Origin of the sequence: Rhizobium sp. BK661 (assembly GCF_024808825.1) — a bacterium.
GTDB lineage: Bacteria > Pseudomonadota > Alphaproteobacteria > Rhizobiales > Rhizobiaceae > Rhizobium.
The window spans coordinates 1-57,671 of record NZ_JANTYT010000015.1; the positions used below are offsets into that span (position 1 = coordinate 1).

The 57,671-nt window shown below is 60.2% G+C and carries 49 protein-coding genes and 4 pseudogenes (1 of these 53 running past the window's edge); 34 read left to right on the plus strand and 19 right to left on the minus strand.

All coding sequences use genetic code 11. The features are described from left to right. The first annotated feature begins 758 nt into the window (after window positions 1–758). The 3 genes and pseudogenes from FHX16_RS23460 (at window position 759) to FHX16_RS23470 (ending at window position 2,045) form a co-directional block, all read left to right on the plus strand. Window positions 759–1,136, plus strand: a complete 378-nt coding sequence (locus FHX16_RS23460; RefSeq protein WP_183864532.1) for a hypothetical protein — start codon at window positions 759–761, stop codon at window positions 1,134–1,136. A 125-nt stretch (window positions 1,137–1,261) separates the two neighbouring features. Then, window positions 1,262–1,592, plus strand: a pseudogene (locus FHX16_RS31485) (substrate-binding domain-containing protein); the annotation flags it as partial. 240 nt (window positions 1,593–1,832) lie between these two features. Continuing rightward, window positions 1,833–2,045: a hypothetical protein gene (locus tag FHX16_RS23470; protein ID WP_183756403.1), complete on the plus strand. Its 213-nt coding sequence runs from the start codon at window positions 1,833–1,835 to the stop codon at window positions 2,043–2,045. A gap of 82 nt (window positions 2,046–2,127) precedes the next feature. Here FHX16_RS23470 and FHX16_RS23475 read toward each other — a convergent pair whose 3' ends face one another. The 3 genes from FHX16_RS23475 to FHX16_RS23485 are packed head-to-tail and all read right to left on the minus strand — an operon-like array spanning window position 2,128 to window position 6,615. Further along, the gene (locus FHX16_RS23475) at window positions 2,128–3,555 is read right to left on the minus strand and encodes a family 16 glycosylhydrolase (RefSeq protein WP_183756404.1); all 1,428 of its coding nucleotides are present in this window, start codon (window positions 3,553–3,555) and stop codon (window positions 2,128–2,130) included. Window positions 3,556–3,613: 58 nt separating this feature from the next. Next, the gene (locus FHX16_RS23480) at window positions 3,614–4,921 is read right to left on the minus strand and encodes an HlyD family type I secretion periplasmic adaptor subunit (RefSeq protein WP_259130656.1); all 1,308 of its coding nucleotides are present in this window, start codon (window positions 4,919–4,921) and stop codon (window positions 3,614–3,616) included. Continuing rightward, window positions 4,918–6,615: a type I secretion system permease/ATPase gene (locus FHX16_RS23485; RefSeq protein ID WP_183756562.1), complete on the minus strand. Its 1,698-nt coding sequence runs from the start codon at window positions 6,613–6,615 to the stop codon at window positions 4,918–4,920. Before FHX16_RS23485 ends, FHX16_RS23480 begins: the two co-directional genes overlap by 4 nt. Before the next feature lie 615 nt (window positions 6,616–7,230). Between FHX16_RS23485 and FHX16_RS23490 the strand changes: the two genes are divergently transcribed. Next, complete coding sequence (locus tag FHX16_RS23490; protein WP_183756406.1) at window positions 7,231–7,812, plus strand: L,D-transpeptidase; 582 nt, start codon at window positions 7,231–7,233, stop codon at window positions 7,810–7,812. A gap of 362 nt (window positions 7,813–8,174) precedes the next feature. Here FHX16_RS23490 and FHX16_RS23495 read toward each other — a convergent pair whose 3' ends face one another. Both FHX16_RS23495 and FHX16_RS23500 read right to left on the minus strand, forming a co-directional pair. After that, complete coding sequence (locus tag FHX16_RS23495) at window positions 8,175–8,654, minus strand: MEKHLA domain-containing protein (RefSeq protein ID WP_183864531.1); 480 nt, start codon at window positions 8,652–8,654, stop codon at window positions 8,175–8,177. 88 nt (window positions 8,655–8,742) lie between these two features. Further along, window positions 8,743–8,940: a hypothetical protein gene (locus tag FHX16_RS23500; RefSeq protein WP_183756408.1), complete on the minus strand. Its 198-nt coding sequence runs from the start codon at window positions 8,938–8,940 to the stop codon at window positions 8,743–8,745. Between the two features lie 266 nt (window positions 8,941–9,206). On the opposite strand from FHX16_RS23500, the gene FHX16_RS23505 reads away from it, so the two are divergent. Beyond that, the gene (locus FHX16_RS23505; RefSeq protein ID WP_183756409.1) at window positions 9,207–10,334 is read left to right on the plus strand and encodes an OpgC family protein; all 1,128 of its coding nucleotides are present in this window, start codon (window positions 9,207–9,209) and stop codon (window positions 10,332–10,334) included. Between the two features lie 169 nt (window positions 10,335–10,503). On the opposite strand, the gene FHX16_RS23510 is transcribed toward FHX16_RS23505, so the two are convergent. Beyond that, the gene (locus tag FHX16_RS23510; protein ID WP_183756410.1) at window positions 10,504–10,716 is read right to left on the minus strand and encodes a hypothetical protein; all 213 of its coding nucleotides are present in this window, start codon (window positions 10,714–10,716) and stop codon (window positions 10,504–10,506) included. Window positions 10,717–10,968: 252 nt separating this feature from the next. On the opposite strand from FHX16_RS23510, the gene FHX16_RS23515 reads away from it, so the two are divergent. The 5 genes from FHX16_RS23515 (at window position 10,969) to FHX16_RS23535 (ending at window position 16,136) form a co-directional block, all read left to right on the plus strand. Further along, window positions 10,969–12,495, plus strand: a complete 1,527-nt coding sequence (locus FHX16_RS23515; protein WP_259130660.1) for an ABC transporter substrate-binding protein — start codon at window positions 10,969–10,971, stop codon at window positions 12,493–12,495. Window positions 12,496–12,575: 80 nt separating this feature from the next. Further along, window positions 12,576–13,517 (plus strand): ABC transporter permease, encoded by a 942-nt coding sequence (locus FHX16_RS23520; protein WP_183756412.1) that lies wholly within the window; start codon window positions 12,576–12,578, stop codon window positions 13,515–13,517. After that, window positions 13,517–14,395 carry an ABC transporter permease gene (locus FHX16_RS23525; RefSeq protein WP_183864528.1) on the plus strand — a complete coding sequence of 293 codons (879 nt, stop codon included), beginning with the start codon at window positions 13,517–13,519 and terminating at the stop codon, window positions 14,393–14,395. The genes FHX16_RS23520 and FHX16_RS23525 overlap by 1 nt, the downstream gene beginning before the upstream one ends. 1 nt (window position 14,396) lies before the next feature. Then, on the plus strand, window positions 14,397–15,605 hold the full coding sequence (locus FHX16_RS23530; RefSeq protein WP_183756414.1) for an amidohydrolase/deacetylase family metallohydrolase: 1,209 nt from the start codon (window positions 14,397–14,399) through the stop codon (window positions 15,603–15,605). 33 nt (window positions 15,606–15,638) lie between these two features. Continuing rightward, window positions 15,639–16,136, plus strand: a complete 498-nt coding sequence (locus tag FHX16_RS23535; protein WP_183864527.1) for a RidA family protein — start codon at window positions 15,639–15,641, stop codon at window positions 16,134–16,136. 11 nt (window positions 16,137–16,147) lie between these two features. Here the strand turns inward: FHX16_RS23535 and FHX16_RS23540 are convergent, their stop codons facing one another. Then, window positions 16,148–16,987: an IclR family transcriptional regulator gene (locus FHX16_RS23540; RefSeq protein WP_405049316.1), complete on the minus strand. Its 840-nt coding sequence runs from the start codon at window positions 16,985–16,987 to the stop codon at window positions 16,148–16,150. An 88-nt stretch (window positions 16,988–17,075) separates the two neighbouring features. Between FHX16_RS23540 and FHX16_RS23545 the strand changes: the two genes are divergently transcribed. Both FHX16_RS23545 and FHX16_RS23550 read left to right on the plus strand, forming a co-directional pair. Continuing rightward, the gene (locus tag FHX16_RS23545; protein WP_183756417.1) at window positions 17,076–18,272 is read left to right on the plus strand and encodes an aminotransferase class V-fold PLP-dependent enzyme; all 1,197 of its coding nucleotides are present in this window, start codon (window positions 17,076–17,078) and stop codon (window positions 18,270–18,272) included. Window positions 18,273–18,312: 40 nt separating this feature from the next. After that, complete coding sequence (locus FHX16_RS23550; protein WP_183756418.1) at window positions 18,313–20,145, plus strand: ABC transporter ATP-binding protein; 1,833 nt, start codon at window positions 18,313–18,315, stop codon at window positions 20,143–20,145. Window positions 20,146–20,526: 381 nt separating this feature from the next. Here the strand turns inward: FHX16_RS23550 and FHX16_RS23555 are convergent, their stop codons facing one another. Genes FHX16_RS23555 through FHX16_RS23565 form a run of 3 tightly spaced genes read right to left on the minus strand, consistent with a single transcriptional unit; the run spans window position 20,527 to window position 24,283 of the window. Then, window positions 20,527–22,827, minus strand: a complete 2,301-nt coding sequence (locus FHX16_RS23555; RefSeq protein ID WP_259130664.1) for a xanthine dehydrogenase family protein molybdopterin-binding subunit — start codon at window positions 22,825–22,827, stop codon at window positions 20,527–20,529. Then, a complete protein-coding gene (locus FHX16_RS23560) occupies window positions 22,824–23,810 on the minus strand; it encodes a xanthine dehydrogenase family protein subunit M (protein ID WP_259130666.1) in 987 nt (328 codons plus the stop codon). The genes FHX16_RS23555 and FHX16_RS23560 overlap by 4 nt, the downstream gene beginning before the upstream one ends. After that, the gene (locus FHX16_RS23565) at window positions 23,807–24,283 is read right to left on the minus strand and encodes a (2Fe-2S)-binding protein (protein ID WP_183756421.1); all 477 of its coding nucleotides are present in this window, start codon (window positions 24,281–24,283) and stop codon (window positions 23,807–23,809) included. The genes FHX16_RS23560 and FHX16_RS23565 overlap by 4 nt, the downstream gene beginning before the upstream one ends. A 218-nt stretch (window positions 24,284–24,501) precedes the next feature. On the opposite strand from FHX16_RS23565, the gene FHX16_RS23570 reads away from it, so the two are divergent. After that, window positions 24,502–25,104: a TetR/AcrR family transcriptional regulator gene (locus FHX16_RS23570; RefSeq protein ID WP_183756422.1), complete on the plus strand. Its 603-nt coding sequence runs from the start codon at window positions 24,502–24,504 to the stop codon at window positions 25,102–25,104. Window positions 25,105–25,215: 111 nt separating this feature from the next. On the opposite strand, the gene minE is transcribed toward FHX16_RS23570, so the two are convergent. The 5 genes and pseudogenes from minE to FHX16_RS31645 form a co-directional block, all read right to left on the minus strand. Then, complete coding sequence (gene minE, locus FHX16_RS23575) at window positions 25,216–25,476, minus strand: cell division topological specificity factor MinE (protein WP_183756423.1); 261 nt, start codon at window positions 25,474–25,476, stop codon at window positions 25,216–25,218. Next, window positions 25,473–26,291 (minus strand): septum site-determining protein MinD, encoded by an 819-nt coding sequence (gene minD / locus FHX16_RS23580; protein WP_183756424.1) that lies wholly within the window; start codon window positions 26,289–26,291, stop codon window positions 25,473–25,475. The genes minE and minD overlap by 4 nt, the downstream gene beginning before the upstream one ends. Before the next feature lie 32 nt (window positions 26,292–26,323). After that, entirely contained in the window at window positions 26,324–27,046 is a 723-nt protein-coding gene (gene minC, locus FHX16_RS23585; RefSeq protein WP_183756425.1) for a septum site-determining protein MinC, read from the minus strand. Between the two features lie 328 nt (window positions 27,047–27,374). Continuing rightward, window positions 27,375–27,512: a DUF1127 domain-containing protein gene (locus FHX16_RS23590; RefSeq protein WP_007797120.1), complete on the minus strand. Its 138-nt coding sequence runs from the start codon at window positions 27,510–27,512 to the stop codon at window positions 27,375–27,377. A 237-nt stretch (window positions 27,513–27,749) separates the two neighbouring features. After that, window positions 27,750–28,365 (minus strand): annotated as a pseudogene (locus FHX16_RS31645) (GSU2403 family nucleotidyltransferase fold protein); the annotation flags it as partial. 315 nt (window positions 28,366–28,680) lie between these two features. Between FHX16_RS31645 and FHX16_RS23600 the strand changes: the two are divergent. From FHX16_RS23600 to FHX16_RS23610, 3 genes are all read left to right on the plus strand, one after another. Continuing rightward, on the plus strand, window positions 28,681–30,762 hold the full coding sequence (locus FHX16_RS23600) for a transketolase C-terminal domain-containing protein (RefSeq protein ID WP_183756426.1): 2,082 nt from the start codon (window positions 28,681–28,683) through the stop codon (window positions 30,760–30,762). Between the two features lie 3 nt (window positions 30,763–30,765). Beyond that, window positions 30,766–32,016 (plus strand): dihydrolipoamide acetyltransferase family protein, encoded by a 1,251-nt coding sequence (locus tag FHX16_RS23605; protein ID WP_259130673.1) that lies wholly within the window; start codon window positions 30,766–30,768, stop codon window positions 32,014–32,016. Window positions 32,017–32,118: 102 nt separating this feature from the next. Further along, on the plus strand, window positions 32,119–32,889 hold the full coding sequence (locus FHX16_RS23610; RefSeq protein ID WP_183756428.1) for an SOS response-associated peptidase: 771 nt from the start codon (window positions 32,119–32,121) through the stop codon (window positions 32,887–32,889). Between the two features lie 179 nt (window positions 32,890–33,068). On the opposite strand, the gene FHX16_RS23615 is transcribed toward FHX16_RS23610, so the two are convergent. Then, window positions 33,069–33,251 (minus strand): hypothetical protein, encoded by a 183-nt coding sequence (locus FHX16_RS23615; RefSeq protein ID WP_246712761.1) that lies wholly within the window; start codon window positions 33,249–33,251, stop codon window positions 33,069–33,071. 310 nt (window positions 33,252–33,561) lie between these two features. On the opposite strand from FHX16_RS23615, the pseudogene FHX16_RS23620 reads away from it, so the two are divergent. The 14 genes and pseudogenes from FHX16_RS23620 (at window position 33,562) to FHX16_RS23685 (ending at window position 48,746) form a co-directional block, all read left to right on the plus strand. After that, window positions 33,562–34,657: pseudogene (locus FHX16_RS23620) on the plus strand (M24 family metallopeptidase). 338 nt (window positions 34,658–34,995) lie between these two features. Beyond that, complete coding sequence (locus tag FHX16_RS23625) at window positions 34,996–36,729, plus strand: bifunctional diguanylate cyclase/phosphodiesterase (RefSeq protein ID WP_183756429.1); 1,734 nt, start codon at window positions 34,996–34,998, stop codon at window positions 36,727–36,729. Window positions 36,730–36,742: 13 nt separating this feature from the next. Next, window positions 36,743–37,240 carry a ubiquinone biosynthesis methyltransferase UbiE gene (locus tag FHX16_RS23630; RefSeq protein ID WP_183756430.1) on the plus strand — a complete coding sequence of 166 codons (498 nt, stop codon included), beginning with the start codon at window positions 36,743–36,745 and terminating at the stop codon, window positions 37,238–37,240. Next, window positions 37,237–38,415, plus strand: coding sequence for a class I SAM-dependent methyltransferase (locus FHX16_RS23635; RefSeq protein WP_183756431.1), 1,179 nt, complete (start codon window positions 37,237–37,239; stop codon window positions 38,413–38,415). The genes FHX16_RS23630 and FHX16_RS23635 overlap by 4 nt, the downstream gene beginning before the upstream one ends. Further along, window positions 38,412–40,769, plus strand: coding sequence for a SpoIIE family protein phosphatase (locus FHX16_RS23640; RefSeq protein ID WP_183864518.1), 2,358 nt, complete (start codon window positions 38,412–38,414; stop codon window positions 40,767–40,769). The genes FHX16_RS23635 and FHX16_RS23640 overlap by 4 nt, the downstream gene beginning before the upstream one ends. A 4-nt stretch (window positions 40,770–40,773) precedes the next feature. Continuing rightward, complete coding sequence (locus FHX16_RS23645) at window positions 40,774–41,331, plus strand: slr1658 superfamily regulator (RefSeq protein WP_183864517.1); 558 nt, start codon at window positions 40,774–40,776, stop codon at window positions 41,329–41,331. A 17-nt stretch (window positions 41,332–41,348) separates the two neighbouring features. Continuing rightward, a complete protein-coding gene (locus tag FHX16_RS23650; protein WP_183756434.1) occupies window positions 41,349–41,687 on the plus strand; it encodes a slr1659 superfamily regulator in 339 nt (112 codons plus the stop codon). Window positions 41,688–41,751: 64 nt separating this feature from the next. After that, complete coding sequence (locus tag FHX16_RS23655; protein WP_183756435.1) at window positions 41,752–42,927, plus strand: helix-turn-helix domain-containing protein; 1,176 nt, start codon at window positions 41,752–41,754, stop codon at window positions 42,925–42,927. Between the two features lie 344 nt (window positions 42,928–43,271). After that, window positions 43,272–43,493 (plus strand): hypothetical protein, encoded by a 222-nt coding sequence (locus FHX16_RS23660; protein WP_183756436.1) that lies wholly within the window; start codon window positions 43,272–43,274, stop codon window positions 43,491–43,493. A 456-nt stretch (window positions 43,494–43,949) separates the two neighbouring features. Beyond that, window positions 43,950–44,990: a fatty acid desaturase gene (locus FHX16_RS23665; protein ID WP_183756437.1), complete on the plus strand. Its 1,041-nt coding sequence runs from the start codon at window positions 43,950–43,952 to the stop codon at window positions 44,988–44,990. Between the two features lie 69 nt (window positions 44,991–45,059). Next, window positions 45,060–45,350 (plus strand): hypothetical protein, encoded by a 291-nt coding sequence (locus tag FHX16_RS23670; protein ID WP_183756438.1) that lies wholly within the window; start codon window positions 45,060–45,062, stop codon window positions 45,348–45,350. Between the two features lie 235 nt (window positions 45,351–45,585). Beyond that, the gene (locus FHX16_RS23675) at window positions 45,586–45,963 is read left to right on the plus strand and encodes a VOC family protein (RefSeq protein WP_183756439.1); all 378 of its coding nucleotides are present in this window, start codon (window positions 45,586–45,588) and stop codon (window positions 45,961–45,963) included. A gap of 45 nt (window positions 45,964–46,008) precedes the next feature. Then, complete coding sequence (locus FHX16_RS23680; protein ID WP_183864516.1) at window positions 46,009–47,553, plus strand: DHA2 family efflux MFS transporter permease subunit; 1,545 nt, start codon at window positions 46,009–46,011, stop codon at window positions 47,551–47,553. A gap of 170 nt (window positions 47,554–47,723) precedes the next feature. Beyond that, window positions 47,724–48,746, plus strand: coding sequence for an LLM class flavin-dependent oxidoreductase (locus FHX16_RS23685; protein WP_183864515.1), 1,023 nt, complete (start codon window positions 47,724–47,726; stop codon window positions 48,744–48,746). 74 nt (window positions 48,747–48,820) lie between these two features. Here the strand turns inward: FHX16_RS23685 and FHX16_RS23690 are convergent, their stop codons facing one another. Next, the gene (locus FHX16_RS23690; RefSeq protein WP_183864537.1) at window positions 48,821–49,408 is read right to left on the minus strand and encodes a YigZ family protein; all 588 of its coding nucleotides are present in this window, start codon (window positions 49,406–49,408) and stop codon (window positions 48,821–48,823) included. Between the two features lie 338 nt (window positions 49,409–49,746). Beyond that, window positions 49,747–50,008: pseudogene (locus FHX16_RS23700) on the minus strand (DUF4142 domain-containing protein); the annotation flags it as partial. A gap of 284 nt (window positions 50,009–50,292) precedes the next feature. On the opposite strand from FHX16_RS23700, the gene gabD reads away from it, so the two are divergent. The 4 genes from gabD to FHX16_RS23720 all read left to right on the plus strand — a co-directional run bounded on the left by gabD (window position 50,293) and on the right by FHX16_RS23720 (window position 56,979). Then, a complete protein-coding gene (gene gabD, locus FHX16_RS23705; protein WP_183756564.1) occupies window positions 50,293–51,747 on the plus strand; it encodes an NADP-dependent succinate-semialdehyde dehydrogenase in 1,455 nt (484 codons plus the stop codon). A 393-nt stretch (window positions 51,748–52,140) separates the two neighbouring features. Continuing rightward, entirely contained in the window at window positions 52,141–54,090 is a 1,950-nt protein-coding gene (locus tag FHX16_RS23710) for a PrkA family serine protein kinase (RefSeq protein ID WP_183756442.1), read from the plus strand. A gap of 25 nt (window positions 54,091–54,115) precedes the next feature. Beyond that, window positions 54,116–55,432 (plus strand): YeaH/YhbH family protein, encoded by a 1,317-nt coding sequence (locus tag FHX16_RS23715; RefSeq protein WP_183756443.1) that lies wholly within the window; start codon window positions 54,116–54,118, stop codon window positions 55,430–55,432. Between the two features lie 11 nt (window positions 55,433–55,443). Then, window positions 55,444–56,979, plus strand: coding sequence for a SpoVR family protein (locus FHX16_RS23720; protein ID WP_183756444.1), 1,536 nt, complete (start codon window positions 55,444–55,446; stop codon window positions 56,977–56,979). 106 nt (window positions 56,980–57,085) lie between these two features. Here FHX16_RS23720 and FHX16_RS23725 read toward each other — a convergent pair whose 3' ends face one another. Continuing rightward, a protein-coding gene (locus FHX16_RS23725) for a DUF3422 family protein (protein WP_183864514.1) crosses the window boundary here: on the minus strand, window positions 57,086–57,671 show its final stretch. 692 nt of this gene lie beyond the right edge of the window; the window shows 586 of its 1,278 coding nt (coding positions 693–1,278); its start codon lies off the right edge, out of view; its stop codon occupies window positions 57,086–57,088.

A 57,671-nucleotide genomic window follows, 5' to 3' on the forward strand; every position in this document is an offset into this window, starting at 1 on the left:
GCCAATCTCAAAGAAATCTCTAGAGCGAAGGACTTCGTCGCCAGCAGCGCCGCCGCCCTCGTTCAGTGAGTGGGCTTATAGATCCTACCCCTTTTTCAGATCAAGAGGGCTTTTCAAAAAAAGAGAGAATTCTTACATCTCCCTGAATTTTAAAGGGAATTTTCAATAATGCTTTTTTGAGCTTGAAAACGTGCGCACAAGCACACCGGCTCCGTCCCAAACGAACTTGTTGCACATCGAGCGCGTGCCGGGATGTTTGACCCAGGTAAAAGGGACCTCGCACACGGAGCCAGCGATAGACCTCAAGCGATCGCAGCCAAAATGTTCGCACGAGTTCGGACAGGCAGAAAAGCCTCCCTTCCTCTGGCTCCTCTCAGGCAGGCCGGAGGCAGCGCTTCAGTCGCAGCCCACACGCGACGTGTGACTTGCCCCTGGTTCGACCCATCCGATACCGTACCACCCGTCACGGCCTTTTCGCTAATCAAATGGGAGCAGTGGCCCTGGCGCGTCCGATGAACAGCGGGCCGAGCGCAATGGCATGACAGTCGGACTGCTTGGCGCGTTCGAGACAGAACTCCAATAGGATGATGGATCGAAATATGGTTGGCTTGAACAAGCTTCCTCGTATTCATCGGGAACAACCGGACAACGGTAGAATCGAGTTTACACGACGTACCACAAACTGTAGCGAGCTCATTATCCTTAGTTGTCCTTCAGTGGACGTCGATCCCCCTTTCAAATCAGCGAGAACGTTCAGTGTGCCCTACTATCTCGTAACGCAAACACGGCTCGTCCTCGCGGACAGCGAAACTGAGGCAGCAGAACGGGCCTTCCTCGATATGCTTCAAGACACGCCATCGGCATTTGAGGTGAAGCCGAATGATGTCATCGCCCATCACGTCAGGCTGTGGGGCGGCCAGAAGCGTGCATTGATCGATGCGGCAAAGGCCAGGGAGGGCCTCCGCGTTGCGACGACCGATGACCAGGAACAATCGATCAAGGCCGAAACCGCACGGCCGGAGGAGATCGGGGAGCCGTCTTTTCACGACCAGCCTCCCACCGATTCTGACGAAACACCGCGGCCAATCGGGATCGCCCGCAGGTTTCAAAAGCTTCTGCGACTGATCCGACCGTAGTTTGCAAGCTTTGTCCGCCATTTCAGGCAGAGACACCTGGGACGATGGGAAAACGCAAAACTCTCCTATGAGGACGAGTTGGTGCGCATCGGCAATTTCCGTGAACGGGATGCCTAGCCATCGACTATCTTATCAGCGTCGGCCATCGACGCATTGGCTAAATCTCGGGTTCACTGGACACGTCGACCGGTCGCAGCAGGCTTTCGGGCTATCGCGACGCGCTTGTAATACCGCCATGCAGCTCCTTGTGCTGCCAGATTTTGCGGAGTGGGATCTTTTCGGCAAACAACCTGATGGTGATCGGCGTGCTGAAGGCGATCCGCGACATGGGCTACCTGCCCTGACGACATCTCGGTATCGAGCTTTGACGATCTTCACTGGGCCAACGTCTTCCAGCCGAACCTGACAGCCATTCCCCAACCTATGCAGGCTATTGGCGAACATGCAGCGAGCTTATTCTGGATCCGCCGGCCGTCTGACGGTACGTGAATCCTGCCAGGCCCTCTCAAGGCCGTCGGAAAAGAACTGACCGGAGCAATCGAACGGACTGGGCCCTGCGCCTGGAAAGACATTTCCCTTCCGTGATACCAACGTTCCTTTTGGATAGCTCAATCTTTTTCGGAACGATGGCCGGGACCGCGCGTTTATGTGTTTGCGATATTTCCGTCGCAGGAGCTGAAAGGATGTGATCCAACAATGGAAAGCACCGAAGGCCGCATGCTCGCTGAGGAATATCTCCGACTCGGCGGAAAAAGAAGGGTGAAGATTGACGACGATCACCAGACCGTTCGCGTCTGGGAGCCCGACCCACCCGAAGCGGAGAGGTTTTGGCACGACCGTATCGAGCGACTGGAGGACCGCCTTCGCAAGGACGTGGAGTTCTTCCTGCCGTCGATTAACTCGCCGTGAATGGAACTGCTTTCGATACTGCAAGGACCGCCCGGCGAGGGTGACGCCGCGGGACGTCGAACGCCCGCGACTTCACTACCGCTCAGACATGCCAGTCACTGGTGCTGGCCGCGACATGCACCGGACTGTCGGACAGAGCGTAAGCCCTGATATAGTCGATCTGCATATCCGAGCCGTGTACCAGACCATCCTTTGGCGTTCCCGCAGCCCCCCCGACCGCAAGGTTGACCAGCATGTACATCGGGTCATGCATATCCTCTGGCGTGTCGGTCTGCGCGACGGCGACATCATCGAAATACCAAGTGACATGATCCTCGTCCCACAGGACGCCGTAAGTGTGAAACCCGTCCGTGCTGGGCACCTTGACCGGGAAGGACGTCATCGTATGTGCGCCGCCGTGTTCGCTGTGGACGGTTGCGTTGATGACGTTCGGTTCCTGTCCGCGCATCTCGACCACGTCGAGTTCAGGCGGCCACGACCCGTCCTCCGGCAGAAGCCAGAAGGCAGGCCAGACACCCTGCTCCGTTGGCATGTCGGCCCTGATTTCGAAATAGCCGTAGGTCTGGGCAAAGGATGAGTGGGTATTCAGGAGGCCCGACGTATAGTCGTAGCCATTAATCTGTGACTGGAGCGCCTGCGATGCCGGCTCCGCCGAAATCGTCAGGATGCCATTGTGGATCGAGAAGGGATTTGCCGCGGCGGTTGGCGCGTAAGACGGATTGATGTACCACTGCAGCTCCCCGTTGCCCGTCAACGTGCTGCCGCTTTCCGGCGCCCACCAGAATTTGGCATCCCACGTCCCCTGGCCGCCGCTGCGCAGCGACAGGCTGTTGAACTCGTCGTCGAAGCTCAGCGCCAGATGGGAACGGTCAAGCGTCAGCTGGAACTGGCTCGCCTTGAGGTCCGCAACCTGGGTGTTGGCGAAGACAAGGCTCTCGCCACCGCCGAGATCCAGCCGCAGGTTGGCACCCTCCTGGGTGGTGTGCGCCAGAACCTGATCAAACGACGAAAGGCCGTAGCCATTGAGCCTAACGGTGTCGTCGCTGCTGAAGTCGACGATCAGATCACTGCCGTGGCCACGGGTAAAGAGGAAGGCATCAGCCCCGCCTCCCCCGATTAGGACGTCGTTGCCGGCCCCCCCGTCGATCGTCTGGCTTCCCGACGCACCGGAAATGATGTTATCCGTTGCGTTGCCGAACGCGTAGCGTCCGTTGCCGGTCACCGTCAGGTTTTCGAAGTTGACGGGCAGCGTATAGCTCATCCATGTGTTGATCGTGTCGACACCTGCGCCGGGAGCCTCAACCGCCCGGTTGATGCCGGAATAGAGGTAATAGATATCGTCGCCGGTCCCGCCCTGCATTGTGACATTGACCGAACTGTCGCCCCATATGGAGTCGTTTCCCGCCGTGCCGTCCAACACCGGACCCGAGCCGGTCGCCGAAAACCATGCTGTCGACGGACCACTGTAATAGAGCGTTTGTCCGACTGCGTTCTGTACTGACTTTGCCATTATCAACTCCTTCGGATTAAGACATGCCTCATTGGGTTCCTCCTCCCAGAACGGTTGCCTACTCCTCCCGAAATGCGCGCGCCAACTGGTCCGTTAACGGTTTTGCAAGATAGGCCAATGCCGTGCGATCGCCGGTCTCGATGAAGGCTTCAACCGGCATTCCGGCAACAGGTGACAGCTCCCCGAGCCTCTTCCATTCGGTCACGGCAACAGCGACACGCAAGGTATAGTAGGGTTGACCCGAATGAGCGTCCGTCGTCAGATCGGCGGCAATGGACGCAACCCGCCCCCGCAGTTCGGGGGTCGTCCTCGAGCTGAAGGCAGAGAACCGGAGGATCACCTCCTTGCCGACGGCCACCTGATCGATATCCTGCGGCGACAGTCGAAGCTCCGGCGTAAGCACGTCGTGATCGGGCACGATCTGCATGATCTTTTCCGCAGGCCCAACCACGGCGCCCGGCGCGTGAACGGCCAGTTGATGGACGATGCCGTCCTGCGGCGCCTTAATATCGACGTGATCAAGTTCGTCCTCTATTGCAACACGCCGTTCTGCGAATTCGCTGCTGTCACTTTCCGCTTGCCTCAGTTGCTCGGAGACTTCGCTCCTTTGGTCATCACCCACCTGAATGATCTGCAGCTCCGTTTCCGCGACCTTCCCTTTCACTTCTGCACTCGACGCGATGAGGCTGCCAAGTTCGCCGGTGAGGTCGGCTGCATCCCGCTGCAGGGCGTACACTCGCGTTGCGGGAATGACGCCCTGCCTGAGAAGCGGTTCCAGGCTGGCGAGTTCCTTCTCGATAATGGTGATTGCCCGGCGCTTGCCGTCCTGCTGCGCGATCAATCCTTCGGCCTGCTGGTTCAGTTGGCTGACCCTTTCCCGCAATTGCGCCATACGTCCCCGCAGGGAGGCGCGGCGGTCATCGAACAGCCTCTGCTCACCCCTTTCCAGTGCGGCAGCCTCGCCCGGGTTTTCATCGCCAAGGGCTGCCGGAAAGGCGATTGCATCGACGCCGTCCCGCTCCGCTGCCAGGCGCGCCGATCGCGCTGCCAGCTCTTTTAACCGTCTCGACACGATCGCAAGGCTTGCTCTCGTCTGCGTATCGTCGAGGTGAAGGACGACCTGTCCCGCGACAACGCGACCGCCGTTGCGCACGAAGACCTGCCTGACCGTCCCGCCCTTCTGATGTTGAACCGGCTTGACGTAGCTTTCGACGACAAGCGTTCCTCGTGCAATCACCGCACCATTGATACGAATTGCGGACGCCAGGCCGCCAAGCGCACCGACGAGAACGATGGCTGTTGTCAGAGAAAGCACTGTGAGACGGCGAATTGCTTTTTCCGGTGATGTCGCAGACAGCCTGATCATGATGACAGCTCCCCACCCGCACGCAAGAGCCTTACGAAGGAACCTGAAACGGCCGTCGACTTTGGCGCCGTGTTGAGGACCGCATGCGGCGGGCCGAAGGCCTTTGCGCGTCCACCTTCGAGAACGAGCACCTTGTCGACCCCGGCAAGCGCATTTTTCCGGTGGGCGATGACCAGCACGACACCCTTGCGCGAGCGCACGTTCTCGATTGCCTGGGAAAGCGCAACTTCGCCTTCCGCATCGAGATTCGAGTTCGGTTCATCGAGGACAACCAGGAACGGATCGGCATAAAGTGCTCTTGCCAAACCAATGCGCTGCCGTTGTCCTGCAGACAGGACAGCACCCCTTTTGCCAATCTGCGTGTCGAATCCCAATGGCAACCCGACGATCATGTCGTAGACACCAGCTGCTCGCGCGGCGGCAATGATCAGATCGGAAGGAGCGTCTGGGTCGAACCGTGCGATGTTTTCGGCGATCGTCCCATCGAACAAGGCGACATCCTGCGGCAGGTAGCCGATATGTCGACCAAGTGCCGCTCGCGACCATTGCCCAAGCGAGGCCTTGTCGAGCCTGACGTCGCCGGCAAAGGCTGGCCACAGACCGACGATCCCCCGTGCCAGTGATGACTTTCCCGACGCGCTCGGGCCGACAATGCCGATCGCTTCGCCGGCATGCACATCGAACGACAGGCCGCGAATGATCGGGGTCTTTGACCCCGGTGCACCGAGATGGAGATTGGTGACCGTCAGCGAGCCCTTGGGCGCAGGCAGCTCGACGTCATGTCCGGCGTCGTCGGCGTCGGGTGCCTCCTGGTTCAAGCGTGACCAGGCGTGTCGCGCGGCGGCAAATCCTCGCCAATGCGCAATGGCAAGTTCGATCGGTGCAAGTGCTCGACTGACGAGAATGGAGCTCGCGATCATGATACCTCCCGTCGCTTCCTGGCGAATGACCAGGACCGCACCGACCGCAAGCACCGCTGACTGAAGAAACATCCGCGCCGATCGCGAGAGCGTCGAAAGCGTATTGATGAGGGTCGAACTTTGCAGGTGACTGTCAAGGTGACGCTGATTGAGGCCGGCCCACCGTGTCGAAAGCCTGGCTGCAAAACCCATGGCGACCACCGCTTCCGAATTACGCCTGACGGCGTCGGCAAAATCCATCCGCTCGGCAAGGAGGGTAGCCGTCTCAGCGATCGGTTTCCTGGATTTGAGTTCGGCCATGCACGCGAGGCCCGCCAGAACAAGGGCGCCTGTCGCTGCGGTCACACCAATCCAGGGGTGGAAGAGAAAACACAAGGCAAGATAGAACGGCATCCACGGGAGATCGAAAAGAGCTCCTGGGCCGGAGCCGGACAAAAAACCGCGCACAGTATCGATATCGCGGATCGACTGGACTCCCGCATCTTGAGTCTGCTTTCTCGATGCGGCGAGCGCGACCTCGGAAAAGGCTCGGCCGGCAAAGCGCTCGTCGACGGTTCGCCCGACCTGCCCGAGCAAAAGCGAGCGTGTGAGGTCAAGCAGCCACTGGAAGGCGAACAGCGTGACAACGATTGCGATCAGTCCAATCAGGGTCGGCAGGCTCCGGCTGGGAATGACCCGATCGTAGACCTGCAACATGAAAAGCGAGCCCGTAAGCCCCAGGATGTTAACGAGGCAGCTGGTCACGCCGATTCCGAGAGCGCCGCCGCGTAGCATCGACAGGAGGCCAGGGATCGGCCGTCGCCTGATGGGGAGGTTGCTTTTGGACACCTGTGCTCCTTCTGGCTTCGGGACATCTCGCAGCAATCGACTGCAACCCCGTGTCGTTTTCTGCCTCTTTCGCCTCTCAGACTGAGCCAAAAGAAGACGAATGACGACCTCAAACCACGCTCGCCGCCAGCCCATGCCATAGGTCGGATAACGAGGTGTTAAGCGCAAAGCACACGTCCAGTGACAGGTCCCAGACAGACTGTCCGCATTCGCACGCGACGACGTTATTCTGAGTGTTCCTCAAATATCGACGTGGTCGGCCGCAGTGCGCCGGGACTGATAGTTGCATCTTCGCCACAAAACTACCTGAGTGCGAGCAGCCGGACAGTCTTACCGCGGCGTAATCAGTATCAACCATCTGCGCCCGTCGTCTCGAAATGGCGAGAACACGGATCGACCGGGATCCGCGTCGAATTTTTGAAGTATGTCCCAGCTATCGGCCGGCAATTCCGGGATTTCAGCTTTCCTCCTCTGGATCACACTGAATCCCGGGGGGTCGGATGCCTCAATGCCGCCACAGAATTCCCGGCTAACTTGTACTTAAACGGGCGGATAGCAAAAATGAAGTTTCTGATTCTTGTTGCGGCAGCTTTTTTGCTGTCTGTGTGCCAGTCGAGTGCCCAGATCTACGGGCCATATGACGACTACGACATCTACGGCGATGACGGGTACTACAACCCTTACATGCCACCTCCCTACTATGGAGAGCCGCTGCCCGAGCGTCGAACCCAGACGAGGAGGGCAACCGGCACGATCGAGATCGCAACTCGCGAGCATACGCTTGTCTACACCACCCCGAGAGGCAAACAGCTGGTCTATCCGATCGCCGTCGGCCGCCAAGGCAAGCAATGGTTTGGCACGACGCGGGTGACATCGAAGACCAAGCACCCCGTGTGGCGACCGACGCCGGACATGCGGCGCAAGAATCCGAGACTTCCTGCGGTCGTTCAGCCTGGTCCGTCCAATCCGCTTGGCACGCGGGCTATCTATCTCGCCGACGGCCTGCTTCGCATTCATGGTACCAACGATCCGCGGTCCATCGGCACGAACGCCTCGAGCGGCTGCTTTCGTATGTACCGTGAAGATGTCGAGGAGCTCTACGACATGGTCCAGCCGGGCACCCGCGTGATTGTCCGGCGGTAGGCTGTCTGCTTACTTGCTCGCGATGCTCAATGCTGCAAGCTGGGCCAATCGGCGGGATGGCGGACAGTCAGTCATGATCTGGTCGGACTCGGTCGTCGCAGTGCGCGCTTCGAACGTCCGATCGGAAGGTACAATGACTGAGAAAACTTTGAGCCGACCAAAGGGCGCGAGATCGGAAACTGGCCGATGCCGAGCTTTGGATGAGCCTCGAGCAGGAACGTCGGTACAATCCCCTTATCAAGATCACGTCGTGCGAGAGACATGCCCGGCATCATCGGAAACGAACGGGCCGATGCACCCGGTGAGCAAGGGCCGCTATCCGTTCGGCGCTCCCGAACGCCCGTCGTGAATCTCCCACCCACCTACAGGTCGGTCCAGCTCGAAAACGCTGCTGCCTGACCATGTCTATCGCCCGCCTCATCGATGAGTTGCCAGACCACACCATGCTCCATCCAGAAGCGTTTTCCTGATTTCTTGACCCGAATACCCCGGTAGTCAGCGATGAACCCCTGACGCTCGACGGCCTCGAGAAGCGACTGGCGCTCCGCCCGGTCCGGCGCTTCCGCAGACAATCGCGAGGGCATCCCGATGAATTCGTCCCACGCATATTCGAACCGCTGCTGTGCGGCGATGTTGGCGTAGATAAATCGTGGATCAGGCGCGGTATCATGGGCAAGGATGACGGTCGACGTACTCCGGTATAGCGAGTCGGGCCCAAAGCTTTGTCCATTGCCCATTTCCAGAAGCGGCCTTCCAACCAGCCGGAGAAAGCTGCCCATGAGCAGTTTGAAAAATTCAGGATCGATCGCAAGGCCGGTCGGTTCGGGCAACTCGGTTCTCATGCCTCAGTTTATCCTCTCCCGGGTCGTCCGATGATGCACGTGGAAATCGAGGCGATGCGCCCATGGCGTGCCGTGAAAGAATGCAAAGTCAGGCATCAAACAACGACGTCGGCAAGGTGTAGGTGAACCGGCCAGGCTTTGCCAACTGCATGGCGACAGCTTCCCGCAACAGCGCAAAACGCAGTTCCAGCGCTGTGACATCAGGTGACCGTGGCAGCGTCGCCAGTTCATTAGCGAAAAGATCGAACTCGCGCCCCAGCGCTGTCTCATGAAAAGGTAGGCTCATGTTCCTTGGCCTCGTAGATTGCCTGAAAGACTCAACTCCGCAGATTTACATCGAGGCATCAACGACCTCCTCACCCGCGTAGCGACATGCTGAATACCCAGTTAACAGCGCAGGCGCGGGTTGAACAATAGCAATATCTCGGACAGGCATCAGTCAGCACAAGGCGGATAACAACATGAACCATGCGTTCATCTGGGCTTCAGATGGGGCTGCTTAACGGTTGCCTCATCGTCATATCCGCAACGAATCGTCGGAACAATTTAGCAATGCCTCATCCTCCCTCTCAATCGGCCGGCCGCGATCGGCGTCTCGATTTCTTCCGGGGAATCGCCCTGATCATGATCTTCATCAATCATGTGCCTGGCAATTTTCTCGAAGGATTAACGTCGAAGAACTTCGGCTTTTCCGATGCGGCAGAGGCCTTTGTGCTGATGTCCGGCATGTCAGCCGGGCTCGCCTATTCGAGTGCCTTTGGGCGGGACGTTATGGTGGCGACCGGGCGCATTCTGCGCCGTGCACGACATCTTTACGGTGTGCATCTCGCCACAACCGGCCTCGCGGTCGCAATCCTCGTGACCGGCGACCATTTTCTTGCGACCGGCGCGCTGTCGGACCGTGTCAACCTCGGCTCCTACCTGGAAGCGCCCTGGAAAACCGCAGCCGGTTTCGTGGCGATGACCCACCAGCTCGGCTATTTTAACATCCTGCCCCTTTATATCTTGCTGCTTGCCGCAACACCGATCTTTCTCGCAATCGGCTCGATCAGTCGTCCGGCGCTGATTGCGGTGTCTGTCAGCATCTGGGGCGCTGCAGGCTACTTCAATATCAATCTTCCCAACTTCCCGACGGAAGGGATGTGGTTCCTCAATCCATTCTCGTGGCAGCTCATTTACTGCGTCGGTCTGTGCGCGGGCATGGCATTGAAGAAACAGGAGACTTTCGTCGGATACAACCTGACGCTGATGACGGCATCGCTTGCCTACCTCGCCTTCTCGCTTTTCGTGATCGTGGGCCAGCACTACGAGTTGACGAGCTGGGGCAACCATCCGGCGTTCCTCGTTGGCTTCGACAAGGCTACCCTTCCGCTTCCTCGCCTGCTCCACATCCTGGCTCTCGCCTACGTCGTCTCGCAGTTGCCGATCTGTGCTCGGATTGCTGCAGAAGAACGGCTTGGCGCCGTCACCGTCCTCGGAAAACAGGGGCTTGCGGTTTTTGCCTGGGGCTCGTTGATCTGCATCGCCTTGCAGGTTCTTCGGGAGGCCTATCAGTTCCCGCTGCTACTCGAGGCGGCCACCCTTGCAGCCGGGCTTGCGGCACAATATGTCGTTGCCGAGCGCCTGCAAAATTCCAAGCTTTCCGCTCGCGCCGCAACGCAGGCGGCCAGAGCCGAATAGACAGCCGGAGCCGCCATTCAACCGGCCTCGGCCCGTCAGTCAGACCTAAGCCGCGCCGAGCGCCAGCATCGCAACAGCGATCCAGAACAAGACGCATACCTCCGCCGCAACCAGGTAACCCATCGCCCGATCACTCATCAAAGTCCCTCCTCCAGGTCCTCAGAAGCATTCAATCAACCAGCACGTGCCTCTCTCTCCAGGCAGCATCCCGGGTCTGCAGCAATTCGACGTAGCGTTTCCGAAGCGTTTGGATGTCGATGTCGGCCCGAGCCCATTGGCCCAGCCAGCCCTCGAATTCCTCGGATGTCTCCAGCGGGCATCCGGCCTGCCTGACGCGGCTGAATGCCTTGGCTATCAATGCATGTCGGGCTTCGATTGACATCAAATTCCCCTCCAACAGCGGCCTGCCTCGAGGGCACAGTAAGGGGCAAAAGCCCTCCTGGCGCCAGCAACCATAAGGCGACCCGCCCTATATAATTTCAGGCGTTGCTAAGTTTCTGCAGCACCCTTGGCCGAGGGCGTGGCCGGCTTTCCAGAGCAGACGAGACGATCCTGCATTGACAGGACTGACCCGCCATGTATTCTTTTATAAAAGCGCATATAACATAATTGTGGAACAAATCGGGAGTTAGATATGAGATTGAAGCTCGCATTCCTCGTCAGCACGGCGCTGATCGCAGCGCCGTCGCTTCTGCTGGCGCAGGAAAAAGGCGGCGTGATCAACGTCGCGACGATCGGCGAACCACCGACACTCGATCCGATGACATCGACGGCCGACCTTGTCGGCATTGTCACCCAACACATCTTCGAAACGCTCTACACTTTCGACAAGAGCTGGGCCGTGACGCCGCTCCTGGCAGAGGCGCTTCCCGAGGTCAGCGCCGACGGCAAGACTTACACGATCAAGCTGCGCACCGGCGTCAAGTTTCACGACGGAAGCGACATGGCATCCGATGACGTCGTGGCCTCTCTCAACCGTTGGACCAAGCTTGCCTCGCGTGGCAAACAGGCTGCGGCCTTCATCGAGTCGATCACCGCGACCGACCCGTCAACCGTTACCATCAAACTGAAGCAGCCTTACGCGCCGCTGGTCTCGCTGCTTGCCTTCAACAATTCCGCGGCGATCATCATTCCTGCGGAAAAGCAGGCCGACACGATGAGCGAATTCATCGGCACCGGGCCCTACATGCTGAAGGAGCGCAAGGCTGACCAGTATATTCAGCTCGTCCGCTACAATGACTACAAGCCACGCTCCGGCGAGAGCGACGGTTACGGCGGCGCCCGCCACCAGTATCTCGACGAAATCCGCTTCGTACCCGTGCCCGATGCGAATACCCGTGTCGAGGCGGCTGTCTCCGGCCAGTACGACTACATCGATTCACTGCCGGTCGAATCCTTTGACAAGCTGACGACGTCGACGGCAACCCAGCCTCTGCTGCTGAAGCCATTCGGCTATCCGGTTTTCGTCTTCAACACCGCTGCCGGCGTCACGAAAGACGTCGCGATCCGCAAGGCGGTCCGCCAGGCACTCAGCATGGAAGACATGATGGCCGCAGCCTTCGGCGGCACCGACTTCTACACGGCCGACGGCAATATTTACCCAAGCAACTTCGCCTGGAGCACTGATGCCGGTGTCAAGGGAAACTACAATATTGCCGATCCCGAGGGCGCCGCAAAAGCTGCCAAGGAGGCCGGCTACAATGGGGAGCCGATCCGCATCCTCACCAGCCGCCAGTACGAGTTTCACTACAAGATGGCCCAGGTCGCGGCCGAATACCTGAAGCTTGCCGGTTTTGCGGTCGACTTGCAGGTCGTCGACTGGGCGACGCTGACACAGCGCCGAACCGACAAGGGGCTGTGGGACATCTATATCAGCCATAGCCCGTTCCTTCCGGAACCGGCTCTTATCGGCTCCCTCTCCCCGAGTTCGCCCGGCTGGTGGGATACACCGGCGCGCAAAAGTGTCTTCGATGCCTTCACGACAGAAGTGGATCCAAAGAAGCGCGTTGAGCTCTGGGCCAATGTCCAGAAGACGATGTACGACGAAGTTCCGTTCATGAAGATTGGCGACTTCAATGCCGTCTCGGCCATGTCGACAAAGCTTCAGGGTGTCGATCCCGCGCCCTGGCCTTACTTCTGGAACGCGTCGATCAAAAAGTAGGCCGAAGGCGCGGCGGGTGCCGGCCGTGAGGCCGGTATCCGTCCATGATCCCGCTCCAGCGGACATAGGAGCCGCTTTCCATGATACGCTACATCCTCCAGCGCCTCCTCGGCATGATAGTTGTGATTTTTCTCGTCGTCACGATTGTCTTCGTGATCGTGCGCGTCACACCCGGCGATCCGGCCGCAGTCATGCTCGGCCCCGATGCAACGACCCAGGACGTTGCCGACCTGCGCGCCCGGCTGGGTCTCGACCAGTCGATCGTCGTCCAGTACTTCTTCTATATCGGCCAGCTCCTGAAGGGAGACCTCGGCCAGTCGATCTTCCTCAACATGCCGGTCACGTCGGCCCTTCTCGAGCGCGCGGAGCCGACCTTCTTCCTGACGATCTTCTCGCTCGTGATCGCAAGTGTCATCGCGCTGCCGATCGGAATCTATGCCGCATATCGGCGCGGCTCCTTTATCGACCAGTTGTCGACCACCATCGCCATGCTGGCTGCGAGCATCCCGAGCTTCTGGCTCGGCCTCATTCTCATGCAGTTTTTTGCCGTGCGCCTGAACGCCTTTCCTGTCTCGGGCTATGGCGGTCCCGGCGCGTCCTTTTTTGAACGCATGTACCATCTGACATTGCCGGCCTTCGCACTCGGTCTCGTCTCCTCCGCACTAATCCTGCGCTTTACCCGCGCCTCGATGCTCGACGTGCTGGGCGACGACTATATCCGTACCGCAAGAGCCAAGGGACTGGTCGAACGCAAGGTCGTGCTCAAGCACGCACTGAAGAATGCACTGATCCCGATCCTGACCGTTCTCGGGCTCACCGCAGCCGTGCTGATCTCCGGCGCCGTGGTAACCGAGACCGTGTTTGGCCTGCCTGGCGTTGGCAATCTTGTCGTCTCTGCCGTTCTCAGACGCGACTATCCCGTCATCCAGGGCGCGTTGCTGGTGATTGCCGGCCTCTACGTCCTCATCAATTTCGCGATCGACATGCTCTATCTGCTGGTCGATCCAAGGGTGCGCTACTGATGGCCGATATCGCAACCACAACCGAGAAAACCCCACCCAGCGAGCGCAGCAAATTTCTTCGCCGCCTCCTCAAACGCAAGACGGTCGCCGCCGGAATCCTCGTCCTGACCATCTTCGTGCTTCTGGCGGCGCTGGCCCCCTGGATTGCGCCTTACTCGCCCTCGAAGCTTTCGATCGTCAACCGGCTCAAGGCGCCAAGTGAGCTGTTCTGGTTCGGCACCGATGAGTTCGGCCGTGATGTGTTCTCGCGGACGATCTATGCCGGCAGGCTCTCGCTCCTGGTCGGGGTGGCCGTTGTTGCGCTCTCCGCCTTGATCGGCGTCACGCTCGGACTGCTCGCCGGCTTCTTCAAGAAACTCGACACGCCGATTGCCCGGCTGATCGACGCCATGATGTCGTTTCCCGACATTCTTCTGGCGATCGCGCTTGTCGCCGCGCTCGGGCCGTCGCTCACCACTGTCATCGTTGCGCTGTCGATCGTCTACTCGCCGCGTCTGGCGCGGATCGTTCGCGCCTCGACCCTGGTGATCCGCGAGCTCCCCTATGTCGAAGCAGCGCAGGCGCTCGGCATTTCCACCTTCCACATCATGACGCGGCACGTGCTTAGAAACCTGCTGTCGCCGATCATCGTACAAGGGACTTTCCTTTTTGCCAGCGCCATGCTTGCCGAAGCCGGTCTTTCCTTCCTTGGCCTCGGCGTCAGCCCCGAAATTCCGACCTGGGGAACCATGATCGCAGCCGGCCGTCAGTATATCGGCCAGGCCGACTGGATGACCTACTTCCCGGGCTTCGCCATCATCCTCTCCGTGCTGTCGCTGCAAATGGTCGGCGACGGTCTGCGGGACATGCTCGACCCAAGACTTCGAAAGGACCTCTAGAATGACCGGTGAAACAGCGGGCAAGCCGCTTCTCATCACCAACGTCAAGCCAATGGCTTTTGGTGCCGCTTCGCCATCCGGCACGACGGATATCCTTGTCGGTGCCGATGGAAAGATTTCTGCAATCGGCCCGTCGCTTCCAACCCCTGCGGATGCCTCTCGCATCGATGCGAAAGACGCCTGGATTTCACCAGGCTGGGTAGACCTCCACGTCCATATCTGGCACGGCGGGACCGACATCTCGATCCGCCCGTCGGAATGCGGTGCCGAGCGGGGCGTCACGACTCTCGTTGATGCCGGTTCGGCCGGCGAAGCCAACTTCCACGGCTTCCGCGAATACATCATCGAGCCGTCGAAAGAGCGTATCAAGGCGTTCCTCAATCTCGGCTCGATCGGCCTTGTCGCCTGCAATCGCGTCGCTGAGCTTCGCGATATTCGCGACATCGATCTCGACCGCATTGTCGAGTGCTATGCGCAGAACAGCGAGCACATCGTCGGCCTGAAAGTGCGTGCGAGCCATGTCATCACCGGCTCGTGGGGCGTGACACCCGTGAAGCTCGGCAAGAAGATCGCAAAGATCCTGAAGATTCCGATGATGGTGCATGTCGGCGAGCCGCCTGCGCTCTACGACGAGGTGCTGGAGATCCTCGGCCCGGGCGATGTCGTGACCCATTGCTTCAACGGCAAGGCGGGCTCGAGCATCATGGAGGACGAGGACCTTTTCAATCTCGCCGAGCGTTGCGCTGGCGAAGGCATTCGCCTCGACATCGGTCATGGCGGGGCGTCCTTCTCCTTCAAGGTGGCAGAAGCGGCGATTGCACGTGGCCTCCTGCCATTCTCGATCTCGACCGACCTCCACGGTCACTCTATGAACTTCCCGGTCTGGGACCTGGCAACGACAATGTCGAAGCTCCTCTCTGTCGGCATGCCTTTCGACAAGGTCGTGGAAGCAGTGACCCACGCGCCGGCCTCGGTCATCAAGCTGTCGATGGAAAACCGTCTTTCCGTCGGCCAGAGGGCGGATTTCACCATCTTCGACCTCATCGACGCCGATCTCGAAGCCACCGACTCCAATGGCGATGTTTCCCGCCTGCAGAAGCTGTTCGAACCGCGCTACGCGGTGATCGGATCGGAGGCGACCACCGCCAGCCGCTATATTCCGCGTGCCCGCAAGCTTGTCCGCCACACTCACGGCTATTCGTGGCGTTGAGCGCAAGGTCAAAACCCGCAGATAGGAGCAGACGTGAACACGTCACCAGCAAAGGCCGCGGCAGCGGTGCAAACGCCTTATGAGCGCCTCGCGGCGCTCGGCATTACCTTGCCATCAGCACCAGTGCCGATCGCCAACTTCATCACCCACGTCCGCGAGGGCAATATTCTCTACCTGTCGGGCCAGGGCCCGCGGGAGGCGGATGGTCACCTCCATGCCGGCAAGGTCGGCAGCGATGTCAGTACGGAAGAGGCCTACCAGCATGCACGGCTTACCGGTATCAATCTGCTCGCCGTCATGCACGACGCCCTCGGCGACCTCTCCAGGGTAAAGCGGGTCGTCAAGCTGCTTGGCATGGTCAACGCCGTGCCGCACTTCGAAAACCATCCAAGCGTCATCAACGGATGCTCGGATCTGTTTATCGAAATCTTCGGGGAGGCCGGCCAGCACGCTCGCTCGGCCGTCGGCTTCGGATCACTGCCCGGCAACATCACCGTCGAGATCGAGGCGATCGTCTCGCTGAACGATTGAGGAGACCTTGATCAGTGATTGCGCCAACCCATCAATTTTTCGATCCGCTGCGCCGAAGCCCGCACCTGTTCAGTGTAGCGGCTCTCGTCGGACAGGACCTTCTGTTCCGGCAGCACAATCGAGATGGTCGCAACGCACTGTCCCTCCCGGTCGCAGACCGGGGAGGCAATGCAGGCAACCGCGTAGTCCGACTCGGCGACCTGGATCGACAGCCTCTCCGCAAACGCCTTCCCGGCTGCGTCAGAAAGCGTTGCCGCATCGATTTCGGCGCGTCCGGTCGGCGAGCTGCGGGCGCAGCGCCTGAACAGGTCCACCCGCTCGCTTTCCGGCAGGTGACCGACAAGAAGTCTGCCGGATGCAGTCCAGTTCAGTGGCACGCGCGTTCCGACCCGCGAGGCGACCTGGAAGTGGCTTGGACCGTCCGCCATCGCAAGGACCAGCATGTAGTCGCCGTCGCGACCGCATACCTGGACGGTTTCGCCCGCCTGGCGGCAAAGATCGTGCATTTCATGCGTGGCAACACTCATGAAATCCAGCGACCGCGCATAGGCGAGACCGTAATGATAGAGGCGCGAACCCAGCCAGATCGATCCGTCGGAATTGCGGGCCAGCATGTTCTTGTCTACCAGGTCGTCAATGATGACATAGACCGTGGAGAGCGGCGCCCGGACGGCCTTGGCAATCGCGTAGGCTCCGGCCGGGGAACCGGTCTCGTAAAGATAATCGATAACCTGCAAGGCACGATCGATGCCGCTCACCCGAGAGCGCCGCGCGCCTTTGGCGTCCGCCTCGTCAACCGATACCGTCTCGTCAACCTGGGTTGCGGAGGAGGGCTTGGTGTCCAATTTCAAGGTTCCTCGTCTGATTACGGGACGCTATTACATTACTATGGCATAACTGTCGATGGCAATTCGCAAGCCGCCACTTTGGAGAACTAGAATGTCCGATGATATCCGCACCACGATCGGCCTGCGCCCGGTCATCAACGTGTCCGGTACGATGACCAGCCTCGGCGCCTCGATCGTCGTTCCGCAAGCAATCCAGGCGATGGAAGCAATCCTGCCGCAATTTGTCGAAATCAATGACCTGCAGCGCATGGCAAGCAAGGTCATCGCCAGGTTGACCGGTGCCGAAGCAGGCTTTGTCACGGCATCGTGCTCCGCTGGCATCAGCCTTGCTGTCGCCGGTGCAATCACCGGCAACAATCTCCTCGCCATCGAAAAACTGCCCGATGCGACGCTCGAGAAGAACGAAGTCCTCGTGCAGATGGGTCATGTCGTGAGCTACGGCGCGCCCGTCGATCAGGCCATCCGACTTGCCGGCGGCAAAGTCGTGCTGATCGGGCAGGCCACCTCGACGCATCGCTTTCACATGGAAAATGCCATCACCGAAAAAACAGCGGCGGCCGTCTATGTCGTGTCCCATCATGTTGTCGACTATGGCCTGCTGCACCTCAGCGAGTTCGTCGAGATCGCTCACGCCAAGGGCGTTCCGGTCATCGTCGACGCAGCTTCCGAATACGACCTCAGGCTGTTTCTTGCACAGGGGGCCGATATCGCCCTTTATTCCGGGCACAAGTTCCTCGGCGGCCCGACCTCCGGCATCGTTGCCGGCAAAAAGGAACTGGTCCGCAGCGCCTTCCTTCAGAACATGGGGATCGGTCGCGGCATGAAGGTTGGCAAGGAGAGCATCTATGGCGTCATGGCTGCGCTGGAAGCGTGGGAAAAGCGCGATCACGCTGGAATCCGCGAACGTGAGACAGGCTATCTCAAGCTCTGGAAGGAAACGCTGGATGGCCGCCCGGGCGTGAGAGCCCTCATCGAACCTGATCCGACGAACAATCCGCTTGAGCGCCTGCGGGTCGTGGTGTCGCCAACCGAGGCACACATCACCGCGTGGGATCTGGCCACGGCACTGTCGCGTGGCGACCAGCCGGTCATCGTACGCGACCACGAGGTCGAGCATCAGCATTTCTATCTCGATCCCTGCAACCTGCATCCTGGCCAGGAAAAGATCGTTGCCGCCCGGCTGAGCGAAGAACTCGACAGGGCCCGCGCCTCGAACGAGATCATCGCCACCCCGCTCGAAAACCGCAGCAGACACCGCTTCGACGGGATTTTGCGCTGGCCGGACTGAGGATCGGCAGGCGGCAAGGGATAAAGGAAAGGGAACAAAAATGAGTGTCACAGAGATTAGCGCTTCGCGGCCCGCTAACCCGGTTCTGTCCGTTCACAACCTGACCACCTCGTTTCTGGTTGATGGTGGCTGGAAACCGGTCGTGCGGAATGTTTCCTTCTCCGTGTCACCTGGAGAAACGGTCGCCATCGTCGGTGAGAGCGGTTCGGGAAAGAGTGTGACGTCACTCTCGATCATGCGGCTCCTGCAGGCGGACTCAAGCCGTATCGAGGGCAAGGTCATGCTTGATGGCCGTGACCTCTTGTCCCTTTCGCAAGACGAGATGCGCAAGGTGCGCGGCAACGATGTCTCGATGATCTTCCAGGAGCCGATGACGAGCCTCAATCCGCTCTTTACCATCGGCGATCAGATCTCGGAGGCATTGCTGTGCCACAGGGCGATGTCAACGGCAGAGGCCAGGTCGGAGACCATTCGCCTGCTGGAAAAGGTTCGCATCCCGTCCGCGGCCTCCCGTTTCGACGAGTATCCGCATCGTTTTTCGGGCGGCATGCGCCAACGCGTGATGATTGCCATGGCGCTTGCCTCCCGGCCGAAACTCCTTATCGCCGACGAGCCGACGACAGCGCTCGACGTAACCATCCAGGGGCAGATCCTCGATCTCATCAAGATGCTGCAGGACGAACAGAAAACCTCGGTCCTCTTCATTACCCACGACATGGGCGTCGTTGCCGAAATCGCCGACCGGACCGTCGTGATGTACCGCGGTGAAGAGGTGGAGACCGGGACAACAGGTGACATCTTCCACCGCGCAAAGCATCCCTACACCCGCACTCTCCTGTCGGCCGTGCCGGTGCTCGGATCGATGCAGGTCTACACGCGGCCATTGCGTTTTCCCGTCGTCAACGCCGTGACGGGCGAAACCGATGCTGGGGTCGAAGTGCCTGATACCGTCACCAGGGACAGACCGATCCTCGAGGTCAAAGGGCTGACCAAACGCTTTGACATCCATTCGGGACTGCTTGGCCGATTGAGCGGGCGGGTGCATGCAGTCGAGAACGTGTCTTTCGACCTTCGCGCCGGCGAGACACTGTCCCTCGTCGGCGAATCCGGTTGTGGCAAATCGACGACCGGTCGCGCCATCATGCGCCTGATCGAGCCGGATTCCGGCGCCGTCATCGTCGAGGGACGCGACATGCTCTCCCTCGGCAAGCGCGAGATGCGCGAGATGCGCAAATCGGTCCAGATGATCTTTCAGGATCCCTTCGCATCGCTCAATCCCCGCATGACCGTCGGTCAGGCGATTGCCGAACCGTATCTTGAGCACAAGATGGGTACGGCGAAACAGGCACGGGATGTCGTCGCCGACATGCTGTTGAAGGTTGGGCTCACGCCCGATATGGCGCAGCGCTACCCGCACGAATTCTCCGGCGGCCAGCGACAGCGCGTTTGCATCGCCCGGGCCCTGGCGCTTCAGCCGAAGGTGATCGTTGCAGACGAAAGCGTCTCGGCGCTCGACGTATCGATCAAGGCGCAGGTCATCAATCTGATGCTCGACCTGCAGCAGAGCCTGGATCTCGCCTTCCTGTTCATTTCCCATGACATGGCCGTCGTCGAACGCGTCAGCCATCGGGTGGCCGTGATGTACCTCGGAGAGATTGTCGAAATCGGCCCCCGCGCGGCGATCTTCGGCAACCCCCAGCACGAGTACACCAGGAAGCTGATGGCAGCCGTGCCGGTACCGGATCCCGACCGCCGCCATCAGAAGCGCAAGGCCGTCGTCGAGGAGTTGAAGAGCCCGATCCGGCCCGTCGAATACGAGGCTGACCGGCGTGAATATCGAACCGTTTCGCCGGGACATCTTGTGATCGCCTGAGCGCTCCGTGATGAAGGTCGAAGCGATCGCTGCCGCCACACCTCGGGTGGCGGCAGCGGCAGACCGCGGTTTTCTCGCGCCAATCTGGTAAGCAGCTGCAGCAATCGTTGCGGAACCGTGGTCGGAGTTTGGCGTTTAGAAACGGTCGCCGGCGGCAGTGCTTTCTGTCATTTTGTAGTTTGCACCTGCCTGCTGTCGGCGACAACCCCTCACGTGCAGGCTTGCGCTGTCGGGACACAGGTCGTTTGGTGTCGAAAGGTACTGGTACAACGAAGAGGCGTGCCTGTTCACGGCATGGGGCGTGAGCTTGCCCGAACCGATGCGAGGTGGCCGATGCTCGCCACCTCACATCACTGTCACGCGTTCAGTCCTTCGGGGTCGTCACGAACCCAGCACCTTGTCGAGTGTGAGCGGGAGGTCGCGGATCCGCTTGCCGGTTGCATGGAAAACAGCGTTGGCAATTGCTGGCGCCACACCGACGATACCGACCTCCCCTACCCCCTTTCCACCTAGAACCGAGGCTTCCTTGTCTGGAATGCCGACCGAGATGACCTCGATGTCAGGGATATCAGCATTGGTGGCGACGAGATAATCACCGAGGTTGTTGTTGACCAGGCGACCATTGCGCGGATCCACCAGCCCCTCTTCGAGAAGCGCCTGGCCGATCCCCATGATGATGCCGCCGCGCCATTGGCTTTCCGCCAGCTTCGGATTGTAGATCCTGCCGCAGTCGAATGCCGATACGACGCGGGAGACACGGATCGTCCCGAAGTCTTCGTCGACCATCACCTCGACAAAATGCGCGCACCAGCTGTGCATGGAATAATCACCTGCCGTTGGTCCGCGGATGCTTCCCATGGTCGTCCAGGCCTTGCGGTGACTATCGGGCCCCTGCTCATTGTCCGGAAGCGTGTTTTTTCGCGTCTCGATCGACTGGCGACCGAGCGCTGACATAAGGTCACGGATCGGCAACGACATGCCTCCGTCGCGCGGAACCGAAACGCGCCCGTCGGCAACCGTCAGCGTGTTCGCGCCGGTATCGCGAAATGGTGACGCTCCATCGTTGAGCGCCAGCGCGATCAGTTCGTCGCGCGCGGCCGATGCAGCCTTGTGCACAGCCCCTGTTATGGCGCCGGCGAGCATCGAGCCGCCGGCAACCGTCGCACCGGGAAGCGATGAATCGCCAAGCCGGACATTGATCGTCTCGACCGGGACACCCAGCGCATCGGCCGCCGTCTGGGCAAGGATCGTGTAGGTGCCCTGACCCATGTCGATCGCGCCACTGACGACCTCTGCCGAACCATCAGCGAGAATACGGACAAGCGCTTCGCTTGCGGCTCGAAGGACCGGAAACGTTCCGCAAGCGACGCCCCATCCGACCAGACGCCGGCCGTTTCTCATCGAGCGGGGGGCAAGGCTTCGGCGCGACCATCCGAATGCTTCACTGCCCGCTGACAGCGCCTCCCGCAACCGCCGCGTAGACCAGGGCTTGCCCGACTGCGGATCACGTTCGGCATAGTTGCGCAGTCTGATCTCGACAGGATCAATGCCGACCGCGTAAGCGAGCTCGTCCATCGCGCATTCGAGCCCAAAGGCACTCGGATTTTTGCCTGGTGCCCGCAGCGCTCCAGGAACAATCGTATTCACCGCGACCAGCCGATGCTCCGCACTGAAATTCTCGACCGCATACATCAGCGGCGTTGCTGCGCTGGTCTGCTCCGGAAAATCGGCATAGGTCGCCGTTTCGCTGGCACCGCGATGGACAAGTGCCTGGAGGACCCCTTCCGAATTCGCGCCGAGTGCGATCGTCTGCCGGGTCGCGGCACGGCCGCCGAGGGCGGTGAACGTCTGAGGACGCGTCACGGCAAGCTTCACCGGCCGGGCGAGCTTGCGGGCAGCCGCCGCTGCAAGTGCGCCATAGGCATAAGCCGTCGCCTTGGAACCGAACCCGCCTCCGATGAACGGCGAAATGATCCGCACATTTTCATAGGGCAATCCGAACCACTCTGCATAGGTGCGGGCCATTCCGTGCGTCCACTGGCTGGGCTCCCGGATGGTCAGGGTGTCGCCGTCCCACTCTGCGGTGAGGCCATGCGGCTCGATCGCGACATGGAATTCCCGCGGCGTCTTGTACTCTGCCTCGACGCGAACAGGGGCAGCGGCGAGTGCGCTCGTTGCATCACCCCAGGTGACCGTCAGTGCGTCTAGTAGCTTTCCTTCTTTCGCCGCGGCGTCGTCGAAACCGACAATCGCCGGAGCCTCCTCATAGGTGATCTCGATCAGCCTTGCCGCCTCACTCGCCTGCTCCAGGGTTTCCCCGATGACAGCCGCAACGGCCTGACCGTTGAAGGTGATGTCCCGGGACAGCGGATGATAGGCCTGGTTGTCCGGCCGGTTTCCATACCAGTCCGACGCAATGCTGAGATTGAGTTCGGTGTCCGGCGTCAGCACCATCAGCGTTCCCGGTGCTGCCTCGGCCTTGCTGCTGTCGATGGCGACGATGCGCCCGGCTGCAATCCTGCTTTGCACGAGGACACCGTAAGTGACCCCCTTGACCTGATGCTCGAGGGCAAAGGGCGCACCGCCGGTGATCTTCAGCCGGCCGTCAAGGCGCGACAGTCGCCCACCGATCGTGCCATCAGAGGAGTCTCCACGTTTGCTGCGAGGTTCCATAATGGTCATGCCAGACCTCCTGTCTCGAGAATGGCGCGCGTCACGACACGCGGTGCGAGTTCGATCTTGTGACGGTTGCCGCCGTGACTGACGGCACCTTCCATGGCAAGGCGGCTTGCGGCCGCAATCGCTCCGACGTCATCAAGGGATTTCCCCTTCAGTGCTGCTTCAACGGACCGCGCCCGCCACGGCCTTGTCGCAACCCCGCCCAATGCAACGCTGGCGTTGCGGATCGTCTTGCCGTCGGCCTCGAATTCCAATCCGACGGCTGCACTTGCGACGGCAAACTCGAAGGACTGGCGATCACGAACCTTGAGGTAGGTCGAGTTTCTTGCCAGCGGCGTGCGGGGAACCCTGATCGACAGGATCATTTCTCCTGGTTCCAGTACCGTTTCTCTCTCCGGCGTGTCCGACGGCAGCAGGAAGAAGTCTTCCACGGCCACCTGACGCCCGCCGAGATCGATCACCGCATCGAGGGCAGCCAGCGCGACAGCGAGGTCGCCCGGATAGGACGCGATGCAGGCGTCGCTGGTTCCCAGCACGGCATGGTTTCGGGTTACCCCCTCAATTGCCGAACAGCCAGAACCGGGGGCGCGCTTGTTGCAGGCCTTGAAGGTCGCGGGGTCGCGGAAATAGGGACAGCGTGTCCTTTGCAACAGGTTCCCCCCTGTTGTCGCCATGTTTCGCAACTGTGCGGAGGCGGCAAGGGAAAGGGATTTTGAAACGGCCGGATAATCGGCGCGAATGCCCGGGCTTGCTGCCACATCCTCCATCTTCGCAAGCGCGCCGATCGTGACACCGTCGCTGTCAGCAGAGATCTTTGCCAGATCCGGAAGACGGCTGATGTCGATCACCGAATCGGGAGCGGCAACGCCGCATTTGGCGAGATCGAGGAGGGTTGTCCCGCCTGCGATAAACACGGCGCCCGATTGCATGACGTGCTTTCGGGCGTCATCGACCGAGCGGGCCCTGATATACTCGAAATCTCTCATCGGGCCATCTCCGCAGCTTGGCGCACGGCCGCAACGATATGGTTGTAGGCTCCGCAGCGACAGAGGTTGCCGGCCATGGCCTCGCGAATCTCCTCGTCCGTCATGGCGCCTCCCTCGCGGATCAATGCGACCGCCGACATGATCTGCCCCGGTGTGCAATAGCCGCACTGGAATGCATCATGGTCAAGAAAGGCTGCCTGCACCGGGTGCAGATCGCCATTGTCTGACGCCAGCCCCTCGATGGTCGTGACCTCCTGGCCTTCGACCTGCGCGGCAAGGGTCAGGCAGGCAAGCACGCGCTTGCCATCGAGATGCACCGTGCAGGCGCCGCATTGTCCCTGATCGCAGCCCTTCTTCGTACCGGTCAGGCCCAGATGCTCGCGAAGCGCATCGAGCAAGGTCACGCGTGGCTCGACATCGAGTTCGTAACGGTGTCGATTGACGTCGAGGGAAAGATGAATCGTCCGGGTCATGGGGAGCTCCTGCTCTCGTCACGGGATGGCAATGAGGTTCCAGAGGGGTGGCCAAACAAGCCCGGCGCGCTAGCTAACGTCATGAAAGCAAGGCCGGGCGCGTTTCAGCATGACATCATGCCCTCTTCTGGATTAAGAAGTGGAGGGCGCTCCATATAATCGGAGGCGCCTCCGTTTAATCTAGAGACTTGCCGCGTCGCGTCAAGTCCCGAACGTGCATGGAGTCTATTTTGCCCTCGGCCGCGCCGGAGACAGCACCGCCCTCACACCCTCCCCTTCGGGCCGACGCACGCCGGAATCGGGAAAAGTTGATTGAAGCCGCGTCCGCCGCCTTTGCCGAGCATGGCGTTGAAACGTCGCTCGAGGATATTGCTCGAAAGGCCGGCGTGGGGATCGGCACCCTCTATCGCCATTTTCCCACCCGCGAGCACTTGGTTGAAGTGATCTACCGCAGGGAACTGGAGGCTCTCGCGGCTGCCGCACTGGAGCTTGCGGCAAGGCATCCCTCCGATATCGCGTTGGAAGAGTGGATGCGACGTTTCGTCGACTACATCGCCACCAAGCGCGGAATGGCCGGCAGCCTGAAGATATTGATGGACTCGAACAGCTCTCTCTTTGCCGAGGGTGCCGGCCGCCTCAAAAGCGCGGCGGGCGGCCTTCTGACAACAGCAGCGCAAGAGGGCAAGATCCGGGACGACATCGACACGACGGACCTCCTGCACGCCCTTTCGAGCATATATTCCCTGCCAGCGTCCCCGGAATGGCGCGACCGCTCGAACCGCCTCATCGGGCTCTTGATGGATGGCTTGCGAAGGAAATAGCCGGCGACCGCATCGACGACGGCAGCGGCGTTGCCTGTCTGAGGTGAGGCTTGACGCTGAAAATGAAAAGGCGGCGCCAGGGACGCCGCCTTGAAATCATGCTGCCTTGAGTCACGCCGCCTTGACGGTCGTACCAAGGGGAATTTCGACATCAATCTCCAGCACCGACATATGCTCGTCGCGATCCATTGTCACGCGCACCCTTTCGTTGTCGACGTCAATGTGCTTGGCGATGACCGCAAGGATTTCCTCACGCAACAGCGAGACAAGATCAGACCCGGCAGAGACGCGCTCGTGCGCCAGCAATACCTGCAGGCGCTCGCGGGCTGCAGGCGCGGTCCGCTGTTTCCCAAAGAAGTTGAAAATGCTCATGCAGCCGCCCTCCGTCCGAAGATCTTGCCGAAGATGCCCCGCTTCTCTCCCGGGATGACGACTGGAAACTCCTCACCCGCCAGTCTCCGCGCCGCATCGAAATAGGCCAGCGCAGGCGCACTGCGATTGTCCGCCAGGGTCACGGGGGCACCGATGTTGGATGCGCGAAGCACGTCCGAACTTTCCGGGATGATGCCAAGCAGCGGGATCGAGAGGATCTCCAGCACGTCGTCGACCTTCAACATGTCACCCCGTTCGGCACGGTTCGGGTCGTAGCGCGTCAGGAGCAGGTGCTTTTCCATCCGCTCTCCGCGTTCAGCCTTCTCAGTCTTCGAATCAAGCAGACCGATGATGCGGTCGGAGTCGCGGACGGAGGAAACTTCCGGATTGGTGACGACCACAGCGACGTCGGCGTGGCGCATCGCCAGCGTAGCGCCACGTTCGATGCCGGCTGGGCTGTCGCAGATGATCCAGTCGAAATGACGCTTCAGGTCATTGATCACGCGCTCGACGCCTTCGGCGGTAAGATTGTCCTTGTCGCGCGTTTGTGATGCCGGCAAAAGGAAGAGCGTCTCAACCCGCTTGTCGCGGATCAGCGCCTGGGAAAGCTTCGCGTCCCCCTGGATGACGTTGACCAGGTCGTAGACAACCCTGCGCTCAGCCCCCATGACGAGGTCGAGGTTGCGAAGGCCGACGTCGAAGTCGACAACAACGACCTTCTCGTTCCTTTGGGCCAAGGCTGCTCCGAGGGCTGCGGTGGATGTGGTCTTGCCCACTCCGCCCTTGCCCGAAGTGACGACGATGACTTTCCCCATCTTTATCTCCTGTGTGATAGCCAGTTTCGGGCCTAACTAAGTTTCTCTGCCTTGATGGAATCACCGTCCAGCCAGAGCTGAACGGACTGTCCGCGAAGGTTGGATGCTATGTCTTCGGCCATCTTGTAGATGCCGTCGATGGCAACGAGCTCTGCCTCGAGCTTGCGGCAGAAGATGCGCGCTGACGTATTGCCAACCGAACCAGCCATGGCGCGCCCCCTCAATGTTCCGTAGATATGAACCGAACCGCCGGCAATAATCTCCGCACCTGACGCGACCGAACCTATGACGGTAACGTCGCCTTCTGGAAAAATCAGCGACTGACCGGAACGGATAGGCTCGCGAATGACGATTGATTGCAACGCCGCACGCGTTTCGATCACCGGCGCCTTGCGTTCAACATCAATGGTCGGCTCCTGCTGGGGAACCTCGAAATCCGAGACTGGGCGCCCTCCCTTGAGAGCCGGCGGCATGCCTGGTCCGATCAGCGACGGGCGGCAGCCTTCGATCCCCATGATGCTGACATTGCGCTGTGCAAGCTCGGCAATTAGGCCCTTCAGTTGTGCGCGGTCGATCTGAAGATCGCTCACGTCGAGTACCACAGGCCGCCCCAGGAAGAAGCCGGCAGACCGCGCGGCAAGATCATCCAGTCGTACGAGCCAGTCGTCGAAGGGAAGATCTGGCGATAGCATGACCGCGAGGAAGGAGCGGCCCTTGATACGGATAGAGCGAGCGTCAGTTAGCACTTTGGTCATCTATGTTAAGAAAACGTTGACCAATTTTTATCGCTGATTTGGTTAACAAATGGTTAATATCTGACGCCCGGGGCGTTAACAATTTTCATTCCGAAACGCCGTCGGCTTGTTGCAATCAGCGCTTGACGGCATCGTCGGCCAGGCCTCAAAGGCGGCTGCTTTGGCACCTGCCAGTTCACCCCTTTACGCGGAGGTAAGCGCGTGTCCTCCCGCGGCAATCGCTCTGATGATTGGTTGCCCGTATGTCGGGGTCGGGGCTGGACGGTATGGCCCAAATACAACAAAGGCCCGCTCTGGCGGGCCTTGATGTCTCGGTCTTCTCGTCGTCTTAGCGACCGTAAACCAGGCGCTTGATGTCACCACGCGTGACCCCGATGTCCTTCAGGGCTGCATCGTCGAGTCTCGAAAGGTCTCTGTAGGCTTTGCGGAGCTGTAAGAACTCTCCGATCCGGTTGCCGATTTTCATGTCATATCTCCTTGTGCGTTGCACAAATATATAGCTGACTGCTTTCCAAATGAGCACTTCGAAAACCGCATATGTGGCATCTCGAATTTGCAACCTCGCCCTGCCGGTGAGCAACCGGGCGGCGGTTTCCACATCGGGTCGTGCGTCCGATAACCGCCGACGCGGCACTCGTCAGGCTGTTTTGCAAAAACAGTATAACTGAGCATCCGGACAAGGTTTGACACTCGGTCACCAGGGGCTCGAGGTCAGGAATTCAACCCGATAGCCAGTCGAATTCTGGAATGCCGACGAGGCTGCGGCGCCGGATCGATGAGGCACCGGCCGGAATGAAGGATCACCCCCTGCAGCAGCTCGACGATCGGCGGCAGGCTATCTTCGACTTCCCGGGAGATGGCATAGTCCTGCGCAATATCGGCACCCCGGTGAGGATGGCTGTCATCGGCAAGCGGACGCCCAGCAACCCGGGAATAGCACTGAAAGCCACCGTGCCGATGAGGACGCCCCGAAGCTGGAACAGACCGCCATCGGCCAATGCCTCTACGATGTCTCCGGACATGGCATCGGGCGCAGTCGTTCCCCCTTCGCGACCATTCGCCGCGGCGCGCCAAGGTCATCCTTCTCACGTTTGTGGTCAGCGACCCGCTGCGCGGTATCAGGATCGTGTTGCGGACCGACATAGCGACGTGTCGTTCCTCCGTGTCCATCGGGGATGTCGAAATACCAGTAGCGGCGACCTTTGATGTTGGCGGGCGTGAACCGTCCCTCCGGAGGGAAATCGGCCGTCCACGCGGCGTCGAGCGAGCGCTGACCAACTCGGCCAGCATTGTCTGATCACGAGGTCGATAGTCTTCAAGCACCTGGACCCCGTTTTTGTGGCTCGCACGGCGTTAAACCATTTTACAAAAACAGCATAACCGGCGAGAAGCTGAAAGAACAAGCGGCGGGTCACTCCCGGACGGAACCTCTCAGGGGGACGACACGCTGCTCCGGCATTACTGCTTCGACAAGCCGATCCCTCCCCAGGATTATCCGGACGGAAAACTTCCGCTTATGGAGGTATTTTTGAAACCGATGTTTCATCCGGAGGCGCTTTTTGCTGGAACCTGAAACGCTTCGTCTCTGACACTGCGCTATTCTCCCCAGAACCAAGAGTCGAGGAGGAACGAAGATGGCACAGGTGGTCGCGACCCGTTTTCGAGACAGGGAGGTACCTGACGAAGGCATTGACTGGACGCGGGTTGCCAGTCTGCTCCAGCTGTCGCGGAGCCTTGATGAAATGGAAGAAGCGCGCCTTGTTCCGGAGAAGAAGGTCCTCTATCAATTTTCCGCCCGCGGCCATGACATGGCGCAGATCATCCTCGGCCTGCAGCTGACGAACAGACACGATGCGACATGCGGCTACTACCGGTCACGGCCTTTGCTCCTGTCCCTTGGCGTCGACCCCGCCGACGCCCTCGGCTCGGCCATGGGTCGGGCAGGTGGTTATTCCGACGGCCGCGACATTGGCGTGGTCTTCAACTATCCGAGCAGAAACGGCGCCTCGGCCCTGCCGATGTGCGGCGGTGTCGGCGCCCAATACACGCCGACGGCCGGTTGGGCGGAGGCGCTTCAGTACTATGCGGGGCCAATGGGAAAGCCTGAATATGGCGATGCAATCGCAGTCGTTCTCGGTGGCGATGGGTCCGTTGCGTCGAATGGCTTTTGGTCGGCATTGACGATTGCCACCACACAAAAGCTGCCGATGCTGTTCTACGTCGAGGATAACGGGTACGGGATCTCCGTGCCATCGGACATGCAGACGCCCGGCGGGAACATCGCGGCCAACCTCGCAAGCTGGCGCAACCTTGCCATATTTGAAGGCGATGGCTGCAGTCCTGCCGATGTCGCCCGCCTCACCCGACAGGCTGTCCACTATGTCCGCGGCGACAGAATGCCGGCCCTTCTGCGCCTGAGCGTCCCGCGCCTTGAGGGCCACAGCTTCCAGGATACGCAGGCCTACAAAAGCGAAGCACTCGTCAAGGCAGAGTGGGCGCGCGACCCGCTGCCGCGCCTGCGAGATTATCTGGTCCCATCGATCATGAGTGCAGAGGCGTGGGACAGAGCAAGGGCGGAAGCGGATAGCATTGCAGAACAGGCCCGCATCGAGGCGGAAAGCCGGAACGTGCCCTCACCGGAGACCGTGGTGCGCCATGTTTTCTTCGAGGGCGATCTCCAGGCCATGGGTGGCCAGTACAGCACCGGCTATCGCCCGCCGGAATCGACCGATGAGCCTTCCCCGGAAGGCCAGCGTATCAACATGGTCACATCGATCAGACGCACGCTTGATCATGAACTGAGCATCAACGAGCGCGTCGTGTTGTTCGGTGAGGACATCGGCCAGAAGGGTGGCGTCCATGCCGTGACACTCGGCCTGCAGGAGAAATTCGGGAAGGACCGGGTGTTCGATACTTCGCTCTCGGAGGAAGGCATCGTCGGGCGGGCGGTCGGAATGGCGCTTGCCGGACTTGTTCCCGTTCCGGAAATCCAGTTCCGCAAATATGCAGAACCGGCAACGGAGCAGATCAATGATTGCGGGACAATCCGGTGGCGCACCAACAATCGGTTCGCCGCGCCTGTCGTGCTGCGCATGCCGGGTGGCTTCTTCAAGTGTGGGGATCCGTGGCACAGCCAGACGAACGAAGTCGCCTTCATCCATCAGCCCGGCTGGAAGGTGGCGGTTCCCTCAAATGCGGAAGATGCGGTCGGACTGCTGCGCACTGCACTGCGCGGCAATGATCCAGTCATCTTCTTCGAGCACCGGGCAATGCTCGACCATCCCTGGGCACGTCGACCCTATCCTGGCGACCATTACACCCTCCCCTTCGGCAAGGCGCGGTTTACCCGCAAGGGCGAGGCGATCACGATCGTGACGTGGGGCGCGATGGTCCCTCGTTGCGAGGAGGCTGCAGAAGGGATCTCGGCGGATCTTATCGATCTTCGCACATTGATGCCCTGGGACCGCGAGAGTGTCCTTTCCTCGGTGCGCAGGACGCGGCGGTGCCTTGTCGTACACGAGGATCTTGGCACGGCCGGCTTTGGCGCCGAGATTGCTGCCGTCATAGCAAATGAGGCCTTCATCGACCTCGACGCGCCGGTCTCGCGATTGACGATGCCTGATATACCCAGTCCTCACAGTCCGGTCCTGCTCGAGTGGGCAGTGCCGTCGGCGGACCGCATCAGACAGAAAATCAAGGACCTCCTGGAGTACTAGACGATGGCGAACTTTATCGAGGTCCTGGTCCCCCTGGAACAGGAGGGGACAACGGCCGTCGTTCGCAACTGGCTGAAACAGGCCGGAGATGCAGTTGCTGAGGACGACGCACTGGTCGAGATCGAAACCGACAAGGTGACCCAAGAGATTCCGGCACCCGTTGCCGGCATTCTCGCCGAGATCCTCATGATGCCTGGCGCCGACGCAACGCCCGGAGCCGTGCTCGCCCGGATCCGGGCCGACCATGCGCTCCCTGACCAGGGGACTTGCGAGACCGCTGAGAACGAGACGATAAAAGGTGACAACGCTCCCGTACGTGCCGGCGTCGGAACGCTCGGCAGCGAACGTTTGTCGCCGGCGGTGCGAAGCGCTTTCGAGGAATACGGCATCGATCCGGCAAACGTTGTCGGTACCGGGCGGAACGGTCGCGTGACCCGTATGGATATGGACAACGCATTCCTGGCGAGGAAATCGCCAGGCGGTGGCGAAACACCTTCCGACACTGATCGACGACAGTCCGATCGACCGCCTGCCAGCTCCCGCATTGTCGCACACACGCCGATGAGGCTGTCGATCGCGCGGCACATGCTGGAGTCGGTCACGACCGCCCCCCACGTCACGTCAATCTTCGAAGCCGACTTCACCGCCGTGATGCGCCATCGTGCCATGTACAGGGCAGAATTTGCGGCCGAAGGCATCGATCTGTCCTACTCGTCCTACATTGTCGCGGCATGTGCCGCAGCCATGCGGGCAGTCCCTGAGGTCAACAGCCGATGGCACGACGACCACCTGGAGATCTTCGACGACCTCAACATAGGCATCGGCGTCGCGCTCGGCGACAGCGGGCTGGTTGTTCCCGTCATCCACAGGGCCCAGGATCTGGACCTGTCCGACGTCGCCGCAAGGCTTCAGGACATAACCATGCGGGGACGGGACGGAAAGCTGACCAATGCCGACATGCGCGGCGGCACGTTCACCATATCGAACCATGGCGTCTCGGGATCGCTTGTCGCAGCCCCGATCATCATCAACCAACCGCAATCAGCCATTCTCGGCGTTGGAAAGATAGAAAAGCGGGTTGTCGTCAGAACTGTCGACGGCGTTGACGCAATCCAGATCCGACCGATGGCCTATGTATCCCTGACGATCGACCACCGCGCCCTGGACGCCCATCAGACCAATGCGTGGCTGACGCGGTTCGTTGAGACGCTGGAAGCATGGGACGCATCGCAACCGTCACATCCGCGGCGCTAAGAACGCCGCTCGGCCGCCGCGCTGATGTCACCCGATCGCAGCAGTTGGCATCGGTCATTGCCTCGTCTACCGTGGCGGCCATCGAAACGGGATGGTCTGCAAATGTGCAACTTGTATCGCATGGAGGACAAGGACTGGGTCAGCAAATGGGCCCTCGACGTCGAGAGCCTCGTCAACCTCATGCCCGCCTACCAGATGAATCCCGACCAGGCCGGCCCCATCGTCAGGAACACGCTCGATGGTCGCAGGCAGCTCGTTCATGCCCGCTGGGGCCTTCCCTCCCCTTTTTTCGCCCAGAAGAAAGCTGCCGAAGCTCGTGCCGAGAAGCTCCGGAAGAAGGGTGAGGCGGTGGACATGGACGCCCTGATCCGCATGGAGCCGGACCGTGGGACAACAAATGTGCGGCAGTTTCATCTGGCGCATTGGAAACGCTGGCTTGGCCGGGAACATCGATGCATTGTCCCCGTAACCTCCTTTGCCGAGCCTGATCCCGCCGCCCAGCGCGACGGCGATCGTGTCCCCAATGCGTGGTTTGCTCGCAATGAGGAAAGACCGGTGATGTTCTTTGCCGGTCTTCACGTGCCGGGCTGGACCAGTGTACGCAAGGCCAGGGACGGACTGACCACCGACGATCTCTACGCTTTCCTGACCACGGACCCCAACGCCGTCGTAAAACCGATCCACGACAAGGCGATGCCTGTTCTGCTGCTGACGAGGGAAGAGACCGACATCTGGCTGAACGCGCCGTGGGAGGAGGCAAAAGCGCTCGCCCGCCCGGGGCCTGACGACGCAATCAGGGTGATCGGACGTGAGCAATGGGGATCGACCATCGTGTCACCCCGCGGAGAGCCGAGCGAACCCACCATCCTCTAGATCGAGCCGACTGCGTCACGGTGCGACTGGCGAGCCGCTCTTTCGAGCCGATGCGCCGCCGGAGCGGACATCGCCGAACCGGCCAGCCCGACGTCAGGGACAGATGCGCGGACATTCACTCTCAGGCAGAAGCCGCCACCGCCATGTAGTGCATCAACGCAGAGCTGCGGAACCCCGTTTCAGTAACTGCACGAACGACCATCGCTCGGCCGGAAGCCGTCAGAACAGGCTCGATTCATCGAATCGCCCGGCAGGTAGCCAGATGCGGACCCATAGGAGTTGGGGGGCGTCCCGCAGCCTGACGCGCCCGCGGCGAGCATGAAAGCCCCACACATTGCAAGAAATCTCCGGTACCTTCTCATCGGCGGCTCTCCACGAATGGTCATTGCGCAAGGCTGAATCTGCGGCCCTTTCAAAAGGATGCGCGAGGAATCACGCAAGGTCGACTTCCGTATGCTCGACCATAGCCTGTCAAGCGGATCTTCGAAAAGCGGGGCAAAGGAGCGCTCCGCCAAACCTTGCGCCGAAGTTTTCGAAGGGGGTCGGACGGCCTGATGAATTGCCTTGTCGACGACTTGCCTACATCTGCCTTATGGTCGCGGACATCATTCAGCACAGATCACAGGTAGAATTCGCGTGACACATTTCGCTTAGGCCTCACCCGTCGCGGCAATCACGAAGGACGAGCGCTTCGCAAGGCTGACCGGACTTCGTCAGGCCATGCAGTCACGTGGCGTCGCGGCAACCTTCCTTGGCCCGATTGAAAGCCTTCGCTACTTCACCGGCCTTGTCTGGCAGCCAAGCGAGAGGCTGCTTGGCGCGCTTGTCACCGAAGACAGGCTTACCTACATCGTTCCGGGCTTCGAACGCAGCCGCGTGGAAAGCCTCCCTCATCTGCCGGGCGATATCCTGAGCTGGGAGGAAGACGAGAGCAGCGCCGCACTCGTTGCCGGACTGATCTCGCCATCCGGCATCCTTGCACTCGATGACGCAATCGAACTCAGCTTCTACCACGCCTTTGCAGGCCAGATGGGGGCGGCAAGGCTTGTCGACGGCGGCGGCATGCTCAACGCCCTTCGCATGATCAAATCGCCGGCAGAGATTGCCCCGATCCAGTATGCGATGAACATCACGCTGGAGATCCAGCGCAAGGTTCGCGACATGATCGCGCCCGGCATCGCCGGCTCCGAGGTCTCCCGTTTCATCGACCAGCAGCATCGAGCCTGGCGCCGACAATGGATCGACCTTCAGGATCGTGTCGTTCGGATCTGCCACCTCCCTGCCACATGGCGCCGATGGCGAGCAGATCCTTTCTGCGGGAGACGTCATCCTCGTCGATACCGGCTGCCGCATCGACGGCTATCACTCCGACCTGACGCGCGCATCCATGCTCGGCGGCGGCAAGGCCGAGTTCGAGCGCGCCTGGGACATAGAGCGCAAGGGTCAGCAGGCGGTGTTTGACGCCGCGAAGCTCGGGGCCCCGTGCGAAAGCCTTGACGCCGCGGCGCGCCGTCTTTTCCCGACATGGTCTCGGTCCCGACTATCGCCTGCCCGGTCTGCCGCACCGCGCCGGCCACGGCCTTGGCCTCGACATCCATGAAGCACCGTTCATCGTCAGGGGCAACCGCACTCCCTTGCGACGGGCATGTGCTTCTCGAACGAACCGATGATCGTCTTCCCAGATGCATTCGGCGTTCGTCTCGAGGATCACATCTTCATCACAGCGGATGGTCCGCGCCACGCCGGCAAGCAGTCCCTCTTCCTCTAGTCCAGGCAAGACCGGACACGCCAATCGTTGCCAGGCGCCTGATTCGCCGTGCGGGTCCTCCGGATGGGCTCCGACCTCGGCCGAATGCAATTCCGTTTGCCGTTGCCGAGGGAAACGATATCCGTCGTCATCAGATGCAACCCTGCCCTGAGACACACGTGAGGCTCGCGCCAATTTGGCGTTGCGATCGCCACAAACGTGCAGAATACTGTGCTATGGTAGCGTTTTCTGTTGACTGGAACACGGTATACGCTAGCTCTTATATAAGCTGCCATTGCGAAACGGTGGCAGTCAGAAGCCAACACCCGAGCGCGGCGGGATGAGGAGGTCCAAGCTATATGCCGGAAAATCGTCCGGATTGGCCCAAGCTGGTTCCGCAAGGATCCGAATTCTTTCATCGCGCCGCGGCAACGTTCTCGCTCTTTGATCTCGACCTCGTCATCATCGACTGGTCCGACGATCTGGCGAAGCGTGAGGGTTTCGCCGGTCGATCAACCGTAACATTGTCGGACGTCTACCCGACGCTCGCCAGACCGCCGATCGCCGAGCTTGTCCGACAGGTCATCAAATCCGGCAGACCGCGATCGGTCCGGCTGGGCAGGACACCTGACGAACAATGCGACCTGCTGCTGCTTCCCGCCAAGGACGGGCTCGCAATCATCGAGATCGCAGCCGGCGATCTTGCCGGCGAGACACACGCCCAGGAAGACGAACGGGCGCTCTGGCGTCACCAGGCAACGCACGATGTGCTGACGGGGCTTCCCAATCGTCGTCGCTTCAGTGACGAACTCGCGCGTCTCCTGCCGACGAAGGGTACCAATCTCGCACTGATGCAGATCGACCTCGACGACTTCAAGCCGGTCAACGATACGCTCGGCCACGGTGCCGGCGACATCGTGCTCAAGCTTGCCGCCAACCGCATTCGAAGCGTGCTCGGCACCGATGACACAGCCTTTCGCCTCGCCGGCGATGAATTTGCCATCATCCAGCTCGCACAGGGTCAGCCACGCGAAGGCGAGAGACTGGCGGACGACCTGATTGCCGAGTTCAAGAAGCCCTTCGTGGTGGATGGCATCACAGTCTTTGTCGGGGCGAGCGTCGGCATCGCGATTGCGCCCCGCGACGGCAACGAGGGCGAGCAACTGATGAAGGCTGCCGACGTTGCTCTCTATGCGGCGAAGAAAGAGGGCAGACGTCGCGCGCGCACCTTCGATCCGGCGATGCTGATTGTCCTCGAGCAAAGGGAGTTCCTGCGGCGGAGCTTGCGGGTCGCGCTGCAGCACAAGGAGTTCTTCCTTGAATATCAGCCTCTCTTCGACCCTTCCCGAACTGTCACCGGTTTTGAGGCGCTATTGCGGTGGCGCCACCCGCGGCTTGGCGTCATCCCGCCGATCGTCTTCATCCCAATGGCCGAAGCCGATGGCCTGATGAGCGAAATCGGCCAATGGGTACTGGAGGAAGCCTGCAGGGCGGCCCTCAACTGGCCGGACCATTATACGGTTGCCGTCAATCTTTCCCCCGCCGAGTTCCTGACGGCCGGATTTACCGACCGCGTGTCACAAACGCTCGACCTCGTCGGCTTACCCGCCGAGCGGCTGGAACTGGAGATCACGGAAACCGTGCTCCTGGAACGTACGACCAACAATCTCGACACGCTGAACACCCTCAACGTACTTGGCATCCAGATCTCGCTCGATGATTTCGGGACGGAATATTCCTCGTTGAGTTACCTCAAGAATTTCCCGTTCGATAACATCAAGATCGACAAGTACTTCATCAACGATCTGCTTGATGACGAAAAGAGCCAGACGATTGTGCGGTCGATCATTTCCCTGTCACATGGTCTCGACATGTGCGTCACTGCCGAGGGGGTCGAGACCGCAGAACAGGCAGCCTGGCTCCTGGCAGAGGGATGCGACCGTCTGCAGGGCTACTTCCTGGGCCCGCCCATGCATGTCGATCGGCTTGGTTCGTTCATCCGGCATGGGAAGAAGGCAAGGATCGGCGCAGCCGCCGGTACGACAACGCGTGCCCACGGTGCGCAGATGTCCGTTGGTCAGGGAAGCAATTGAAAGGTCCGATGCAATGAAAGAGGCCGCGTTCGAGCAACTGCTCAAACTCGAAATGGAGATGGCAACCTTCACGGCCGACTGGCTGCATTGCGACCAGCTGTCAAATTATGTCGCCCGCATGGTCAGCCATGACCGCCGTGACCCGTTGCGCCATTCCAACCTTCTGTCATCAGCCCTGAACGAACTTCTCGAGATGTCGTTTCGCGCCGACGTCCAGGATGGTGAGCTCGTCTTCGGCTTCTATCGCCACCAGCACGTCGAACGCATCGAATTGAGCTTCCCCTGCCCATCGCAGCAGCAACGGCACTATAGCGAGGTCGTGGACTCGCTGAAGGATGGCGACAAGCTCGCTGGCTATGTCGAGATCATCGCAGATGAGACAGCGCCCATCGAGCAGTCGGTCCTCGTGGGGCTGGCGGTCAATTATGACGCGGGCATCGAGTTGCGCTCGACGGGTGCCGACACCTTGACCTTCGTCGTCGACCTGCCGCTCGAGAGGTTGCTCAATTGACCGCCATCACGTTTTCTCCGGCCTTCACGACGCAGTTCGACACCAGCAATCAGGAGTTTCTCGCCGCCGGTGTCTGCCGCCCTCGCTCCATCGCCGACATCGCCGACGACCTTAAAGTCCTCCGGGATGGCATCGAAACGGTGAAGGGCGTCTTCTATGTCAACCTCAAGCGCGTGACGCATATGAACAGCACGGCCTTCCACGCGCTTAGCCGCGTCCTGGTCGACGCGTCGCGCTCGAGGCCGGAACTGCAGATCGTCGTTGTCGTATCGAGCGTCGTGACATGGGCAACGCAGATGTTCAGGCATCTCGGCGAGCTCTCCCCGAACATCACAATGGAGGTCTACGATTCAGCCTTCTATCCCGGCCAGACCTTCGTCGAGAACCAGAGCTTCATCCCGATCCTCAGAACCCAGACCAAGATGACCTGGCGGCATGAACGGCAAATCCTGCCCCGTCATGGCTTGCGCAGCGGCATGACGATTGCCGACATCTGTTGCGGCATCGGCGATTTCGCGATGCTTGTCCGGAAGGAATTTAACCCCGCCAGGATGGTTGCGCTCGATCACTCGGTGGCAAGCCTCGACTACGCACGCTCGGTCGCGGAGCAATTCTGCGTCAGGGACATCGAGTATACCTTCGGCGATGCCTCGCAGATGCTGTTCGAAAGCGACCAGTTCGATTTCGTGACATGCCGGCATTCCCTGCAGATCTTCGACCGGCCGGAGGTTCTCCTCAGGGAACTCTTTCGCATCTGCAAACCGGGCGGGCGCGTCTACATCACGAACGAGAAGAACTCCCACTGCCTGGGCGAGCCGCGCGCCGACAGTATTCAGTGGACCTATACCGAGGTCGCCAAGCTGTTTCGCCATTTCGACATGGATGTCGAGATGGGTCCGAAGGGCTCACGCCTGTTGCGGGATGCCGGCTTTGACGATGTGAAGATCGAGAGCTTCATGGTTACCAATCACGACGGCGACCCCCAGGAGTTCGCTGACATCATCCAGGCGTGGGAAGATGTCTACGCCGGCGAAATGGCAGTCAGGCGCGGCGATACGCCCGAATTCATCAAGCGTTTCAGACAGGGTTTCGCTGATCATATCTTTGCTGCCCTGCATCCGCGCGGCTATGCCGGCTGGCCGATCTGGGCCGCTTCGGGACAAAAGCCACTATGACGGTAACCGCTGGCGGGCAAGGTGTTGGGCTTCGGTCGTTTCGTACGAAATTCATCATCGTTGTCGGTGGTGCGGTGCTGTTCGACCTGCTTGTCAGTGGCGGCCTCGCCCTGTGGAACGTGCAGCGATTGTCCCGGGATGCGACGGCACAGGTCGGTCAGGGCCTGGAAAAGGCGAGCCAGGACTACATTCGCACATCCACGGATTCGACGGCTGCGCAGGTCAGCCTCCTTCTTGGTCAGGTCCATTCGGATGTCAAAGCCCTCGCAGGCGTTCTGCAGGACCAGATCGATCATTCGGCCCGCAACGATGCGGTTGGCGCCGCGATGGCAAGTGCCGAACCCAAAGGGGTGACGGTTGCCTATGACGCCAAGGGCAACTGGGCACAGAACCTTCCGGGGTCCCCTTCCGTCGTCAGTGTATGGGGGTATCTGCTCGACAAGGATCATCGTCCACTACCCCAGGTCCAGGCCGATATCGACACAAGCACCGTTCTCGATCTCGTTGCGCCGAACCTGTTGCGGACGGGCGCATCGAAACTGCAGATGTACTACATCGGCCCGAAGGAGCGGCCAATCTTCAGGACGGCGCCCTACACGGATCAGGCGCAGACGTTCGATCGGCTCTATCCGAAACACAACGACCAGAACTTCTGGGATTTCTTCTTTCCGGGGCTCTACGAGTCATGGGAGCGGTGGGCGCTTGATCCCGCGTCGCGTCCCGCTCCAGACAACATCACCCAAACCGCGCCCTATACCGATGCCATCACCGGAAAGCTGATCGTCAGTTTCTTCCATCCACTGTGGACGCCCGACCGTCGCGGCGTCGCCGGGACCGCCGGTGCCGACATCACGCTCGACCAGCTCGCTGAGGTCGTCGAGCACGTGAAGGTGGCAGAGACCGGCTTCGGTTTCCTTGCCATGTCGAACGGCAATGTCGTGGCGATCAATTCGGCCGGCGAGAGGGTTATGGGCCTCCAGGCGGCGAATGAAGAGGCGGGCAAGGGTGTCACCGGGCTTGACCGTTCCTTGCCAAAAAGCTCGCAAAAGGCCATCGCTTCCCTTCCCCTGGATCAGGACGGCAAGGTCCAGCGCATCTCGCTGACGGAGAACGGCGAGGACGTGCCCTATCTGCTTGTCACCAAGCAGCTTGCCCCGTCCAATCTGTGGGTGGATGGTCCGGTCAAGCAGGAGGCCATGTCGCTCGGCATCGTCGTCCCGGAGCGGGAGATCTATGCTTCGCTGATCGCCGCCAGAGAGCAGATCACCAAAGCGACCAATCGCATCCTGATCTATCAGGTGCTTGCGGTCCTCATCTCGCTTCTGATCGTCACCGCCGCCGTCTTTGCGGCGTCGAAACGCATTACCGGGGGCATCAGCGCCCTCGCGGCAGCTGCCCGGCGCATTCAGGCCAAGGACTATTCCGTCAGGGTCGACATTCGCAGCAAGGACGAGGTGGCAGAGGCCGGGCTCGCCTTTAATCGCATGGCCGAGCAGATCAGCTTTCACACCGAAAACCTCGAAAACATGGTGACAGAACGGACGCGGCAGATCGAGGAGGCCAAGGAGGAAATCCAGGCCTTGAACACGCAGCTGAAGAGCGAGAACCTGCGTCTCGGCGCCGAGCTGGATGTCGCCAGGCACATTCAGATGATGGTCCTGCCGCGCGCGACCGAACTCGGCGCGGTCGAGCACCTGGAGATTGCCGCCTACATGCGTCCCGCAGACGAGGTCGGGGGCGACTATTATGATGTCCTGCAGAGCGGCAGGAGTTTGAAGATCGGCATCGGCGACGTGACCGGTCATGGCCTCGAGAGCGGGGTGCTGATGCTCATGGTGCAGTCGGTGGCCCGGGCATTGCTGGAGGCAGGAGAAACGGATCCCTCGAAATTCCTCACCCACTTGAACAGCGCGATCTTCAAGAACATCGAGCGGACGAGGACCGACAAGCACCTGACATTGTCGTTCCTCGATTACGACGGCGACCGACTGACGATTTCGGGGCAGCATGAAGATCTGATCGTGGTGCGCCAGACCGGCGAGGTCGAGCGCATCGATACCGGCGACCTCGGCCTGCCCGTCGGCCTTGAGTCCGACATCACGCCATTCGTCGACACGCGCGAGATCTCGTTTGAGAAAGGCGACCTGATCGTGCTCCACACCGACGGTGTCACCGAGGCCGAAAATTCCCGTGGCGAGCTGTTCGGCATCGAAAGGCTTTGCCAGAGCGCACGACAGCTGCACGGCCAGTCGGCCGAGGAAGTCAAGGACGGCATCATTGACGGCCTCATGGCGTACATCGGAACGCAGAAGATTCATGATGACATCACGCTGGTCGTGATGCGACATAGGTGAAGTGATGACAACGGTGCTCTTTGGACAGGAATATCTGGCGTCACCGGAGATTGCCCACTCCATTCGACTGCGTCTGCTTGACGGTCCGCTCGATCTCGCCTGGAAACATTCCGGGATGACGTCAGACTTCATTGCAGAGATGATGACACCGAGATTTCGGCCGTCAAAGCGGCTTTACAACCAGCTTCGACAGGATATTGGCTATCTTGCAAACGAGCTGATCGAGAACGCCATCAAGTTTCGCAGCCGCGGCGAGGTGGTCGTGGAAGCGCTGGCACAGGCAGACTGCTTCCGGCTTCGCGTCTCTAACCTCGTCGACCGCGAAACCGCCGACAGGTTTCAGCAGTTGCTGGCCACGGTCACGAGCGGTGACCCCGGCGAGCTCCTGATCGAGCAAATCGAGGCCAGTGCGATGGCGACAAGCGGGAATGCATCCGGCCTCGGCATTCTGACGCTGATGAGCGACTACGAGGTGCAGTTTGCCTGGCTTTTCGAAGGCGAGGAAGACAACGAACCGACGAAGATCCAGACCTATGCCGCGATGGCAATTCCATCGTCCTGAAACATCAAAGGTGCTGAATGGAAATTAGAGAAGAAGCATACCGCGTCTGGTCCGAGGGCGGCACCGTCTATTTCGACGGTACGATGAGGCTCGCGGGACCCGATGCCTATGCGCCGGTCCATGCGCTGGCGATGAAAGCCATTGAAGACGGCGGCGGCAAGACTACCTTGGATCTGACTGGGCTTGAATTCCTCAACTCCTCGGGGATAAATTTATTGGCTAAACTGACAATCGAAGCGCGCAAGCGACCGGATCTGCATTTGACGGTGCTTGGCTCTTCTCAGGTCTCCTGGCAGATGAAATCCCTGCCGAACCTGAAGAAGCTGCACCCGGGCGTCGATCTGAGGATGACCTAGGATTATGAGTTGGCCTGGACCAGGCAAGGGTGGTGCCTTGCCTGGTCCGTCAAGGAGGCGTCAATTGCCCGACAATGGACCATCACGAGCAGCCGCGCCGCCCGCAGGTGAGGATGCGCGCGCCGAAGAAAGCAGAACGTCAGGGATCGAACGCCGCCGGTTCCCGCGAGAGGAAAAGCCGCCGGAACCGCCCGCTCCTCCCTCGGTCCTGAAGCCGCTCCGCTTTACCACGGGGAATTTGCCGGCGGACCAGCAGTTCTCTGCCTGGCAGGCCTATATGGCGCCATTGGTCGACGTTCGGCTGCCGGACAGCGTTCCTCCCGGAACGCCCTTCCCGGCCGACCACGCAGCATGGAACCTCGGCGGAATGCTGGTCGTACAGCAGACGGCCCCGGCACACAGCTTCCTTCGCCAGGAGACAAAGGTGAGGTCAAACCTCATGGACCACTGGCACGTCATGGTCGTGCGCAGCGGCAGGACATGGACCGAGGTCGACGGACGCGTTTGTCACGGCGAACCGGGCAAGGTCGAGTTGCGAACCCTTGGACACCCTTTCCGAGGGCGTTCGACGGACGCCGAGATCCTGTCCCTCTACCTGCCGCGGGAACTGCTTTACTTCACCTCCACCGAGGTCAAGAACAACACGACGCTATCGGGAACGCGGACAACGCTGCTGATCGATTATCTGGACGGGCTCGAGGCAAAGCTTGCTCAATTGTCGGAGGGGGATCTTCCTCACGTGGTCCAGACGGTCCGTGACATGATCCTGACCTGTGTCTCGCCGTCCGCGGCGGACTATCCTTCGGCAGAACTGCCCTCGTCCCTGCCCCTGAAGGAACGGGTTTTCCGTTTCGTGCAGGCCAATCTGACGGCCGATGACCTGACGACGGAGCGAATTTGTCGCGAACTCGGCGTGTCGCGCACGCGGCTATACCAGGCTTTCGAGCGCGATGGCGGTGTCCACCACTTTATCCAGCGTCGACGGCTCCTCTCCGCTCACGCTGCCCTTAGCGATGCTGCCAACCGGCAGCAGATCATCGACATTGCCTTTGCTGCCGGTTTTTCCTCCGCCGCCCACTTCAGCCGGGCCTTCAGCAAGGAATTCGGCTACACCCCGCGCGAGGCGAGACACATCGCCGTTCCCTCCTACCTCGGACAGGCGGTCGAACCGATCTCGGGGGTCGAAGGCGCAGATTCCTTCGACAAGTGGCTGAGGTCGCTTGGCCACCGCCAGGACTGACGGTCCTCCAATCAACAAAAAAGGTGGTCGACGGGGAAACCGGCACGCTGGCGTGTGGCCTTGACACTCCAGCGCAAAGGAAGTGCCGCACGCGCCTTGCACACAGCAACCGCGTCAATCAACGCAACCCCGCAGGCACCATCTGCCGGCCCCGTTAAAAATAGCAGTTACCTGGAGTTGCTGCTCTCAGAAATGGACGCTGCTGCAAGTTTCCGGATGCTTGGCTAACGACAAGGGTCGGGTAAGCCATTAAAAACGAAGCATAATCAAAGTGCAGGCAGCGGAGATGGAGTGCACGACAAATGCGCTCCAGTGCAATAAGGCAACTTTCAGAGGCACAGGCAATGGACCCGACCAATCCCACGATCAATATTAACAATCCTCAGTATGCTGCGAATGATCCGTATCGCGTCGTCGAGCGCGAGGAAGTGCTTGCAACGGCTTTCCGGGCCTTTGTACAGCGCGCAGTGGGTGCGGGTTGGAACGAAGCAGAAGTCGCACTGACGTTGGCAGACATCGCTGACGACTATGTCATGGCACTCGCCCGAAGGGTCAAGGCAAACTAGTACCGCGTAGCATTCGCGTCCTGCTGGGGAGGACGCGAACATGCCCGACCCCGGGGTCGGCCCGAGTGCATGCCGCTTCGCGCACCACCGCGAAGCGGCACGTTCATTTTTGGGGCACCGGTCCGGCCTGGCTGCTCGTGCCATCGGCAAACCGGTTTGTACTCCTGGCGCTCCCAGCCCTTCCTGCAGGTTGACGCTTTGTCGTGGCCTCTATAAGAGGCGGCATCGAAACTTGTTTGCCGATATTTGTTTTTGCTGCGCTCGTCGCTTCGTAACAACTTCCCTTCTCACAAGTCGAAAAGCACCCCAGCGTGTTGGCAACATCACGCGGGAAGGAACATGTTTTCCAATACGAGGTTGAAATGCTCGTTGAGGCAGGCGCCCCTTGAAGCAGGAATTGGCGAAGCGAGCGAGGCTGCGGCATCGGTTCTTCGGCCAGGAAGGCAAATTGGACATATGAAAGGCAGTGTCGCAGTGCTTACCGCTCCGGTAAGGGCGAATGATCGCGCGTGGCTAAAGGTTCTTTCCGCATACCGCCAGCCTCGCCTCTGGCGAAGCAGCTTCGAGATCGTGGTGACGCTCGTTCCCTTTGCGATTTTTTGGGGCATTGCATTCATCTCTCTCTCGAAGGGCGTCTGGCTGGGAATGATATCGATCGTTCCGGCGGCTGCATTCCTGTTGCGGCTTTTCATGATCCAGCACGATTGTGGACATGGCTCGTTTTTTGCGCGCCGACGTCTTGATGACTGGACGGGACGAACAATCGGCGTTCTGACCCTGACCCCCTATGACTACTGGCGGCGGGCGCATGCTACCCATCATGCATCGGCTGGAAATCTGGACGAGCGAGGAACGGGCGACATCCACACCCTTACGGTCGCCGAGTACCATTCACTTTCAAGACTGAAAAAGCTTGCTTATCGCCTCTATCGGCATCCGCTGGTCATGTTCGGCATCGGGCCCGCCTGGCTGTTCCTTTTAAAGCAACGCCTGCCGTTCGGGATGATGCGCGATGGTCTGTCGCCGTGGATTTCCACAATGGCGACCAATTTCGCGATCGCGGCACTGTCGCTCGGATTGATATGGACTGTCGGAATTGCCCATTTTCTTGCAATCCACCTGCCAATCGTGACCCTCGCAGGGGGAGCAGGTATTTGGCTCTTTTACGTACAGCACCAGTTCGAGGAGACGCACTGGTCGAATGCCGACGACTGGCAGTTTGCGGAAGCTGCGCTCCACGGCGCTTCATACTACGATCTGCCGCCGGTGCTTCGATGGATAACCGGCAACATTGGGATTCATCATGTTCATCACCTGTCGAGCAGGATCCCTTACTACCGGCTGCCCGAAGTATTGCGCGACTACCCACAGCTGAGAAATATTGGCCGCATCTCGCTTGGCGATAGCCTCAGATGTGTGCGGCTCGTGCTCTGGGACGAAGCGAAGGGCAAGCTCGTATCCTTTCGCGAAGCCTCCCGGGCAGCGGCAGGGGCCTGACAGGCTCCAGATGATCCTCTGGTGGAAATCGCCATGCACAGCAATGTCAACACTTCAAGGACTGCAATAATGCCGACCACGCTTACGCCGACACAAATCAGAGGCCTGAAACTCGCCAGGGATGGAAATCTGTTTCCCGCTGATGCCGGGAAATGGACCCACCTGAACGCAACCGTGACCTATGCGAAGAACGACAGGTTTAAGGAACGCCCGCAGAAGATCAAATTCCTGACCTCGGCGACAGTCGATGATCTGAAACAATTCGGATTGCTGCAAGACCTTTCGCCGGACGCGGGCAAATACGACGCCGCTTGCGGTATCACGATGGCGGGCAAGATCTGGCTCATGCAGAACAAGTAGTCTGCACCTTAACGACTGTCTGCCGTTGTTTCCTCTCACCGTCGGCAACGTTGCTTTCAAGATAAGCGACGGGCCAACGATCCTTCTCACCGAGCCAGATGTCGACGGGGCACGACCAATGGAAATCATTTCCTTTGGGGATGCGAGACTGTAGTCTCCACGCGGGCCCTCCGATCGTCCCCGGGCCCAATGTCCGCGGCAGCGAGACCACGCTGCCGACCTCAGAGGAGAAGTGATGTTCGACCATGTTTCCATTGGCGTTGCCGATCTCGAGCGTGCACGCAAGTTCTATGACCAGGCGCTGGAGCCTCTCGGATACACCAGGCTTTCAAACAGTGACAATTGGGTCGGCTACGGCGCCGAACACCCGCAATTCTGGATAAAGCCGGCCGCACGGCCGGTTGTCCCCGACATCGAATCGGGACTGCATTTCTGCTTTGTCGCCAAGAGCGAGGATGCTGTTCGATCCTTTCACGCCAACGGCATTGCCAATGGCGGGACCGACAATGGTGAACCGGGTCTCCGGCCGGAATACGGATCATTTTACTACGCCGCCTTCATGATCGATCCCGATGGCTATCGGATCGAGGCTTTCTTCCACCGCCCCGAATAACCTCGCAAGGCGACCGCCTGCCATAGACAAACGCAAGGCCATCGAATGCCACAGCATCGACAGACCGTCTCCGATCATGCGCCGTCAGCGATGGTTTGGGTCGGCTTTGTCGCGATGTGCACCGGAATGTTCATGGCGATCCTCGACGTCCAGGTCGTAGCAACGTCCCTGCCGACAATCCAGCAAGGCATCGACATCGATCCCGACAAGATGAGCTGGATCCAGACAGCCTACCTGATCGCGGAAGTGGTCGCGATCCCGCTGACGGGAATTCTTACCCGCGTTCTGACGATGCGGTGGCTGTTCATCGTTTCCATCCTCCTGTTCGTCGTGGCTTCGGCCGGCTGCGCAGCGAGCGGAACCTTTGGCGCACTGGTGTCATGGAGGGTGCTTCAGGGCTTCTCGGGGGGAACACTGATCCCCGCCGTTTTCTCCGCCGTCTTCATTCTTTTTCCGAACGAGCGGCAGGCGATCGCCACGACCATCGCAGGCGTGCTCGCCGTCCTTGCCCCCACCATCGGCCCGATCATCGGCGGCTGGCTGACGGCGACCTATTCCTGGCACTGGCTGTTTCTGATCAACATCATTCCGGGACTTGTCTCTGCGGTGGTAGCCTGGCGGTGCCTTCCGCACCACAAGGCAGATTTCGGCGAACTCAAAAGCCTCGACCTTGCCTCGCTCGTCATGCTGGCGATCTCGCTTGCCAGTCTAGAACTTGCACTGAAGGAGGCGCCCACGTCAGGCTGGACTTCGTCTCTTGTGGCCGGCCTGTTTGCCACAAGCTTCGTCGCGGGAACCGGTTTTACGGTTCGCTCGCTGCGCCGCAGACGTCCGATCGTCGACCTCGGTCATTTCCGTGATCGAAATTTCCTGATCGGTTCTGCCCTGAGTTTCGGGCTCGGGATCGGCCTCTTCGGTTCAGTCTACCTCATGCCTGTCTTTCTGGCCTTCATCAGGGGACAGAACGCGCTCGAGATCGGCGCGACCATGCTCGTGACCGGCATCACGCAACTCATTGCCGCACCGATCGCAGTCTATCTGGAGAAGCGGACGGATCCGCGCCTCCTCTCTGCCGTCGGCTTCTTTCTCTTTGCGCTCGGACTGTGGATGAGTGCGTTCGAGGATCCACGGACCGGTTACGACGCGATGTTCTGGCCGCAGGTCGTGCGTGGGGCAGCGATCATGTTCTGTCTGCTGCCGCCGACTCGATTGGCGCTGGGGACCCTTCCGCCCGACCAGGTTCCGGATGCCAGCGGCCTTTTCAACCTGATGCGCAACCTTGGGGGCGCGATCGGCATCGCCATGATCGACACGATCATCTACACGCGGTCCGAGCCATTGACGCAATCCCTGTGGGATCGGCTGCGCGCGGGCGACCACGCAGCCGCCGCCTTTGTCGGCGCACCCGCAGAGGAGCTTGTTGGACATGGAGGCACCCTCAACCCGGATACCGTCGCGGCACTCGACCCCCTGGTGCAGACGGCGGCGAGTGTCCAGGCGATCAACGAGGCGTGGATGATGGCCGCCGTCCTGACTGCCTGTGCATTGCTTGTCCTTCCATTCGCAAGGCCGGTCGCAGCACCGCGCTGACCGCTCATCGTTGCGGCATCCCGTATTTCCGGCGGCGTTTAGTCTGTCTGACGTCGGAGGTCGCAAACGGTGAACGCAGCGTTCAATCGCCTTTTCATGGCAAATTCCCCTTCCCATGTTATGGCCATCACAATCCGGCGGTTCAGACCGTCACAGTCACGGACGTCATCATGAAGAAAATCGGTTTCCTTTCCTTTGGCCACTGGTCGCCCTCGCCCCAGTCACAAACCCGCTCTGCCGGCGATGCTCTCCTTCAGTCGATCGATCTTGCTGTGGCCGCCGAAGAGCTCGGGGCGGAGGGCGCCTATTTCCGCGTCCATCATTTTGCCCGGCAACTCGCCTCGCCATTCCCACTGCTTGCCGCCGTGGGCGCCAGGACGAAGAGCATCGAAATTGGAACCGCGGTCATCGACATGCGCTACGAAAACCCGCTCTACATGGCCGAGGATGCCGGCGCGGCCGACCTCATTGCAAACGGGAGGCTACAACTCGGGCTCAGCCGTGGCTCGCCCGAGCAAGTGATCGACGGCTGGCGCTATTTCGGCTATCAGCCAGACGAAGGGTCGAGCGACGCCGATATGGGACGCAGCCACGCCGAAGTCTTCCTGCAGGCGCTGAAGGGTGAGGGCTTTGGCGAGCCCAATCCAAGACCAATGTTTCCAAACCCACCTGGCCTGCTGCGTCTCGAACCGTATTCGCAGGGCCTGCGCGATCGCATCTGGTGGGGCGCTGGATCCAATGCGACCGCCATCTGGGCGGCCAGACTCGGGATGAACCTGCAGAGTTCTACCTTGAAGGATGACGAAACCGGTGAACCCTTCCATGTCCAGCAGGCAGCCCAGATCCGCGCCTATAGGCGGGCCTGGCAGGAGGCCGGCCATCAGAGAACGCCGCGTGTGTCGGTGAGCCGCAGCATCTTCGCGCTCGTCGATGATCGCGATCGTGCCTACTTCGGGGGCAGTGGCAAGGAGCAGGATTCGATCGGCTTTATCGACCAGAACACGCGGGCCATATTTGGTCGCTCCTATGCGGCCGAACCGGACGCTCTCGTAAAGCAGCTCGCATCGGACGAAGCGATCGCGGAAGCCGATACGCTGCTGCTCACCGTGCCCAACCAGCTCGGCGTCGACTATAATGCCCATGTCATCGAAATGATCCTGAAGCATGTCGCGCCGGCCCTCGGCTGGCGCTGATCGGTCGCCATCAGGATGGAGCATTGCGCGTTGCCATATTGAAGAGCGGCAGCGGGCCTTGGCTGGCCTTGCGATTACCGCGGCACAAAGAGCGTACTGCGTCCGCTTGTGGTGTCTGCAACAAGCCGTTCGACGTCCTCCGATTTCCATTCCGGAAAGCTTGCCGTCAGCTCGGCGCCGCCTCCATGAAATGTCTCCTTGAGGATGGAGAGGCCCGGGACCGCCGCCAGGCGCGCCTTCAGGATCGCCAGGTCCGAATAGGCTGCCTCAATCGTTCCTTCGAGCGTCGGGACGATCTCGATCGTCTCCCCCGCCCGCAGGCAAGCGGCAGCCGTTCCGCCATAGGCCCTGATCAGGCCGCCCGTGCCGAGGAGCACACCGCCGAACCAACGCGTGACGATGACGATGACCTTGTCGAGCGATTGCCCGTCGATTGCCTGCAGGATCGGCTTGCCGGCGGTTCCACTCGGCTCACCGTCGTCGCTGAACCGATAGGTCTGGCCGCTTCGCCAGGCAAAGCAATTGTGGTTGGCATCGGCATGCGCGTAAGTGGCCAGTGCATCCTTCGCGTCGGCTTCATCGGCAATCGGTAGGGCCGCCGCCAGAAACCTGCTTTTTTTGACGATCTGCTCGAAGACAATAGGGCGTTCCAGGGAATACATCGCAGCTGTATACGCCAGCCTTGCCGACGGGCGAAGGGGATTATGGGGCGTGATCATCCGTAACGGATCAGCTTCGAGGGCGGCTGACCGTCGCCGCCCGGCCTCAATCCGTCCCTTCATGTTCAGATGGAACCAACAGTAATAGTCAATCGACCGGATCCCCTTGAACTCGGCGGTCGCCGTATGGGCAAGGATATCCCTGTTGACCCATTCGATCGTTTCACCTGGCCTGGCGGTGACCCCCGGCGGGCGCAAACATCATTTTCTCGATCGTTACCGCGATTGTCTCTGCCCGCGCTGGAGCGGCCCCGAGGGCCACCGCGAAGGCCAGGATGGTCCATCGATGCCGCATCATCATTGTCCTGCAGTGTGACCTTGAGCTTCTTCACCAGGGCAAGCGCCTGCTTGTTGATCGCCTCGTGGTCCCGCACCATGTCCTCGGCAAAGCTCGGTGCCTGCTTTGCCGCCTCGATCTCGATCGATCCGGCCGTGTAGGCGATATGAGCGATCTGGGGATCTGTCGGTTTGTCCGCAGCCGGCGCAGGGTGCCAACCCAAGCAGGCAGATCGTGGTCACAGCTGTCATCAGTCGCGTAGTCATGGAACCTCCTTCGTCCTTGCCGAAAGGCCGGACAGTTTATCGCTGTACAAACGTTGGATGTCGGCTCCCGAATAAGGTTCCCGGCATCGACCGGGAGAACCGGACCGCTCCCGTATTCGTGTTCTGCAACACCCTTTTCTCCCCGGGGGCAACGGAAGACAGTCAGGGCGAAGGCTGCGAAAATCTTGCACATGTCGATGCCACGTGATGGCATTTGACAAGCGCGGCAAAGGAGGCCGACATTGCCACCAGCAACGACACCGTTTTTGGATGGGATGGAGAAGATGAACCTCAAGGATCCTGGACTCTTTCGCGAGGCGGCCCTGGTCGGCGGTCGATGGATCGACGCCGATCCATCGAACGCGATCGAGGTCAATGACCCGGCCACAGGCGACATCATCGGTCGTGTACCGAAGCTTGGCGCTGCGGAAACCAAAGCTGCGATCGAGGCGGCCGCCACGGCGCAAAAGGCCTGGGCGACCCGCACAGCAAGAGACCGTGCGATCATCCTGCGCAAATGGTTCGAGCTGATGATCGAAAACAAGGACGATCTCGGCCGCATCCTGACGCTGGAACAGGGCAAGCCCGTTGCCGAAGCCACCGGCGAAATCGTCTATGGCGCAAGCTTCATCGAATGGTTCGCAGAGGAAGGCCGGCGCGTTTATGGCGATCTCGTTCCCGGCCACCAACCGGACAAGCGCATCATGGTGATGAAGCAGCCCATCGGCGTGGTTGCCGCCATCACGCCCTGGAACTTTCCCAACGCCATGATCACCCGCAAGGCAGGTCCGGCATTGGCCTCCGGGTGCGCCCTGGTGCTGAAGCCAGCCAGCCAGACGCCTTTTTCAGCGATCGCGATCGCCGTGCTTGCAGAGCGTGCCGGACTGCCCGCCGGCCTGTTCTCCGTCATCACCGGTTCGGCGCGCGAGATCGGGGCGGAGATGACCGCCAATCCGATCGTGCGCAAATTGACCTTTACCGGCTCGACCGAAATCGGCGCCGAACTTTACAGGCAGAGCGCCCCGACCATCAAGAAGCTCGGGCTGGAGCTCGGCGGCAATGCCCCCTTCATCGTCTTTGACGATGCCGATCTCGATGCTGCGGTGGAAGGCGCGCTGATCGCCAAGTTTCGCAACAATGGACAAACCTGTGTTTGCGCCAACCGCCTTTACGTCCAGGACGGTATCTACGAGGCCTTTTCGCAGAAGCTTTCCACGGCTGTCGGCAAGCTGAAGATCGGCAATGGCTTCGACGAGGGTGTGATCCTTGGTCCCTTGATCGATCAGCCGGCCCTGGAAAAGGTCGAGGAGCATGTGGCTGACGCCCTGTCGAAGGGGGCACACGTCATGGAGGGTGGCAGGCGCCATTCGCTTGGCGGCACCTTTTATGAGGCAACGGTGCTGACCGGTGTCACCAGCGACATGGCTGTCGCGCGCGAGGAAACCTTCGGGCCGGTGGCGCCGCTTTTCCGGTTCAAGGACGAGGCCGATGTGATCGCCCAGGCCAACGATACCGAGTTCGGCCTAGCATCCTATTTCTACGCCAAGGATCTCGCCCGCGTGTTCCGCGTGGCCGAGGCCCTCGAATACGGCATGGTCGGGGTCAATACCGGGCTGATCTCGACGGCAGAAGCGCCCTTTGGGGGCGTGAAGCTCTCCGGCCTCGGCCGCGAAGGGTCGAAATATGGAATCGATGAATTCATGGAGATCAAATACGTCTGCCTCGGCGGCATCAGCTAAGAGACTGGTCGCAGCTCGTCTTCACTCTTCTGTGAGCGCTCGCACGGCCACCCAACGTCCTTCGCCGTAGCAAAACGCGTCCTGCGGCTGTGATTTCCTTCGCCGGCACAGAATTGCAGCGGTCGAAAATACAATGGTCGTCGCGGCAGCGTGATGACCTTTGCCATGGAGATTGGATGGCTTTCGTGGCATATTGTCATCAGCACTGCTCAACATTTGAGTCGCAATTCCAGCGCTAGAATGGAGACGATATGATGCTGTATGGCCCTTACGAGCCAAATCCGAATTCCTGTAAGTATTTGAAGGAACAAATACTACGCAGCGCCGTTATAGTGATGAGCGGGCCGACAGGGCTGCTATCCCGTTTTAACCAGCCGGCCGCGGGAGAGCATCATGCAAAAGGGTGAAAGCGACGTCTTTGATCTTTTTTCGGAAATTTACACAAGTGCTGCGCAGGAAGAATTTAGCCTGCAGGAATATCTGCTAGCGTGCCGCGATGACAAAAGTCTCTACGCAACGGCGCAAGAGCGCATGGTCGAGGCGATCGGTGAACCGACGCTGATCGATACCAGTGCCGACGAACGCATGGGCCGCATCTTTGCCAACCGGACTCTGAAGATCTACCCCACATTTGCCGACTTTTATGGCATGGAAGATACGATCGAGCGGATCGTCGGCTACTTCAGATACGCTGCCCAGGGCCTCGAGGAACGCAAGCAGATCCTCTATTTGCTCGGACCCGTCGGCGGCGGCAAGTCATCGCTGGCCGAACGCCTGAAAAGGCTGATGGAACAGCGGCCAATCTATACGCTGGCGGTCAATGGCAAGGTAAGCCCGATCTTCGAGTCCCCCCTTGGGCTCTTCCACCCGGACCGGATGGCCGGCCTTCTCGAAGACAAGTACGGCATTTCCAGGCGCCGCCTCACCGGGCTGATTTCGCCCTGGGCAACCAAGCGGCTTGACGAGATCGGCGGCGATATTTCGAAATTCAGCGTCGTCAAGCTGACGCCATCCCGGTTGCGCCAGATCGCAATTGCAAAGACCGAACCGGGTGACGAAAACAACCAGGACGTCTCGGCCCTGGTCGGCAAGGTCGACATCCGACAACTCGAAAACTTCAGCCAGGCCGACCCGGACGCCTATTCCTACAGCGGCGGGCTGAACAGGACGACGCAGGGGCTTCTCGAGTTCGTCGAAATGTTCAAGGCACCGATCAAGGTCCTGCACCCGCTGCTGACTGCGACCCAGGAAGGCAGCTACAACGGGACCGAGAACTTCGGCGCCTTCCCCTTCCAGGGCATCGTCGTCGCCCACTCAAACGAATCCGAGTGGCTGCAGTTCAAGAACAATAAGAATAACGAGGCATTTCTCGACCGTATCCTTGTGGTCAAGGTTCCCTATTGCCTCCGGGTCACCGAGGAACGGCAGATCTACGAAAAGCTTCTTCGCGAGAGCGAACTGGCAAACAGCCCCTGTGCTCCCGAAGTCCTCGAGAACCTCAGCCGCTTCACCGTCGCAACACGCCTTCACGTGCATGAGAATTCTCCGCTCTACACGAAGATGCGCGTCTATGACGGCGAGAATCTGAAGGATACGGATCCGAAGGCAAAGTCCGTCCAGGAATATCGCGATGCGGCGGGCGTTGATGAAGGCATGACCGGCATCAGCACCCGCTTCGCGTTCAAGGTCCTCTCGGAGACCTTCAACTACGACACAAAGGAGGTGGCAGCCGATCCGGTGCATCTGATGTACATCATGGAGCAGGCGATCCGGCGGGAGCAGTTCCCGAAGGAAACGGAGGCGCGCTACCTCGACTTCATCAAGTCGGAACTCGCCGCGCGCTACGCGGAATTCATCGGCCATGAAATCCAGAAGGCCTACCTGGAATCCTACAGCGAGTACGGCCAGAACCTCTTTGACCGCTATATTTCCTATGCCGACGCGTGGCTGGAGGACCAGGACTTCAAGGACTACGACACCGGTCAGATTCTCAATCGGGAAATTCTCGACAGCGAATTGTCGCAGATCGAAAAGCCGGCCGGCATCGCCAACCCCAAGGACTTCCGCAACGAGGTCGTCAAGTTTACCTTGCGCGCCCGCGCCAGGAACAGCGGCCGGAACCCCTCCTGGACCAGCTATGAAAAGCTTCGCGAGGTAATCGAGAAGCGGATGTTCGGTCAGGTCGAGGATCTACTGCCTGTCATCAGCTTCGGCTCCAAGAAGGACAGTTCGACTGAAAAGCAGCACGCCGAATTTGTCCAGCGCATGACTCAGCGAGGCTACACCGTCCGCCAGGTCCGGCGGCTCGTTGATTGGTACATGCGGGTCAACAAGGCCGGTTGACAATGCCGAACCGGGGGATTGGCAGATGCCGAATTTCATCGACCGCCGGCTCAATCCGAAGGACAAGAGCCTTGGCAACCGACAGCGTTTCCTGAACCGAGCCCGGGAGGAATTGAAGCGGGCTATCAAGGAGCAGGTAAAATCGGACAAGATCGCCGATGTGGACGCCGCCCACGGCGTTCCCATGCCCAAGCGTGGCGCGGGCGAGCCGACATTCCAGCCAAGCAGCGGCAGCGGCGACCGGGAGTACATCCTCCCCGGCAATCGGGAATATATGGCAGGTGACAAGCTGTCGCGACCACAAGGAGGTGGCGGAGGCGGAGATCGCGGCGCTGGTCGCGGCGAGAGCGAGGATGATTTCCAGTTCATCCTGTCGCGCAACGAAGTCCTCGACCTCTTCTTCGAGGATCTCGAGCTTCCTGACATGGTAAAGCTCAATCTGAAGGAAACGGTTACCTACAAGCCGCACCGTGTCGGCTTCAGCACCGCTGGTACGCCCACCAACATCAATGTCGGGCGCACGATGCGAAACAGTTTCGGCCGCCGAATAGCGCTGCAACGCCCGAGCGAGGCGACCGTGAAGGCAGTTGCGGACGAGATCGCCGTGCTGGAGGCGATGGAGGAGCGATCTGCCGCGGACCGGCGGCGCCTGCAGGCGCTGCGCGAGGAACTGGAGCAGTTGGAACGGCGGCGACGGCGCATTTCTTATGTCGATCCCGTCGATATTCGCTTCAACCGCTTCGAACGCCAGCCGCTGCCCAATGCCAGCGCCGTGATGTTCTGCCTGATGGACGTATCGGCATCGATGGGCGAGCGCGAGAAGGATCTGGCCAAGCGCTTCTTCGTGCTGCTGCATCTGTTTCTCACGCGCCGGTACGAGCGGATCGACATCGTCTTCATCCGTCACACCGATGAGGCCCATGAGGTCGACGAGGAAACGTTCTTCTACAGCAAGCAGAGCGGTGGCACTGTTGTTTCGACCGCGCTCGAGGAAATGCTTCGGGTGATCGAGGAGCGATATCCCGCCAATCTCTGGAATATCTATGCCGCCCAGGCCTCCGACGGCGACAATATCAGCGGCGATTCGGAACGCTGCGCGGAGCTTCTCCGCAACCATCTGATGCGCCTTTGCCAGTACTACGCCTATGTCGAAATCATTGATGAGCGCGAAACGGAAATATTTGGAGCCACAGACAACGGCACCTCGCTGTGGCGTGCCTACCGCACCGTCGACGGCGCGATCCCCAACTTCCAGATGACCCGTATTTCCAAGCCGGCCGACATCTATCCGGTTTTTCGCAAGCTCTTTACCCGGCAGCCTGCCGTGCGCACGCGCAAGTAAGGGAAGACCGAATGGCGAGACGCTCGAGCCCAGGCCTGCTGTTTGACGGTTCCGACTGGAATTTCGCGACCCTTTCACGTGCCTACGACGCCATCGAAACCGTGGCGCTCGACGAGATGGGGCTGGATGTCTATCCCAACCAACTGGAAATCATTTCGTCGGAACAGATGCTGGATGCCTACTCTTCGGTCGGTATGCCGTTGATGTACCAGCACTGGTCGTTTGGCAAGCGCTTCATCTTCGAGGACAATCTCTATCGCAAGGGCCGGCGCGGACTTGCCTACGAACTGGTGATCAATTCCAATCCGTGCATCACCTATCTGATGGAAGAAAACACCATGGCCATGCAGGCGCTGGTGACCGCCCATGCCGCATTCGGCCATAATCATTTCTTCAAGAACAATTACCTGTTCCGGCAGTGGACCGATGCCGGCGCGATCCTGAGCTACATGGAGTTTGCCAAGAAATACGTTTCCAAATGCGAGGAGCGGCACGGGACGAATGCCGTCGAGGCAGTCCTGGACTCGGCACACGCCTTGATGGACCAGGGCGTCTTCCGCTACCGGCGGCCGCCGCGCCTTTCATCCGAAAAAGTCAGGGAGCGTGCCCGCGAACGACTGGAATACGAGGAACAGACCTATAGTGACCTGTGGCGAACACTGCCGCTCGCAACAGAGAGCCGCAATCCGGAGGATGCCGAACGCGATGCGTCCGAGCGCAAGAAGGTTCTCAACCTTCCCGAGGAGAACCTGCTCTACTTCCTGGAAAAGAACAGTCTCATCCTCGAGCCCTGGCAGCGTGAAATCCTCCGGATCGTGCGGGTGATTGCGCAATATTTCTACCCGCAGCGCCAGACCAAGGTGATGAACGAGGGCTGCGCCACCTTTGTGCACTACACGATCATAAACCGCCTCTTCGATCAGGGCCGGATCAGCGAAGGCGTGATGCTGGAGCTCCTGGCAAGTCATTCCAACGTGGTCTTCCAACCCGCCTTTGATGATCCCCGCTTCCCAGGAATAAACCCATATGCGCTTGGCTTTGCGATGATGCAGGACATCCAGCGCATCTGCATGGACCCGACGCAGGAGGATCGCGACTGGTTTCCGTCCTTTGCCGGCAATGGTGACTGGCAGGCAACGCTTCTGGATGCCTGGGCAAATCACCGCGACGAGTCCTTTGTCCTGCAGTATCTGAGCCCGGCCATGATGCGAAAATTCCGGCTGTTCGTGCTGAGCGATCGCGCCACCGACAATTTTTGCGAGGTATCTTCGATCCATAACGAACGAGGCTATGCGGCAATCCGGTCGTCGCTTGCGCGCAGCTATGACGTCGGCGCAAGACAGCCCGATATCCAGGTGGTTGATGTCGACCTGCTCGGTGACAGGCAGCTCAGGCTGCAGCACAATGTCAGAAACGGCATCCTTCTCGAAGAAAGCAACCGTGATGCCACCCTGGCTCACATCCGCCACCTATGGGGCTACGATGTAAGCCTACAGGGTGTCGATGGCTCGACGGGGGCAGTCCTTTACGAGTGCTCGACCGCCTGAACCGGGAAGGAATTGGCGCCCCAAAGCGGATTGCCGCAAGTCGGGCCATTGCCTTTGTCTCCCGCAAGCCCAATCGCATATCGCTCCGGCTGCCTGGGAAAGCACATCAATGCCTATCCTCTTCGGCATGCCTGCGCCTGATGCTGCGCACAACAAGCCACATGCCGGCGACGACGAGGGGAACGGACAGGCCGGTCAGCGTTTCCGGGGAGACGTCGAGGCCGATATTGTGCGCGCCCTTCGCCAGATAGCCGAGCAGCCCGACGACATAGTAGGAGATCGCGGCAACGGACAGGCCTTCAACGGTCTGCTGCAGCCGCAGCTGCAGTTGCGCACGACGGTCCATCGAATTGAGCACCGTCGTGTTGATGCGTTCCAGCTCGACATCGATCCAGCTCCGCAGCAGGGCTGTCGCGCGCGCCAGCTTGCGCGACAGGTTCGCCTGCCGTTCCTCCACCGATTGGCAGGTCCGCATTGCCGGCGCAAGCCGACGCTCGAGGAAGGCGCCGAGCGTCTCGCTGCCGGGCATCGCCGTCTCCGCCAATGCCCGGATACGCTCCTGAACAATCTCGTAATAGGCGCGGCTGGCTCCGAACCGGTAGAGGCTGAGTGCCGCATTCGCCTCCAGCTCGGCGGCCAGGCGTGTAATCTCGGACAACATCTGGTCCGCTTCGTCGCGCGCATGCAGCTTC

Coding starts and splice junctions, on each gene's coding strand:
- FHX16_RS23660 (WP_183756436.1), top strand. CDS start 43,272: ATGGACCCGACCAATCCCACGATCAATATTAACAATCCTCAGTATGCT.
- FHX16_RS23685 (WP_183864515.1), top strand. CDS start 47,724: ATGAAGAAAATCGGTTTCCTTTCCTTTGGCCACTGGTCGCCCTCGCCC.
- FHX16_RS23480 (WP_259130656.1), bottom strand. CDS start 4,921: ATGATCAGGCTGTCTGCGACATCACCGGAAAAAGCAATTCGCCGTCTC.
- FHX16_RS23495 (WP_183864531.1), bottom strand. CDS start 8,654: ATGAGAACCGAGTTGCCCGAACCGACCGGCCTTGCGATCGATCCTGAA.
- FHX16_RS23475 (WP_183756404.1), bottom strand. CDS start 3,555: ATGGCAAAGTCAGTACAGAACGCAGTCGGACAAACGCTCTATTACAGT.
- FHX16_RS23550 (WP_183756418.1), top strand. CDS start 18,313: ATGAGTGTCACAGAGATTAGCGCTTCGCGGCCCGCTAACCCGGTTCTG.
- FHX16_RS23530 (WP_183756414.1), top strand. CDS start 14,397: ATGACCGGTGAAACAGCGGGCAAGCCGCTTCTCATCACCAACGTCAAG.
- FHX16_RS23630 (WP_183756430.1), top strand. CDS start 36,743: ATGAAAGAGGCCGCGTTCGAGCAACTGCTCAAACTCGAAATGGAGATG.
- FHX16_RS23485 (WP_183756562.1), bottom strand. CDS start 6,615: ATGCTACGCGGCGGCGCTCTCGGAATCGGCGTGACCAGCTGCCTCGTT.
- FHX16_RS23610 (WP_183756428.1), top strand. CDS start 32,119: ATGTGCAACTTGTATCGCATGGAGGACAAGGACTGGGTCAGCAAATGG.
- FHX16_RS23720 (WP_183756444.1), top strand. CDS start 55,444: ATGGCGAGACGCTCGAGCCCAGGCCTGCTGTTTGACGGTTCCGACTGG.
- FHX16_RS23715 (WP_183756443.1), top strand. CDS start 54,116: ATGCCGAATTTCATCGACCGCCGGCTCAATCCGAAGGACAAGAGCCTT.
- FHX16_RS23605 (WP_259130673.1), top strand. CDS start 30,766: ATGGCGAACTTTATCGAGGTCCTGGTCCCCCTGGAACAGGAGGGGACA.
- FHX16_RS23710 (WP_183756442.1), top strand. CDS start 52,141: ATGCAAAAGGGTGAAAGCGACGTCTTTGATCTTTTTTCGGAAATTTAC.
- FHX16_RS23510 (WP_183756410.1), bottom strand. CDS start 10,716: ATGTCAATCGAAGCCCGACATGCATTGATAGCCAAGGCATTCAGCCGC.
- FHX16_RS23470 (WP_183756403.1), top strand. CDS start 1,833: ATGGAAAGCACCGAAGGCCGCATGCTCGCTGAGGAATATCTCCGACTC.
- FHX16_RS23640 (WP_183864518.1), top strand. CDS start 38,412: ATGACGGTAACCGCTGGCGGGCAAGGTGTTGGGCTTCGGTCGTTTCGT.
- FHX16_RS23505 (WP_183756409.1), top strand. CDS start 9,207: ATGCCTCATCCTCCCTCTCAATCGGCCGGCCGCGATCGGCGTCTCGAT.
- FHX16_RS23665 (WP_183756437.1), top strand. CDS start 43,950: ATGAAAGGCAGTGTCGCAGTGCTTACCGCTCCGGTAAGGGCGAATGAT.
- FHX16_RS23600 (WP_183756426.1), top strand. CDS start 28,681: ATGGCACAGGTGGTCGCGACCCGTTTTCGAGACAGGGAGGTACCTGAC.
- FHX16_RS23545 (WP_183756417.1), top strand. CDS start 17,076: ATGTCCGATGATATCCGCACCACGATCGGCCTGCGCCCGGTCATCAAC.
- FHX16_RS23615 (WP_246712761.1), bottom strand. CDS start 33,251: ATGAGAAGGTACCGGAGATTTCTTGCAATGTGTGGGGCTTTCATGCTC.
- FHX16_RS23515 (WP_259130660.1), top strand. CDS start 10,969: ATGAGATTGAAGCTCGCATTCCTCGTCAGCACGGCGCTGATCGCAGCG.
- FHX16_RS23520 (WP_183756412.1), top strand. CDS start 12,576: ATGATACGCTACATCCTCCAGCGCCTCCTCGGCATGATAGTTGTGATT.
- minE (WP_183756423.1), bottom strand. CDS start 25,476: ATGAGCATTTTCAACTTCTTTGGGAAACAGCGGACCGCGCCTGCAGCC.
- FHX16_RS23680 (WP_183864516.1), top strand. CDS start 46,009: ATGCCACAGCATCGACAGACCGTCTCCGATCATGCGCCGTCAGCGATG.
- FHX16_RS23565 (WP_183756421.1), bottom strand. CDS start 24,283: ATGACCCGGACGATTCATCTTTCCCTCGACGTCAATCGACACCGTTAC.
- FHX16_RS23560 (WP_259130666.1), bottom strand. CDS start 23,810: ATGAGAGATTTCGAGTATATCAGGGCCCGCTCGGTCGATGACGCCCGA.
- FHX16_RS23675 (WP_183756439.1), top strand. CDS start 45,586: ATGTTCGACCATGTTTCCATTGGCGTTGCCGATCTCGAGCGTGCACGC.
- FHX16_RS23555 (WP_259130664.1), bottom strand. CDS start 22,827: ATGACCATTATGGAACCTCGCAGCAAACGTGGAGACTCCTCTGATGGC.
- FHX16_RS23645 (WP_183864517.1), top strand. CDS start 40,774: ATGACAACGGTGCTCTTTGGACAGGAATATCTGGCGTCACCGGAGATT.
- FHX16_RS23500 (WP_183756408.1), bottom strand. CDS start 8,940: ATGAGCCTACCTTTTCATGAGACAGCGCTGGGGCGCGAGTTCGATCTT.
- FHX16_RS23625 (WP_183756429.1), top strand. CDS start 34,996: ATGCCGGAAAATCGTCCGGATTGGCCCAAGCTGGTTCCGCAAGGATCC.
- FHX16_RS23650 (WP_183756434.1), top strand. CDS start 41,349: ATGGAAATTAGAGAAGAAGCATACCGCGTCTGGTCCGAGGGCGGCACC.
- FHX16_RS23525 (WP_183864528.1), top strand. CDS start 13,517: ATGGCCGATATCGCAACCACAACCGAGAAAACCCCACCCAGCGAGCGC.
- minD (WP_183756424.1), bottom strand. CDS start 26,291: ATGGGGAAAGTCATCGTCGTCACTTCGGGCAAGGGCGGAGTGGGCAAG.
- FHX16_RS23590 (WP_007797120.1), bottom strand. CDS start 27,512: ATGAAAATCGGCAACCGGATCGGAGAGTTCTTACAGCTCCGCAAAGCC.
- gabD (WP_183756564.1), top strand. CDS start 50,293: ATGAACCTCAAGGATCCTGGACTCTTTCGCGAGGCGGCCCTGGTCGGC.
- FHX16_RS23670 (WP_183756438.1), top strand. CDS start 45,060: ATGCCGACCACGCTTACGCCGACACAAATCAGAGGCCTGAAACTCGCC.
- FHX16_RS23570 (WP_183756422.1), top strand. CDS start 24,502: ATGGAGTCTATTTTGCCCTCGGCCGCGCCGGAGACAGCACCGCCCTCA.
- minC (WP_183756425.1), bottom strand. CDS start 27,046: ATGACCAAAGTGCTAACTGACGCTCGCTCTATCCGTATCAAGGGCCGC.
- FHX16_RS23490 (WP_183756406.1), top strand. CDS start 7,231: ATGAAGTTTCTGATTCTTGTTGCGGCAGCTTTTTTGCTGTCTGTGTGC.
- FHX16_RS23690 (WP_183864537.1), bottom strand. CDS start 49,408: ATGTATTCCCTGGAACGCCCTATTGTCTTCGAGCAGATCGTCAAAAAA.